General features: G+C 40.1%; 52 protein-coding genes, 6 tRNA genes and 1 pseudogene (2 of these 59 only partly in view). 32 read left to right on the top strand and 27 right to left on the bottom strand.

Annotated elements, in window-relative coordinates:
* Positions 1-677, bottom strand: the 5' portion of a protein-coding gene (locus FY048_RS08755) for an AraC family transcriptional regulator ligand-binding domain-containing protein (RefSeq protein ID WP_446090865.1). 328 nt of this gene lie to the left of the window's left edge; the window shows 677 of its 1,005 coding nt (coding positions 1-677); its start codon is at positions 675-677; its stop codon lies beyond the left edge, outside the window.
* A 108-nt stretch (positions 678-785) separates the two neighbouring features.
* Here FY048_RS08755 and FY048_RS08750 point away from each other — a divergent pair, with 108 nt between their 5' ends.
* Positions 786-1,424 (top strand): hypothetical protein, encoded by a 639-nt coding sequence (locus FY048_RS08750; protein ID WP_446090864.1) that lies wholly within the window; start codon positions 786-788, stop codon positions 1,422-1,424.
* 37 nt (positions 1,425-1,461) lie between these two features.
* Here the strand turns inward: FY048_RS08750 and hisF are convergent, their stop codons facing one another.
* Positions 1,462-2,220, bottom strand: coding sequence for an imidazole glycerol phosphate synthase subunit HisF (gene hisF, locus FY048_RS08745; protein ID WP_049837475.1), 759 nt, complete (start codon positions 2,218-2,220; stop codon positions 1,462-1,464).
* Between the two features lie 112 nt (positions 2,221-2,332).
* Here hisF and FY048_RS08740 point away from each other — a divergent pair, with 112 nt between their 5' ends.
* The 4 genes from FY048_RS08740 to FY048_RS08725 are packed head-to-tail and all read left to right on the top strand — an operon-like array spanning position 2,333 to position 4,661.
* Positions 2,333-3,283 carry a homoserine kinase gene (locus FY048_RS08740; protein WP_446090863.1) on the top strand — a complete coding sequence of 317 codons (951 nt, stop codon included), beginning with the start codon at positions 2,333-2,335 and terminating at the stop codon, positions 3,281-3,283.
* A 10-nt stretch (positions 3,284-3,293) separates the two neighbouring features.
* Positions 3,294-3,923, top strand: coding sequence for a DUF1294 domain-containing protein (locus FY048_RS08735; protein WP_446090862.1), 630 nt, complete (start codon positions 3,294-3,296; stop codon positions 3,921-3,923).
* Positions 3,924-3,959: 36 nt separating this feature from the next.
* On the top strand, positions 3,960-4,352 hold the full coding sequence (locus FY048_RS08730) for a DUF4870 family protein (protein ID WP_016139947.1): 393 nt from the start codon (positions 3,960-3,962) through the stop codon (positions 4,350-4,352).
* Positions 4,353-4,355: 3 nt separating this feature from the next.
* Positions 4,356-4,661, top strand: coding sequence for an antibiotic biosynthesis monooxygenase family protein (locus FY048_RS08725; protein WP_446090861.1), 306 nt, complete (start codon positions 4,356-4,358; stop codon positions 4,659-4,661).
* A gap of 35 nt (positions 4,662-4,696) precedes the next feature.
* On the opposite strand, the gene FY048_RS08720 is transcribed toward FY048_RS08725, so the two are convergent.
* On the bottom strand, positions 4,697-5,599 hold the full coding sequence (locus FY048_RS08720) for a DMT family transporter (protein WP_446090860.1): 903 nt from the start codon (positions 5,597-5,599) through the stop codon (positions 4,697-4,699).
* A gap of 98 nt (positions 5,600-5,697) precedes the next feature.
* On the opposite strand from FY048_RS08720, the gene FY048_RS08715 reads away from it, so the two are divergent.
* Positions 5,698-6,249 (top strand): helix-turn-helix domain-containing protein, encoded by a 552-nt coding sequence (locus tag FY048_RS08715; protein ID WP_446090859.1) that lies wholly within the window; start codon positions 5,698-5,700, stop codon positions 6,247-6,249.
* Between the two features lie 68 nt (positions 6,250-6,317).
* Here the strand turns inward: FY048_RS08715 and hisA are convergent, their stop codons facing one another.
* From hisA to hisB, 5 genes are all read right to left on the bottom strand, one after another.
* Positions 6,318-7,049 (bottom strand): 1-(5-phosphoribosyl)-5-[(5-phosphoribosylamino)methylideneamino]imidazole-4-carboxamide isomerase, encoded by a 732-nt coding sequence (hisA, locus tag FY048_RS08710; protein WP_336167258.1) that lies wholly within the window; start codon positions 7,047-7,049, stop codon positions 6,318-6,320.
* A gap of 94 nt (positions 7,050-7,143) precedes the next feature.
* Positions 7,144-7,785, bottom strand: coding sequence for a 3'-5' exonuclease (locus tag FY048_RS08705; RefSeq protein WP_446090858.1), 642 nt, complete (start codon positions 7,783-7,785; stop codon positions 7,144-7,146).
* A gap of 88 nt (positions 7,786-7,873) precedes the next feature.
* Positions 7,874-8,416 (bottom strand): DUF805 domain-containing protein, encoded by a 543-nt coding sequence (locus tag FY048_RS08700; protein ID WP_446090857.1) that lies wholly within the window; start codon positions 8,414-8,416, stop codon positions 7,874-7,876.
* 152 nt (positions 8,417-8,568) lie between these two features.
* Positions 8,569-9,186, bottom strand: coding sequence for an imidazole glycerol phosphate synthase subunit HisH (hisH, locus tag FY048_RS08695; protein WP_262473166.1), 618 nt, complete (start codon positions 9,184-9,186; stop codon positions 8,569-8,571).
* The gene (gene hisB / locus FY048_RS08690; RefSeq protein WP_004639787.1) at positions 9,186-9,779 is read right to left on the bottom strand and encodes an imidazoleglycerol-phosphate dehydratase HisB; all 594 of its coding nucleotides are present in this window, start codon (positions 9,777-9,779) and stop codon (positions 9,186-9,188) included. Before hisB ends, hisH begins: the two co-directional genes overlap by 1 nt.
* Positions 9,780-9,882: 103 nt before the next feature.
* Here hisB and FY048_RS08685 point away from each other — a divergent pair, with 103 nt between their 5' ends.
* The 3 genes from FY048_RS08685 to FY048_RS08675 all read left to right on the top strand — a co-directional run bounded on the left by FY048_RS08685 (position 9,883) and on the right by FY048_RS08675 (position 10,651).
* Complete coding sequence (locus FY048_RS08685) at positions 9,883-10,266, top strand: GNAT family N-acetyltransferase (RefSeq protein ID WP_042895552.1); 384 nt, start codon at positions 9,883-9,885, stop codon at positions 10,264-10,266.
* A gap of 107 nt (positions 10,267-10,373) precedes the next feature.
* Positions 10,374-10,449: transfer RNA gene (locus tag FY048_RS08680), tRNA-Phe, on the top strand.
* A 126-nt stretch (positions 10,450-10,575) separates the two neighbouring features.
* Positions 10,576-10,651: transfer RNA gene (locus FY048_RS08675), tRNA-Phe, on the top strand.
* A gap of 172 nt (positions 10,652-10,823) precedes the next feature.
* On the opposite strand, the gene FY048_RS08670 is transcribed toward FY048_RS08675, so the two are convergent.
* The 5 genes and pseudogenes from FY048_RS08670 to ompR form a co-directional block, all read right to left on the bottom strand.
* Positions 10,824-11,255 (bottom strand): GNAT family acetyltransferase, encoded by a 432-nt coding sequence (locus FY048_RS08670; RefSeq protein ID WP_446090856.1) that lies wholly within the window; start codon positions 11,253-11,255, stop codon positions 10,824-10,826.
* Positions 11,256-11,384: 129 nt separating this feature from the next.
* On the bottom strand, positions 11,385-12,899 hold the full coding sequence (locus FY048_RS08665; protein ID WP_446090855.1) for an acetyl-CoA hydrolase/transferase family protein: 1,515 nt from the start codon (positions 12,897-12,899) through the stop codon (positions 11,385-11,387).
* 35 nt (positions 12,900-12,934) lie between these two features.
* Positions 12,935-13,063, bottom strand: a pseudogene (locus FY048_RS08660) (hypothetical protein).
* A 27-nt stretch (positions 13,064-13,090) separates the two neighbouring features.
* Positions 13,091-14,548, bottom strand: coding sequence for an ATP-binding protein (locus FY048_RS08655; RefSeq protein WP_446090854.1), 1,458 nt, complete (start codon positions 14,546-14,548; stop codon positions 13,091-13,093).
* 17 nt (positions 14,549-14,565) lie between these two features.
* Positions 14,566-15,330, bottom strand: a complete 765-nt coding sequence (gene ompR, locus FY048_RS08650) for an osmolarity response regulator transcription factor OmpR (protein WP_000060753.1) — start codon at positions 15,328-15,330, stop codon at positions 14,566-14,568.
* A 668-nt stretch (positions 15,331-15,998) separates the two neighbouring features.
* On the opposite strand from ompR, the gene FY048_RS08645 reads away from it, so the two are divergent.
* Both FY048_RS08645 and FY048_RS08640 read left to right on the top strand, forming a co-directional pair.
* A complete protein-coding gene (locus tag FY048_RS08645; RefSeq protein WP_446090853.1) occupies positions 15,999-18,347 on the top strand; it encodes a Tex family protein in 2,349 nt (782 codons plus the stop codon).
* Positions 18,348-18,645: 298 nt separating this feature from the next.
* A complete protein-coding gene (locus FY048_RS08640) occupies positions 18,646-20,835 on the top strand; it encodes a solute carrier family 23 protein (RefSeq protein WP_446090852.1) in 2,190 nt (729 codons plus the stop codon).
* Between the two features lie 70 nt (positions 20,836-20,905).
* Here FY048_RS08640 and FY048_RS08635 read toward each other — a convergent pair whose 3' ends face one another.
* Together FY048_RS08635 and FY048_RS08630 are read right to left on the bottom strand one after the other, a co-directional pair.
* Positions 20,906-21,796, bottom strand: coding sequence for an SDR family NAD(P)-dependent oxidoreductase (locus tag FY048_RS08635; protein WP_446090851.1), 891 nt, complete (start codon positions 21,794-21,796; stop codon positions 20,906-20,908).
* 273 nt (positions 21,797-22,069) lie between these two features.
* The gene (locus tag FY048_RS08630; RefSeq protein WP_446090850.1) at positions 22,070-23,347 is read right to left on the bottom strand and encodes an O-acetylhomoserine aminocarboxypropyltransferase/cysteine synthase family protein; all 1,278 of its coding nucleotides are present in this window, start codon (positions 23,345-23,347) and stop codon (positions 22,070-22,072) included.
* Between the two features lie 296 nt (positions 23,348-23,643).
* Between FY048_RS08630 and ettA the strand changes: the two genes are divergently transcribed.
* Positions 23,644-25,305: an energy-dependent translational throttle protein EttA gene (ettA, locus tag FY048_RS08625; RefSeq protein ID WP_003653862.1), complete on the top strand. Its 1,662-nt coding sequence runs from the start codon at positions 23,644-23,646 to the stop codon at positions 25,303-25,305.
* A 62-nt stretch (positions 25,306-25,367) separates the two neighbouring features.
* Here the strand turns inward: ettA and FY048_RS08620 are convergent, their stop codons facing one another.
* Positions 25,368-26,060, bottom strand: coding sequence for a hypothetical protein (locus FY048_RS08620; protein ID WP_198496594.1), 693 nt, complete (start codon positions 26,058-26,060; stop codon positions 25,368-25,370).
* A gap of 158 nt (positions 26,061-26,218) precedes the next feature.
* Between FY048_RS08620 and FY048_RS08615 the strand changes: the two genes are divergently transcribed.
* From FY048_RS08615 to FY048_RS08595, 5 genes are all read left to right on the top strand, one after another.
* Complete coding sequence (locus tag FY048_RS08615) at positions 26,219-26,617, top strand: cation efflux protein, CzcI-like (RefSeq protein WP_446090849.1); 399 nt, start codon at positions 26,219-26,221, stop codon at positions 26,615-26,617.
* 54 nt (positions 26,618-26,671) lie between these two features.
* Positions 26,672-28,087 carry a TolC family protein gene (locus FY048_RS08610; protein WP_446090848.1) on the top strand — a complete coding sequence of 472 codons (1,416 nt, stop codon included), beginning with the start codon at positions 26,672-26,674 and terminating at the stop codon, positions 28,085-28,087.
* 2 nt (positions 28,088-28,089) lie between these two features.
* Positions 28,090-29,307 (top strand): efflux RND transporter periplasmic adaptor subunit, encoded by a 1,218-nt coding sequence (locus tag FY048_RS08605; RefSeq protein WP_446090847.1) that lies wholly within the window; start codon positions 28,090-28,092, stop codon positions 29,305-29,307.
* Entirely contained in the window at positions 29,297-32,455 is a 3,159-nt protein-coding gene (locus FY048_RS08600; protein WP_446090846.1) for an efflux RND transporter permease subunit, read from the top strand. The genes FY048_RS08605 and FY048_RS08600 overlap by 11 nt, the downstream gene beginning before the upstream one ends.
* A gap of 132 nt (positions 32,456-32,587) precedes the next feature.
* Positions 32,588-33,535: a cation diffusion facilitator family transporter gene (locus FY048_RS08595; protein ID WP_446090845.1), complete on the top strand. Its 948-nt coding sequence runs from the start codon at positions 32,588-32,590 to the stop codon at positions 33,533-33,535.
* 18 nt (positions 33,536-33,553) lie between these two features.
* Here FY048_RS08595 and FY048_RS08590 read toward each other — a convergent pair whose 3' ends face one another.
* Complete coding sequence (locus tag FY048_RS08590; RefSeq protein ID WP_446090844.1) at positions 33,554-33,892, bottom strand: hypothetical protein; 339 nt, start codon at positions 33,890-33,892, stop codon at positions 33,554-33,556.
* Between the two features lie 274 nt (positions 33,893-34,166).
* On the opposite strand from FY048_RS08590, the gene FY048_RS08585 reads away from it, so the two are divergent.
* On the top strand, positions 34,167-35,114 hold the full coding sequence (locus FY048_RS08585) for a hypothetical protein (RefSeq protein WP_042895509.1): 948 nt from the start codon (positions 34,167-34,169) through the stop codon (positions 35,112-35,114).
* 90 nt (positions 35,115-35,204) lie between these two features.
* On the opposite strand, the gene FY048_RS08580 is transcribed toward FY048_RS08585, so the two are convergent.
* The 8 genes from FY048_RS08580 to FY048_RS08545 form a co-directional block, all read right to left on the bottom strand.
* Positions 35,205-35,280: transfer RNA gene (locus FY048_RS08580), tRNA-Glu, on the bottom strand.
* A gap of 29 nt (positions 35,281-35,309) precedes the next feature.
* Positions 35,310-35,385, bottom strand: a tRNA-Glu gene (locus FY048_RS08575).
* A 121-nt stretch (positions 35,386-35,506) separates the two neighbouring features.
* Positions 35,507-36,406, bottom strand: a complete 900-nt coding sequence (locus FY048_RS08570) for a hypothetical protein (RefSeq protein WP_446090843.1) — start codon at positions 36,404-36,406, stop codon at positions 35,507-35,509.
* A gap of 120 nt (positions 36,407-36,526) precedes the next feature.
* Positions 36,527-37,948 carry an amino acid permease gene (locus FY048_RS08565; RefSeq protein WP_042895502.1) on the bottom strand — a complete coding sequence of 474 codons (1,422 nt, stop codon included), beginning with the start codon at positions 37,946-37,948 and terminating at the stop codon, positions 36,527-36,529.
* A gap of 128 nt (positions 37,949-38,076) precedes the next feature.
* Positions 38,077-38,152, bottom strand: a tRNA-Glu gene (locus tag FY048_RS08560).
* Between the two features lie 25 nt (positions 38,153-38,177).
* Positions 38,178-38,253 (bottom strand) — tRNA-Ala (locus FY048_RS08555).
* Between the two features lie 57 nt (positions 38,254-38,310).
* Positions 38,311-39,819 carry a glutamate--tRNA ligase gene (gene gltX, locus FY048_RS08550; RefSeq protein ID WP_446090842.1) on the bottom strand — a complete coding sequence of 503 codons (1,509 nt, stop codon included), beginning with the start codon at positions 39,817-39,819 and terminating at the stop codon, positions 38,311-38,313.
* A gap of 116 nt (positions 39,820-39,935) precedes the next feature.
* On the bottom strand, positions 39,936-40,235 hold the full coding sequence (locus FY048_RS08545; RefSeq protein WP_016139973.1) for a hypothetical protein: 300 nt from the start codon (positions 40,233-40,235) through the stop codon (positions 39,936-39,938).
* Between the two features lie 399 nt (positions 40,236-40,634).
* Between FY048_RS08545 and FY048_RS08540 the strand changes: the two genes are divergently transcribed.
* On the top strand, positions 40,635-41,633 hold the full coding sequence (locus FY048_RS08540; RefSeq protein WP_009392049.1) for a sulfate ABC transporter substrate-binding protein: 999 nt from the start codon (positions 40,635-40,637) through the stop codon (positions 41,631-41,633).
* 77 nt (positions 41,634-41,710) lie between these two features.
* On the opposite strand, the gene FY048_RS08535 is transcribed toward FY048_RS08540, so the two are convergent.
* Positions 41,711-42,310, bottom strand: coding sequence for a TetR/AcrR family transcriptional regulator (locus tag FY048_RS08535; RefSeq protein ID WP_446091012.1), 600 nt, complete (start codon positions 42,308-42,310; stop codon positions 41,711-41,713).
* Between the two features lie 122 nt (positions 42,311-42,432).
* Here FY048_RS08535 and FY048_RS08530 point away from each other — a divergent pair, with 122 nt between their 5' ends.
* From FY048_RS08530 to FY048_RS08495, 8 genes are all read left to right on the top strand, one after another.
* Positions 42,433-43,038 carry an NAD(P)H-dependent oxidoreductase gene (locus tag FY048_RS08530; RefSeq protein ID WP_446090841.1) on the top strand — a complete coding sequence of 202 codons (606 nt, stop codon included), beginning with the start codon at positions 42,433-42,435 and terminating at the stop codon, positions 43,036-43,038.
* A 257-nt stretch (positions 43,039-43,295) separates the two neighbouring features.
* Positions 43,296-44,219 carry a 16S rRNA (cytosine(1402)-N(4))-methyltransferase RsmH gene (rsmH, locus tag FY048_RS08525; RefSeq protein WP_209831797.1) on the top strand — a complete coding sequence of 308 codons (924 nt, stop codon included), beginning with the start codon at positions 43,296-43,298 and terminating at the stop codon, positions 44,217-44,219.
* Positions 44,219-44,551, top strand: coding sequence for a cell division protein FtsL (ftsL, locus tag FY048_RS08520; RefSeq protein ID WP_004789835.1), 333 nt, complete (start codon positions 44,219-44,221; stop codon positions 44,549-44,551). Before rsmH ends, ftsL begins: the two co-directional genes overlap by 1 nt.
* A gap of 11 nt (positions 44,552-44,562) precedes the next feature.
* Entirely contained in the window at positions 44,563-46,395 is a 1,833-nt protein-coding gene (ftsI, locus tag FY048_RS08515; RefSeq protein WP_446090840.1) for a penicillin-binding protein PBP3, read from the top strand.
* A 3-nt stretch (positions 46,396-46,398) separates the two neighbouring features.
* Positions 46,399-47,898: a UDP-N-acetylmuramoyl-L-alanyl-D-glutamate--2,6-diaminopimelate ligase gene (locus FY048_RS08510; protein ID WP_446090839.1), complete on the top strand. Its 1,500-nt coding sequence runs from the start codon at positions 46,399-46,401 to the stop codon at positions 47,896-47,898.
* 8 nt (positions 47,899-47,906) lie between these two features.
* A complete protein-coding gene (locus FY048_RS08505) occupies positions 47,907-49,307 on the top strand; it encodes a UDP-N-acetylmuramoyl-tripeptide--D-alanyl-D-alanine ligase (RefSeq protein ID WP_446090838.1) in 1,401 nt (466 codons plus the stop codon).
* Positions 49,308-50,426 (top strand): phospho-N-acetylmuramoyl-pentapeptide-transferase, encoded by a 1,119-nt coding sequence (gene mraY / locus FY048_RS08500; protein ID WP_446090837.1) that lies wholly within the window; start codon positions 49,308-49,310, stop codon positions 50,424-50,426. It abuts the gene before it with no gap.
* Positions 50,427-50,478: 52 nt separating this feature from the next.
* Positions 50,479-51,297 (top strand): putative RNA methyltransferase, encoded by an 819-nt coding sequence (locus tag FY048_RS08495; protein ID WP_446090836.1) that lies wholly within the window; start codon positions 50,479-50,481, stop codon positions 51,295-51,297.
* 58 nt (positions 51,298-51,355) lie between these two features.
* Here FY048_RS08495 and ponA read toward each other — a convergent pair whose 3' ends face one another.
* On the bottom strand, positions 51,356-53,917 hold the full coding sequence (ponA, locus tag FY048_RS08490) for a penicillin-binding protein PBP1a (protein WP_446090835.1): 2,562 nt from the start codon (positions 53,915-53,917) through the stop codon (positions 51,356-51,358).
* Between the two features lie 161 nt (positions 53,918-54,078).
* Here ponA and FY048_RS08485 point away from each other — a divergent pair, with 161 nt between their 5' ends.
* The 5 genes from FY048_RS08485 to pilQ form a co-directional block, all read left to right on the top strand.
* The gene (locus FY048_RS08485) at positions 54,079-55,137 is read left to right on the top strand and encodes a pilus assembly protein PilM (RefSeq protein ID WP_446090834.1); all 1,059 of its coding nucleotides are present in this window, start codon (positions 54,079-54,081) and stop codon (positions 55,135-55,137) included.
* Positions 55,137-55,778: a PilN domain-containing protein gene (locus tag FY048_RS08480; protein WP_446090833.1), complete on the top strand. Its 642-nt coding sequence runs from the start codon at positions 55,137-55,139 to the stop codon at positions 55,776-55,778. Before FY048_RS08485 ends, FY048_RS08480 begins: the two co-directional genes overlap by 1 nt.
* Positions 55,775-56,524, top strand: coding sequence for a type 4a pilus biogenesis protein PilO (locus FY048_RS08475; RefSeq protein WP_446090832.1), 750 nt, complete (start codon positions 55,775-55,777; stop codon positions 56,522-56,524). The genes FY048_RS08480 and FY048_RS08475 overlap by 4 nt, the downstream gene beginning before the upstream one ends.
* Positions 56,525-56,534: 10 nt before the next feature.
* Positions 56,535-57,062, top strand: coding sequence for a pilus assembly protein PilP (locus FY048_RS08470; protein WP_016139987.1), 528 nt, complete (start codon positions 56,535-56,537; stop codon positions 57,060-57,062).
* A 62-nt stretch (positions 57,063-57,124) separates the two neighbouring features.
* On the top strand, positions 57,125-57,671 hold the beginning of the coding sequence (pilQ, locus tag FY048_RS08465) for a type IV pilus secretin PilQ (RefSeq protein WP_446090831.1). It continues 1,619 nt past the right edge of the window; 547 of the gene's 2,166 nt are visible here — the first part of the coding sequence; the start codon lies at positions 57,125-57,127; its stop codon lies off the right edge, out of view.

Here is a 57,671-nt window from a genome sequence, read left to right as displayed (position 1 = left end):
GAATTTGGTAATTGCTCTAACAGCGCTTGTGCTTGCTGAACCAATAATTGTTGCAGAGTATGGTCGGCGCTGCTAAGCGGCTTATGAATTTCCGTAATTGGAATGAGTAACTCGGCACGTGGCTGGCTAAAACGAACGGGACATTGAAAGTATTGTTCATAAACCCTAATGTTTTTGGGTGCAGCATTTAAGAAATGTACTTCATGTAAATGCACATCTTCATGAGACATAAAAAGACGTAAGAATTGAATCACCAGTGCAATCGCGATTTCATCGGTAAGTTGAGTCGGGTGGAGTTCTGTGGCTTCCCAGCGAATAGAACCATATCTTCCTTGTAGCTCAACGACTAAAGGGCTGCCGTCATAAATCAAGCGGTGAAAATCATGATAGCGAATCAAAGCTTCACCTAAGTTATCGCAAGACAGAGCAAGGTAGGCAATAATTCCTAAGTGTTTTGGTTGTACATATTTGGCAATTTCTAGGCCTAATCCCGGCTTCGGATCTAGTTTATAAATGACTTCTAATAGATCGCGCCAAATGACATAGTCAAAGCGTTCCAGATTTTGAACTTGTTCTAATTGTTCAGGAATAGCTAATTCATTAGCTTCACAATAAGCTTTTAATAGATGTCCCAGTCCTCCATATACTGAGCCTGTATAATTTTTTAATTGTGGCATCCCTAACCACCTCTTTCTTGTCGTAATTTGTCAATGAAACCATAAATTCTGGTCAATACCTAGCATAACGAATTTTATATTCTGAATAAAAGAAAAAGGAGTTAGGTGATGTTAAAAGGGTTCATTGCAGGAATTGCGGTTGCAAATGCATTTGAATGGGTGGCGCATAAATATATTTTGCATGGTGTACACCGTGCTGGAAAACCGCGCTATAGCCCCGTGCCAAAAAGCATGGAGTCTCATTGGGCACACCATCGTGAAGTCCGTAAGCAGCAATTTCATGATGATTGCTATGTGGAGGGCGTTGGTAACTGGCGAACTAAAAATGAGTTAATTTCACTGGCAGTTGTGGCAACGGTTTCAAGCGCAATTTTTTACCCGTTTTCAAAAGGTATGGCACTCGCAGCTTGGTACAGTGCAGGAAATTATTATTATATTCATCGCCGTGCACATTTAGAGCCTGACTGGGCAAAGCGTAAAATTCCTTGGCATTACGATCACCATATGAACTCTAATCAAGACGCTAATTGGTGTGTAACTAAACCTTGGTTTGACTATGTAATGGGAACACGTGTGGTGTCTTCGGCAGATTTAAAAGAACAAAATCCTTTGGGTGTTCGTTTACCTACTGCATTTGCTAGACCATTGTCTCAAGCTGTAGAAAAAATCTTTCCTGCAAAATGGGTCGAGAAAAAAGAAAAGCCTGAACTTAATACTGAGGTGAATGCAGTAGACGGTGCTGCATAAAAAAAGGGGCATATCGCCCCTTTAAATATCAATAAGCTTACAAGCGCATTTCGATGCCTTGATCAGCTAAATATTGCTTAGCTTCTGGAATCGTATATTGGCCAAAGTGGAAAATACTTGCTGCCAATACTGCATCGGCACCACCTTGTAAAATCCCGTCTGCTAGATGTTGTAAGTTACCTACACCGCCTGAAGCAATGGTTGGAATGGTAACGCGGTCATTAATGGCACGCATTAAAGCAATGTCGTAACCTGCTTTAGTACCATCGGCATCCATACTGGTAATGAGTAATTCGCCCGCACCGTAGTCAGCCATTTGTACAGCCCACTCAATGGCATCAATACCCGTTGGTTTACGGCCACCGTGAGTAAAGATTTCCCATTTGTTGTCGCCAGTTTTTTTGGCATCAATCGCAACCACAATACATTGCGCGCCAAAGTGCTGAGAAGCTTCTTGAACAAATTCTGGGTTAAATACGGCGGCTGAGTTAATACTCACTTTGTCTGCACCTGCATTTAATAACGCACGAATATCTTCAACCTTACGTACACCACCACCGACAGTTAATGGCACAAATACAGTCTCGGCCATACGTTCAACAGTACGGTAAGTGGTATCGCGTCCATGATGTGTAGCGGTAATGTCTAAGAAAGTAATTTCGTCTGCACCTTGTTCGTTATAGCGACGTGCCACTTCAACAGGGTCGCCAGCATCACGAATATCGAGGAATTGAACGCCTTTAACTACGCGTCCGTTATCAACGTCTAGGCAAGGAATAATACGTTTAGCAAGCATAGCTTTTTCCAAAAATAATCGCCGTTGGTGAAAGTTCCTACACAGGCGCTACACCTTCATGGAGGGAAGAGGTATTCTATCAAACTTCACAGATGTTTTTTGCAGGTTTTCCATGTCGGTTTATACCCCGTTGAGTTTAGATGAAGTTCGCACCTTTGCTGCACCTTATGGATTAGAGGTGTTGGAGCTGAACCCAATTCAGGGAGGTATTCAAAACACCAATTATTTTCTGGTTGATGTAAACCGCAAACAATATGTACTCACCGTTTTTGAAGAGTTAGATGCACAAGGGGCGGGCGAGCTCATTCCTGTTCTTGAACAATTGGGGACTCATGATGTACCTGTTGCTGTACCGTTAAAACATAGTGGACAAGCGGTTCACGTGATTGCAGAAAAGCCTGCACAGATTGCACCACGTCTCATGGGTCACCATCCCATGCAAACGACAGTAGCGCAAGTTGCCGCAATTGCAGACGCACAGGCGAAGCTACATGTGGCTTTACAAGATTTTCCGCTTGAGCGTGAATATAGACGTGATCATCAATACTGGACAGGCGTTGCAGAACAGCTTAAACCAAATATGACTCAAGAAGATCAAGCTCTACTTGAGCAGGTCTATCAAGCTTTTAATGCTAAAACAGCGCAGTATTCAAACCGACCAACGGGTTTTATTCATTCAGATTTGTTCCGAGACAATACCTTGTTTGAAGGTGAGCAGCTACAAGGTATTTTAGATTTCTATGAGTTAAATCAAGATGAATTACTGTTTGATATTGCGATTACCATCAATGATTTTTGTACCGAATACCCAGCAGCACATTTAAACTCGGACAAAGTGGCAGCTTACTTAGCGGCATATCAAAAAGTTCGTGTGCTTACTTCAGATGAACTTGAGTGTTTAGATGTATTCTTAGCAATGGCGGCATGTCGTTTTTGGTCAATGCGTTTGCAAGTTGCTCAAAAAAATAAAGAAGAAGGACGTACCGGCGATGACATTTTGCAAAAAGATCCGCAAGAAATGCGAGCAATGATGCAAGATCGTTTGAGCCACGTAAAAGGATAAAGGAATAAAGATGCGAGATCAGGGGCGATTAGTCGAATGGTTCGACGAAAAAGGTTATGGCTTTATTCAGCCAGATGATGCTGAAAAAGAGCGAGTCTTTTTGCATATCAAAGATTTTGCACGCCCCGGACCTCGGCCAATTATTGGCTGTGCGCTGGAATATTTGATTATTCTCGATGAACAAGGTCGCTTTCGTGCCCAGCAGGTCACCTATTTAAAAGCATCTCAAACTCGTAAAACGTCAAAGCCTGTAAAAGCACAATCTTCATTTCAAGCTAAACCATGGTCGGCAATGCAAATGGGGATCGTGTTTTATTTCGTTTTAATGGGAATTATGAGTTTTATCCATGTTTTACCAGCCTATACCGTATTGTTTATTTTAATGATGAATGTGCTGAGCTATTGGTTATATTCACAAGATAAAGAAGCTGCACAATTGGGTAATCGCCGTGTGCCTGAGCAAACATTGCACATTGTCAGCTTTTTAGGAGGCTGGCCTGCCGCATGGTGGGCACAACAAAAATTGAGACATAAAACACAAAAACAACCATTCCGTAAGATTTATTTTTGTACCATATTCCTTCATTTACTTTTGATTTTGTGGCTAATTTCTCCCTTAAACGTATTGCGGGGCTCATAAAAGTAAATCGTTTTATTAAACTTGAGAGGTATAAAAATGAATAGTTCTATCGACCAAGATTCAAATCGTACTTTAACGCTTATTTTATATGTACTTTATATTGTCGCTATTTTTACAGGCGGCTTACTTGCGGTTATTGCTTTAATTATTAACTATGTAAAACGTTCCGATGTGCAAGGTTCAATTTTTGCGAGCCACTTTACATGGCAAATCAGAACATTCTGGTGGTATCTCGCTTGGAATATTATTGCCTTTCTGCCGTTTATTTTCTTGTTTTTCACGGGTGAAAATACTGATCTATTTGCAGGCGTTGCAATCTCATCGACCGTATTCTGTGTAGGTGTAATTGGTGCTGCGTGGATCTGGATTGTATATCGTGCAATTCGCGGCTTGATTGCTTTAAATGATAACCGTCCGATGTATCAATAAATCATGATTATTGAACATGTGCATTTGAGTATAAAGTCTGGGCAAAGTGAAGCATTTCTTGAAGCTTTCGAGCAAGCTAAACATATTGTTTATCCAATGGAGGGCTTCAATGCTGTCCAACTCATTAGACATGTAACTGACCCACATCATTATATTTTAATGATCTTTTGGGATGAGATTGAAAATCATACAGAAGGGTTTAGAAAGTCTGAGGCTTATCAGGAATGGAAAGCATTGCTCCATCCATTTTATGAGCCAATGCCAACAGTTGAGTACTACCAACCCTCTATATTATTGAAGAAAAAATAATAGACATAAAAAAGAGAGCGTTAAGCTCTCTTTTTTTATTCTCGTATACTTTTGACTTTTTTGCTTGGCAACTTAAGTTTTAATTCACTCACTAAAACACCTAATACCACTAAAGCACCACCCAAAAGAGCAATAACTGGTAAACGCTCACCCGCAATTCGACCAATAATTCCTGCCCAAACAGGTTCTCCTGCATAAATAATTGCAGCACGGGAAGGATCAACCATACGTTGAGCCCAGTTCATCACAAATTGAATAAGCGCACTGGCTAAACCTAATGCAACAGCAAGGAGTACAAGTGGCCATGAAAATGCAGGAATTGTATGTTCACCCACCACAGGCATAATGGCAAAAGAAACCAGAGAGGCTACAGCGAGTTGAATGACGGTGACACGACGTAAATTTACTTTTCCAGCAAAGTAACTAATAAAAATAATTTCTAAAGCAATCGCAAGTGATCCGAGTACTGTTACAAGCTGTCCAAAACTTAAAGAGATTTGTTCAAAACCATTACCTGTCAATAAAATAAGGCCAGCAAAAGCAAGAGCGGCTCCCACCCAAGTCATAATGTGTGGAACTTTTCTAAAGATGAGCCACATTAAAAGTGGAACAAGCGGCACATAAAGTGACGTTAAAAATGCAGATTCACTACTTGGAATAGTCTGAAGACCAATCGTCTGTGTGCCATAACCTGCCGCAATGACTAAGCCAATCACACTGCCAGCGCCTAAGTCTTTTAAAGTAATGCCTTTAATACTCTTTAACGAAATAAGCAGCAAGGTAAGCGCCGCGACAGCAAAGCGGCAGCCCACAAAAAACATAGGCGATGAAAAATTCAGTGCATATTGCACAGTAAGAAATGTTCCACCCCAAATGATCGTAATCAAAACGAGTGCTAACTGTGGGGCTTTGCTTGAACTCAAAGAAATTGGTGACATATTCAAATTAGAAAGAGTTGTGCAATATACTGCACATATTGCGCTATTCTTCTATTTTGTGCAATATATTGCTCATATTTTATTTGCTGCGTTAATTTATGAGCCAGTCCAGTACCGTTTTACAGCATGTCGGCACAAATATCCGTTCCTTAAGAGATGAACGAGATTTAAGCCAACAGGACTTGGCCGATCAGGCAGGGGTGAGCAGACGGACAATCGCAGCTTTGGAAACAGGGCAGGTCAACATTAGCTTAGCTAAACTTGATTCGATTGCGGCGGTGTTGGGTGTGGATTTTAGAACGATTGTGAGTGCACCTGAGCATAAAGAACAAGCTTTGGTCAATGCACTTGCTTGGCAAGGTGAAAAAGAAGAAAGCAGAGCGACTTTTTTGGCTTCAGTTCCGTCTCGTTCGCAAGTTGAGCTTTGGACATGGTCGTTAGCAGTGGGGGAGTCTTATGTTGCTGAAGCAGACCCGGAAGGATGGCAAGAGCTTATTTATGTATTAGAAGGTGAGTTAACCATACAATTTGCAGATAGTTCAAAAACCATCGTTGCTGGTTCTTCATTTATATATGCTAGTTCAGTGACTTACACCTATATCAATAGTGGTAATCAGGTACTTAAATTTATTCGTAATGTGGTGTATTGATTTAAATGTAACTTTCATATCAGTAATAAAAAAGAGCCTAAACAGGCTCTTTTTTTACATCTTAAAAATTAAAGACGGTTTTCATCTAACAAAAGCTGAGCTTCACGAAGGTTTAGAGTACCTTCATAAATTGCACGGCCTGTGATCGCACCTAAAATGCCTGGTTGGCCTATTAGGTTGCGAACGTCATCAAGGTTAGTTACACCGCCTGAAGCAATTACTGGTAAGCCTGAATATTGAGCCAAGTTTACAGTTTGTTCAACGTTTACACCTTGCATCATGCCGTCACGCGCAATGTCTGTATAAACAATGCTAGACACACCTGCATCTGCAAAGCGTTTCGCTAAATCTGTTGCTTTAACGTCAGTAACGTTTGCCCAGCCGTCAGTTGCAACCATGCCATTTATCGCATCAATACCAACAATGATGTGACCAGCAAAGCGTTTACAAGCTTCTTCTACAAATTCAGGCTCTTGAACTGCTTTAGTACCGATAATAACAAAAGTCACGCCAGCTTCTAAGTAGTGTTCAATTGTTTCTAATGAGCGAATACCACCACCAATTTGAATTGGTAATTCTGGCTGAGCTTTAGCAATTGCTTCAACAACAGGCTTATGAATTGGAGTGCCTGCGAAAGCGCCATTCAAATCGACCAAATGCAAACGACGTGCGCCTTCATTTACCCAATGTTGGGCAGTTGCAACCGGATCATCAGAGAAAACGGTATCGTCTTCCATACGCCCTTGTTTTAAACGCACACATTTACCATCTTTCAGGTCAATTGCAGGAATGATTAGCATGCTTCCGCTCCTTGCTTCATCATGATTATGAAATTTTGCACATCTTAGCAAAGTATTGATCAATCGCTAAGCCTTAGAAAAGACTTTTATAACTTTACGCTTGAAGTGCAGTTTGAATAGTTTGAGAAATGTGAGTGGGTAATAGTTTTTGTTTTCTGAGCTCTTCAAATACCAATAAAGCAGCATATGCATCGGCGGCAGCGTAGCTTATTTGCTGAGAGCTAAGCGGCTTTCGTGCCCAATTTGAAGTTCCAATTTTTTTCGACTTTGCAAGATATCGCCCAAATAACAGTGCAACCGCTTTTTGTACACCCATTTGCTGTGTAAAACCGAAGTGGCTAAAGCCTTTAGCAAGATCGACACAACTTTCCAGTTCAATGCCTTTTTTATGAAAAATGTGTTTATCATTTTTAAGGCCAAAGCCGACTTTAATTTGCAGAGGATTAGATAAAATGGGTTGTAAGAATTTTAAAGTGAATGAATTTACATGAAACAGATATGCTTTTTTTTCAGTAGCCAGTTGAATAAGATGTGGACCAGTTGAGACTTCACCCACCCGAAACGTAGGTTTAGATTCTGAATCAAACCCTAGAAAATGGGCTGCTTTTAATTCATTTTCAATACTTTTATATTGCTCAATATTTTCAATGACCACAATATTGTGATGTGTAAGATTCTCGAAAGGAGGAAGCTGCTGAATAGAGGCTTTATCAAGGAGGGGAGAGGCTTCGGACATATTTAACAGCGTACAAGAGAATTGAGCTATTAGCTTTATATAGGAATAAAGCCTAGAGAACTAGGCTTTATCAATGATTTAATAATGTTTATGGTTGGCTTGTTGAGCTAATTTTAATTTGTTGACTTTTTTCAATGTAAGTTTGATAGCTTGGGACTGCTATTGCAATAATGGCAACAATAAAGAGGATTGGAATAATGACAATATAAATCCAACCCAATATACGCTCCCAACTTGGCGTTGCCCGCGCTGGACCGTAGTCGTTAGTACCTTCATCACCTTTAGCTGCAAAAAGATAAATCATAAGGCCAATATTTACCAAGGGTACGAGTAGAAGTAGTGACAGCCAACCACTATGATTTCGATCATGTAAACGACGAATCATAAGTATAAAAGTAGAATAGAAATATGCGATATAAAGAACAAATAATAAAATGAACCCAACCATGACAGGTACATTACTGCTGGGTTCAACTACCAGACCTGCGGTCATACCAATCACTGCAAAAGCACTAGTGAAAATAATACCGTAAAGCAGTAACCATGCTGCATAAGAGAGTCGTCCCAAACGACCACTTGCTTTAAAGGGCGAATCTTGTTGGAGTGGTTGATTTTCAAAAGGTGAATTCATTTTATTTTCCTGATCATTTGGTTTTATATAAAAGTTTGAATCTTCAATATTTTGTTGAATAAAAAATCATTTTATAAATGACTAGATTGTTATTATAAATAAAAAAATAGATCAGGCCATCACGACCTGATCTATTTTAGTTTTAAATGAAATTAAATATTCCATTCCACAAAGTTTTTAAGTAACTGCAAACCAGCAGTATGGCTTTTCTCTGGGTGGAATTGAGTCGCAAATAAATTATCTTTGTGAATTGCTGTGCAGAAGTTCACACCATAGTCACAGGTCGCAGCCACAACGCTTTCATCTTTAGGTTCGACATAATAACTATGTACAAAGTAAAAACGTGCATCTTGCTCAATGTTATTCCACATCGGATGGCTTGGGTCCAGTTGCTGAACCTGATTCCAACCCATATGCGGCACTTTTAAGCCTTCCATTTGAGGGAAGTGTTTTACTACACCTTCAAAAATACCTAGGGCGTCTACACCGCCATTTTCTTCTGAGCTTTGTAGCAGTGCTTGCATGCCTACACAAATCGCAAGAACTGGTTTATTAAAAGCGGCTTGACGTACAACTTCATCAATGCCCGCTTCACGCATACCTTGCATACAGTCGCGCATTGCGCCAACACCTGGAAAAACAATTTTGTCGGCTTTTGCAATTAATTTTGGATCATTAGTCACATCGACTGTTGCACCGACATGCTCAAGGGCTTTAGCCGCTGAGTGTAAATTGCCCATGCCATAATCAAGCAAAGCGATACGTGTCATCAGAGGCTACCTTTTGTCGATGCAATCGTGTTTTCTGCACGTGGATCAACTTCACATGCCATACGTAAAGCACGAGCTAGCGCTTTGAACACACTTTCAATTTGATGGTGGCTATTTTTACCTTTCAAATTATCGATGTGTAAGGTCATAAGCGCATGGTTTACGAAACCTTGGAAAAACTCAGAAAATAAATCGACATCAAATGTACCAATACGGGCACGTGTAAATGGAATATCCATGAATAAACCTGGGCGACCAGATAAATCTACAACAACTCGAGATAGAGCTTCGTCTAATGGTGCATAAAAATGACCATAGCGTTTTAAACCTTTTTTATCACCTAAAGCTTGTGCAAAAGCTTGTCCAAGCGTGATACCACAGTCTTCTACGGTGTGGTGATCATCAATATCGAGGTCTCCGTCACAATGAATATCGATATCAAATAAGCCATGTCGCTTGATTTGATCAATCATATGGTCTAAAAATGGAACTCCGGTGTTTAGTGTGCCTTGACCAGTACCATCGAGATTTAAACGAACTCGAATTTTGGTTTCATTGGTATTTCTAACCACTTCACTGATACGTTGCGTCATGGACACGTTCCTCAAAAAAACGTCAAAAATGATTGGATGTTAACGACAATTTCGCTGTGACGAATTCGTGACAGCATCATAGTTTGCTCAGGAGGGTTAATCAATGCCTATTACCGTACACGCTTATAGTTCTCTAGATAATTCAGAGATCCGCGATCAGCTTGAGCGACTGTATGATACAAGTCCGGAGTTTGGCGACGGGCACGATGCGATTGAACAACTTGAACAAGATTTACAACAGTATACCACGCTATACACTGCTGAATTTAACACCAAAATTATAGGGGCAATCTGGTCTTCAGGACAAGGTGAAAGCAAAGTACTTGAATATATTGTGGTGCATCCTGCTAACCGGGGTCGTGGGGTAGCAGAGCGCTTGGTTGAAGAAGCTTGTCGTATAGAAGAGTCAAAAGGTGTAAAGATTTTTGAGCCGGGTTGTGGGGCTATTCATCGTTGTTTGGCCCATATTGGTAAATTACATAGCTAAATATCCATGCTAAATAAGTAGGAGTGATTTAAAAATAATCACTTGTTACAAAAAATACGGAAGTGTCTTGACGTGATCATATAAACATTGTTTAATACGCCCACTTCGGCGTGATAGCTCAGTAGGTAGAGCAACGGATTGAAAATCCGTGTGTCCCCAGTTCGATCCTGGGTCTCGCCACCACTATATGTGTTTTCAATCCCTGATCCCATCAGGGATTTTTTTTGAGTATAAAAAATACTCATTTAAATCATAAACTCAGGATAATAGTTGACTATTCTTCTGAGATACGGCTTAATACAGGCCAACGGCGTGATAGCTCAGTAGGTAGAGCAACGGATTGAAAATCCGTGTGTCCCCAGTTCGATCCTGGGTCTCGCCACCATATTCGAAAAAGCCTCATACATAACGTATGAGGCTTTTTTCATGCTTGTGATTTTATCTGAACCATTATTTGTTTAGTTGTGGGTAAAATGAGATTTATCCACAAGTACATTCACTTATCCCCAAACTCAGATTATTTTCTGTGTTATGCCAAAATGATAATAAGTAAGGCTCTAATCATGTGAACTATCGTTAATTAGACGTTTTCCTAAACAAACCGCTTCTACTTCGTCATAACCGAGCTGTTCATAAAAATTCAGTACATTTAGATTATCTTTACGCACCAATAATTGAAGTTTTGGGCAGCCTCGCGCAATCAACCGTTTTTCAAGCTGCTGAACAAGCGCTGTAGCTATTCCTAAGCGTTGTTGGTGGGGAAGAACAGCCAAATAATTAATCCAGCCTCTATGGCCGTCATAGCCGCCCATCAGCGTGCCAATGAGTTGCTTATCTTTAATAGCAACTAGAAATAAATCATCTTGTTGTGAGACTTTTCTGAAAATATCGGTTTCAGGATTATTCCAAGGACGAGTTAGACCGCAGCTTTCCCATAAAATGACGACATCTTCCAGATCCGCATTTGTAAATTGACGAATGATAAACATATAGATTTCTACTTTTTGTTTTGATGTGCTCAAAAGATAAAATAAAAATTCGAGCTTGAGCAGTGTTTATTAATAATTTAAACAAATAAAAAAGCACCCCCGTAGGAGTGCTTGAATTTAACTAGTTATTTAAGCTGATTTTGCAACTGGTGCTGCTTGAAGCATTTGACCTGTTTCTTCGAAGTTTGCATGCCAAGACAATGCCTCACGAAGTAAATGAGGAGTGTGTCCACCTTTAGCACATGCACGATCAAAGTAATCATTTAATGCATCACGGTAAAGTGGGTGTACACAATTGTCGATAACGACACGAGCGCGTTCACGAGGTGCTAAACCGCGTAAGTCTGCTAAACCTTGTTCTGTCACTAAAATATCAACATCATGTTCACTGTGGTCAACATGGCTCACCATTGGCACGATAGAAGAGATATCGCCGCCTTTCGCAATTGATTTGGTCACAAAGATTGCCAAGTGAGCGTTACGAGCGAAGTCACCTGAACCACCAATACCGTTCATCATTTTAGTACCACATACGTGAGTCGAGTTCACGTTACCGTAAATATCAAACTCAAGCGCAGTATTAATGCCGATAATACCTAAACGGCGAACCAGTTCAGGGTGGTTAGAAATTTCTTGTGGACGAAGTACTAATTTGTCTTTGTAAGCTTCGATATTGCCAAAAACTTTCTCGCCACATTTTGCAGAAAGCGTAATTGAGCTACCAGAAGCAAATTTCATTTTGCCTGCATCAATGAGTTCAAAAGTACAGTCTTGTAATACTTCTGAGTACATGATGAGGTCTTCAAAGTCAGAATCTTTTAAACCTGTTAATACAGCATTGGCAATAGAACCGATACCCGCTTGTAATGGGCCAAGGCTCTTCGGTAAACGACCTTCAGCAACTTCTTTATTAAAGAAAGCAATGAGGTGGTTCGCAATACCTTGAGTTTCATCATCTGGCGGAGTTACCGTTGATGGTGAATCGTGAGTATCGTTAAATACAATACCGACAATCTTTGCAGGATCGATTTGGATTGCTGATGTACCAATACGCTCATCCACTTTTGTTAATGGAATTGGAGTACGTGTTGGACGGTAAGTTGGAATATAGATGTCGTGCAAACCTTCAAAGCTTTCGCTTAAAGATGTGTTGATCTCAACAATAACTTTCTCGGCAAAAATAGCGAAACTTGCAGAGTTACCTACAGAAGTTGTTGGAATAATGCCGCCATCTTCAGTAATTGCAATTGCTTCAATTACTGCAACATCAGGACGTTTAAGTTGTTGGTTACGCATTTGCTCAACAGTTTCAGACAAATGTTGATCAATAAACATAACTTCGCCATTGTTAATGGCACGACGTAAAGTGTTGTCCACTTGGAATGGCATACGACGAGATAAAACACCTGCTTCCGTGAGTTGTTTGTCTAAGTCGTTACCTAAGCTTGCACCCGTAATTAACGTGATTTTTAACGGATTTTTCTTTGCAATTTCTACAAGTGCTTGTGGAACAGCTTTAGCTTCACCAGCACGAGTAAAACCACTCATACCTACGGTCATTCCATCTTCGATGAATTGTGCAGCTTGTTCAGCACTGATGACCTTGTCATGAAGAGAAGCTAGGCGAATACGACTTAAAGACATTGGACATCCTCAGAATTGTCAAAACATAGGCGATTTTAGCTATGAAAAATTGAAAAGTGCATAGGTGTTAGGCTAAGGTCTAATTTTGTAAATAAATGGTGGTATAAATTATATTTATGGTTTTTATTTTATTGATTTTTAATTATTTTATTTGTCTTTAAAATGAGGCTTTTAATAATCAATTGGTTAAATTAAAAGCGCTCACTAAAAGTTTGTTTTATTTTTTCTAATGGATTGATCGAGCTATTTTCTTCAGTAACTGGTTTTGGAATGGGTAAAGAAATAATAACTTCTAAACCGCCTTGTTCACGGTTGTGAATTTGAATTTCACCATGATGAATATCGACAATACGTTTGACAATCGCCAGCCCAAGTCCACTACCTTGAATTGTTCTTGCGGCGTCTCCACGGACAAAAGGCTGCATTAAATCTTCAATTTGATCTGGCGGAATACCTTCACCATGATCGGCAACGATAATTAAAATATTTTCATTTTCAACTTTTGCACTTAGATCTATGGGTTCAGCACCATAGCGTTTTGCATTATTAATCAGGTTGGCAATCAGTCGTTTTAAAGAAAGGCTACGTGCGGGAATGATGGGCACATCCTGCATCTCGAAGTGAATATCAAGCGGCTTGAACTGGACAACCAGCTCTTGCAAAAGCATATTGATATTGGTGTCTTTCAACTCTTCATCTGAGCCATCACGCATATACGAGATAAACTGATTAAGAATTGCATCCATATCGTCTACGTCATAGACCAGACCTTCACGTAAGAACTCATCAGGTAGCATTTCTGCTGTTAAGCGGATGCGTGTTAGAGGAGTGCGCAAATCATGTGAAATACCGGCCAACATAATACGTCTTTCACGCTCGGTTTGATCAAGCGTATAGACCATACGGTTAAAGGCTTGGTTTACTTGGCGTATTTCTAATGGACCATGATTGGTATCTAAGTAAGGTGCAGTTCCAGACTTACTATATTCATTGGCAGCATTCTGCAAACGACGCAGAGGGCGGTTCATTTGTCTGACCAAAATCAAAATAATGATAGCCGACAGTAATGGAACGCCAACGACCCAACCAATTAAGAGTTCAGGACTATAGTTTGCATAGGTTTTTAAAGGCTCTCGGACCCAGTTCCCATGCATTTCAGGTGTTTGAATCCAGATACGTGGGCTAGGCTTAAACTGGAAGTAAACCGTAACATCCTTAGCCCCAATCTCATTTGCCAGCTTTTGCTCGATTTGATTGGTAAATAACTCAGCAATTACTTTATCGCGGACACTTGGATATTCTTTGGGGTTGGTAACGTATTCAATACCAACACGATTACGTAACCACTCATCAATATCGACTTCATTTCCGCGGTGAAAAATCCGTATATCCGGATTATTGACGAGCTCAAGTTCAACTGCAAGATAACGAGCGTGTTGTTGAATTTCAGGTAAGTAAAGAGTGCGCCAAAAGAACCATAACGACATAAATAAGCTAAAAAATACCACCAGCAGTACCAGAATAGTGGTACGCATGGCAGCAGAGCGTGGCTTAATTTTGTCGAGAAAACGTTCCCACCGAGTTCGTTTCCGTTCTGAGTAGGTCGCGTAATCAGTAAAATTTTGTGGCGCTATTGGTTCTAAACTCACTCTATCTTATCTCAAGCTTATTCCGCACCATCTGGAACAAATACATAACCCACGCCCCATACCGTTTGGATATAACGTGCACGTGCAGGATTATCTTCGATTAAACGGCGTAGACGAGAGACTTGAACGTCAATTGAACGTTCCATCGCACCCCATTCACGGCCACGAGCCAAATTCATGAGTTTGTCGCGCGTTAATGGTTCACGTGGGTGTTGTACCAATGCTTTTAATACTGCAAATTCGCCAGTCGTTAAGGTAACGATTTGTCCTTCGCGTGTCAGCGTGCGGGTAGATAAGTCTAAAGACCATGGTCCAAAGCTTACAACTTCAACTTGTTGGCTTGGAGCACCGGGAACTTCACGAACTTGGCGACGCAATACAGCACGGATACGGGCTAAAAGTTCATTTGGGTTAAATGGTTTTGGTAAGTAATCGTCTGCACCAGCTTCCAGACCTGCAATACGGTCTGAATCGCTACCACGCGCTGTTAACATGATAATAGGTGTATCAATATTTGATTGGCGTAAACGACGGCAAATACTTAAGCCATCTTCAACTGGCAACATAAAGTCGAGGACGATAAGTGAAAATAACTCACGTTGTAATAGACGATCCATTTGTGAAGCATCATGGGCAGTTTTTACAACAAAGCCTTTATCTTCCAAAAAACGTTGCAAGAGGGTACGTAAACGCACATCGTCATCGACCACTAAAATACGTTCGACACGATCCGTTTCGTTGTGTACGGTTTCAGGATGTTCAGCAGGTACAACTAAACTCATGATGTACTCCCTTTTAAAGTCATAATTTATATATTATTGGGTCGGTGAGGCTTATTGCCAACAAGCCCTCAGTATAATGCCGATGTTCTTGTTAAGACTATGTATCAATTTGCTCAAAATTACAATTTTCGAGGTGGTTTGAAACCAAAAAACAACATCTTAAGCCCATAATTTAGCAAAGACTGATCTAAAAAAACAAATACTTAAATATTTGATAAATTTTTAATAATTAAATAGTAATAACTAATTGTTTCAAATAAGTTATTTTAGTTAAACCAACTTGGTTGTTATAAAGCTTTTAATTGGTGAAGTAAGCAGATGGTTGGGTTGGTTAAAAGATTGGACGAATAAAACCTTGTTGAATCGCTATATTTTTAGCTTTTGAGGAATGTATCAATATGATCATTTTCTCATAATTTATAATAAAATTTTGTCACTTTCATGACACAAGGCCTACGTTTATATTTTATAAAGATTAAAAAACAGAGCTCAGCCTCAACTTTTTCATACTTGAACTCCTGTTTTTATGTGCTCTAGTAGTCGTAAAAACTATAAATATTCAGAGTCAATACAAAAAAACGTTTTGAATACGCAAACAAGTGTGGATTTTATGGGCTTGGTCTTTATAATCAGTGCTTTTAAACTTTATCCTTGTGGGATCAAACACGATGACTGACTTAGTTCAGCAGTTGGCAAGTGAGCTTGCCGTACGTCCAAACCAAGTAGAAGCTGCCATCCGCTTAATTGATGAAGGTGCCAGTGTTCCATTTATTGCCCGTTACCGTAAAGAAGTAACACAAGGTTTAGATGATACGCAGTTACGCCAATTAGATACTCGTTTAGCGTATTTACGTGATTTATATGAGCGCCGTGAAAAGGTTATTCAGTCATTGCAAGAACAGAATAAATTGAGTGATGACTTGTTGGCGCGGGTGAATGCAGCCGAAACAAAAAATGCTTTAGAAGAAATTTATGCACCGTATCGCCCTAAGCGTACAAGTAAATCTTTTAAAGCAAAAGAAGCAGGTTTAGGACCAATTGCTGAAAAAATTATTGCAGAACAAGTTGACCCGACAGAAGCATTAGCTGGTTTTAGTCACGAAGACTACCCAGATGTTGAAAGTCAGTTAGATGCGATTCAGCACATTCTGATTGATGACTGGGCGCAAAATATTTCACTTACTACAGAATTAAAAACAACTTTTGCAAAAAGTGCCGTTTTAAAAAGTGCGGTTGCATCTGAAGAAAAGAAAGAAGTTGGTAAAAAATTCCGTGACTACTTTGAATTCTCTGAAGGTCTAAACAAATTACCTTCTCATCGTTTATTGGCGATGTTACGTGGTCGTCAAGAAAACGTATTGGGTTTGAAAGTAGATGGTGAAGATGATGCACCATTGGCGCTTATTGAAACTGAATACAACCTTGAGCAAATTCAACCTCAAGCACGTCAAGATTTCTTAAAGCAAACTGCAAAATTATTCTGGTTAGGTAAGATTCGTCCTCAAATCGAACATTCATTGCTGACAGAAAAACGTCTTACTGCCGAAGCAGAGGCAATGCAGGTATTTGCTGAAAATCTTCGTCATTTATTATTGTCAGCGCCAGCTGGTAGCCGTACGACTTTGGGTGTTGACCCTGGTATTCGTACAGGTGTGAAACTGGCAGTAATCAGCGATGCAGGTGATGTACTTGCTCACAGCACGATTTATCCATTTGCTCCAAAAGAAGATAAAGAAGGCTCAATTGCTGAACTTACGCGTCTATGCCGTGAATATAATGTAGAGCTCATTGCAATTGGTAATGGTACAGCTAGCCGTGAAACAGAAGCTGTTGTTGCTGAAATGATGGCTGCGAATACTGATTTGAATTTAACACGAATCACTGTAAGTGAAGCGGGTGCATCTGTTTACTCTGCAAGTGAACTTGCATCGGCAGAACTTCCAGAACTTGACGTTTCAATTCGTGGTGCAGTTTCTATTGCTCGCCGTTTACAAGATCCACTTGCTGAACTTGTTAAGATTGATCCGAAATCAATTGGTGTGGGCCAATATCAACACGATGTGAACCAGACTGGTTTGGCAAAAACACTTGATGCAGTGGTAGAAGACTGTGTGAATGCTGTAGGCGTTGATGTAAATACCGCTTCACCAGCAATCTTGGCTTATATCGCAGGTTTAAACAAAGCAATTGCTCAACAAATTGTTGAATACCGCAAAGAGCATGGTCGTTTTGACAACCGTCAAGCGTTGAAAAGCGTACCACGTTTAGGTGAGCGTACTTTTGAGCAGGCAGCTGGTTTCTTACGTATTCAAAATGGTTCTGAACCTTTAGATGCCTCTTCAGTTCACCCTGAAAGTTATGGTCTTGTTGAGAAAATTGTTGCAGCAAAAGCAACAACTGTTAAAGACATCATCGGTAATACCGAAATCATTCGCCAAGTAAAAGCTGATGAATTTGTTGATGACAAATTTGGTTTACCAACAATTCAAGACGTTTTAGCTGAACTTGAAAAACCGGGTCGTGACCCACGTCCAGAGTTCCGTACTGCTAAATTCCGTGAAGATATTACTGAAGTTGGTCAATTGACAGAAGGTATGCAGCTTGAAGGTGTGATCACTAATGTCACAAACTTTGGTGCCTTTGTTGATATTGGTGTACATCAGGATGGCTTAGTTCATATTTCTGAATTAGCAAATGAATTTGTATCTGATCCGCATAAAGTTGTAAAACCGGGCCAGATTGTACAAGTGCGTGTTATGCAGGTTGATGTTGAACGTAACCGCGTGAACTTAAGTATGCGTGCTGAAGGTTCTGCACCTGTTAAAGCGCCGCGTCCACCACGTCGTGAGCAAAATACAGAACAGCGTTTTGAGCGTAAACCTCAAGCTAAGCGTCCTCAACCGCGTAAAGATCAAGCTGAACGCCCTCAGCGTAGCAAGCAAGATAAACCACAAGAACAAAAGATCGGCGGTTTAGGTGCATTGTTACTACAAGCAGGGATTAAAGGCTCTAAATAAGAGTTTTAATTGATAAAAAGGCCTCCAATCGGAGGCTTTTTTTATGGGTTAAGAATTATTTTTTAACAGTTATATAAAAGCAAATAAGAAAAAAATCGCAGTCGTAAAGATGAGGTGAATCTTAAGATCAACAAAAACGTTGTGAAACCTACAATCAAATATACAACGTTATAGCATAACTCAACTTTAACGATATTCAGTTGTCCGACACCATCAACCAAGCCTTGAAGCAATTAATCACTTTCAGGCTGTAATAGTACAACTTTGCTTATTTCTTTATATTATAAATGGTTGTTTTATGTCGGTTTTAAACCTGAAAAATAGATTTCATTTAAAAGACCTCCTGTCCGGAGTTGTCGTATTTCTTGTGGCATTACCGCTGTGTTTGGGTATCGCTTTAGCCTCAGGAGCTCCCATTATCTCTGGCATTATTGCTGGTATTGTTGGTGGTATTATTGTTGGTTTACTGAGTGGTTCCCACATCAGTGTAGCCGGACCAGCAGCAGGACTAACTGCTGTCATCCTTGTACAGTTAGAACAATTAGGCGGCAATTATGCCGCCTTTTTATTGTGTATTATTTTCGCAGGTGTTCTACAAATTCTATTTGGATTATTTAAGTTAGGTTTTTTTGCAAACTTTATTCCAAATAATGTCATTTTAGGATTACTGGCGGCCATTGGTGTCATCCTGATTGCGACACAATTACCTTATCTGTTCGGACTTTCTGATTTTTCATGGAAACAGGTTTGGACATCAACACCAGACGCATTCCTTCAACGTTTTGATGGAGGAGCTGCACTCATTGGTTTGCTCAGTTTATTCTTAATTTTAGCGTGGGATAGCAGCCCACTCAAAAAACTAGCTTTACCTTCTGCTCTGATTGCAGTTGTGTTGGCAGCGGTTTTAAATTTTATTTTGGTGAGTATTGGCTCACCCTGGGCAGTGCAAGTTGATAACCTCATTCAATTGCCGAATATATTGCAAGCACCCGAAGAAGTATTAATTTTCCCTGATTTTAGTTACTTAGCTGAGCCTATGATTTACACAGGAGCAATTACGCTTGCTGTCGTGGCATCGTTAGAAACATTATTGAATCTGGAAGCGGCAGATAAAATCGACCCTCAAAAACGTTCTTCTCCTCCTAACCGTGAACTCTGGGCACAAGGTACAGGTAACATTATTTCGGGCTTAATTGGTGGAATGCCTGTGACCTCGGTTATTGTGCGTAGTTCGGTGAATGCAAATACAGGCGCGCGTAGTAAATGTTCCACCATTATTCATGGTGTATTGTTGCTGTTAGCGGTTTTGTTCTTCGTGCCATTAATGAACATGATTCCTTTGTCTGTATTGGCTGCGATATTAATCGTGACAGGATTTAAGCTTACTCATCCAAAACTATTTAAACAGCTCTATCAAAAGGGCTGGAAACAGTTTTTACCTTTTATTATTACCTTAGTTGCAATTTTGCAGACCGATCTTTTAATGGGAATTTTAATTGGTCTGTTCACCAGTAGCGCTTTTATTCTCTATGGCAATTTTAATAAGGGTATTCGTGTTTATAGAGAGAAGCGTTTGCATGGCGTAGTGACTCGTATTGAGCTTCCTTCACAAGTCACCTTTCTTAATCGTTCTGCGCTTATTTCGGCATTGGAACATGTGCATAAACATCAACAACTCATTATTGATGCAACTCAATGTGATTCGATCGATCCTGATATCTATCAAGTTATTCAAGATTATCAAAGTGAAACGGCCATTAAACGCCAAGTAAATCTTAAACTGGTCGGGTTCAAACAGCACTATCAAGACGTTGATGATGCGGTACTTGATATTGATATTAGTACACATGATTTGCAACAAAAGCTGAGTCCCCAACAGGTCGTAAACTTACTTAAAGAAGGGAACGAACGTTTTGTAAAAAATGAACGTCTTCAACGAGATATTTATCGACAAATTCGTGTTACTGCAGATGAAGGACAACATCCGATCGCGGCAGTGCTTGGTTGTATGGACTCACGTGCACCTACCGAAATGATTTTTGATGTGGGTATCGGTGATCTGTTTAGCTTACGAATCGCAGGTAATATTGCTGGGCAAAAGGTATTAGGCTCTCTTGAGTTTGCTTGTCAGGCTAAAGGCTCTAAAGTGATTGTAGTCTTAGGGCATACCGATTGTGGTGCGGTTACGAGCGCCTGTCAATTACGCTTAGAGCATAAGCAGGTGGCTGACGTGAAGGAAATGCCACATATTCAATATGTGCTTGGGCCGTTAATGCATTCGGTTGATAGTGTATATGACATTATGCAGCCACGTGATCTAAGTAAAGCCTTTATCAATCAGGTGACTGCTATGAATGTTCACTACAATATTCAATACATCATTAACCAGAGTAACGTCTTAAAAGATATGGTTGAGCGAGGTGAGATTGCAGTTGTGGGTGCAATTTATGATGTAAAAACAGGCCATGTTCAGTTTCTGGATGGGTAATATTTTTAGTTAAAAAAAGCGCCTTACTTGAGGCGCTTTTTAAATCCTAAATTATATTTTTAGCCGAAAATTACCAGTGTTCGCCTGGGAAAATTCGTGCATACGCTTTTTGTGCCCAATTCAGTTTTTCAGCTTTTTCACCTTTTGCTGCATCCGAACTTGGGAATAAGCGGAAGCCAATCGACATAAACATATTGTTGATACCAGGCGCAACCGAATAAGTCATTGAAGCTAAACGCCCTAAGTTGGTTGCCATACGTTTTGGACGTTTCACAATTGCATAAGCAATTAAGTCAGCAGCCTGCTCAGGTGAAAGTGTTGGTACATATTTATAAATTTTAGTTGGTGCAATCATTGGAGTGCGAACCAACGGCATATAGATTGAAGTAATCGCGATTTTATGTGCATGAACCTCAGCTGATAGGCAGCGGCTAAATGCATCAAGAGCAGCTTTAGATGCTACATAGGCAGAGAAGCGAGTCGCATTTGCTAACACACCAATCGAGCTAATATTAATAATTTGCCCATCTTGACGTTGAATCATATGAGGCAAAATATTGAGAACTAAGCGCACTGCGCCAAAATAATTTAACTGCATCGTGCGTTCAAAGTCATGGAAACGATCATAAGACTCATGTACGGCACGGCGAATAGAGCGACCGGCGTTATTAATTAAAATATCAATGTGATCAACCGTAGCTAGAATTTCTTTAGATACTTGATCAATCGTATCCATATCGTTGAGATCACATGGGAAAATTGATGCCTTACCGCCACGACTTTCAATACCTACTTTTACTTCTTCCAAAGTTTCTTGAGTACGGGCAACAAGTAAAACATGAGCACCAGCATCAGCAAGTTTGTTTGAAATCGTTAATCCGATTCCACTCGAGGCGCCTGTCACTAAAATGACTTTATCTTGTACCTTTTCCTGGAACAGAGCTTCTAATTTTTTATTCACAGCATTTTACCTAAGTAGGGGCAGGGACTATTTATTCCGGTATGTAATTTTTATTTTTTACAACCGTAGGTTCATCCAAATGAACTCATAAATATAGCTCTTATCTTAATAGATGTTTAAAAATTGTCTAGTCTGTAAATATATGAAATTTAACAATTTATTTAGAGTAAAAACTCTAAAATAGTATCTTAATCCATTAATTATTTTTAGTCCTGTCATGAGCAGAAAATAAAAAAGCCTCTATTTCCAGAGGCTTGTCGAGTAGTTTAAAATTTATACGGCTGAAAGTGCTTGGTCTAAATCGGCAATTAAGTCATCAATATGCTCAATTCCAATTGAAAGACGAACCATATCTTCGCTTACACCAGCAGATTTAAGTTCTTGTTCATTAAGCTGGCGATGAGTCGTGGTTGCAGGATGACACGCCAAACTTTTTGCATCGCCAATATTTACGAGACGAGTAAATAATTGAAGAGCATCGATGAAGCGAGTCCCCCCTTCGAGACCATCTTGTACACCAAAAGATAAAATTGCAGATGGTTTCCCTTTTACATATTTTTGAGCAAGCTGGTGCTGAGGATGATCTGTGAGACCTGCGTAATTGACCCATTTTACTTTAGAGTGATTTTTTAAATATTCCGCAATTTTTTGCGCATTTTCAGTATGACGCTCCATGCGGAGGTTTAGAGTTTCTAAACCTTGTAAAATCAAGAAAACACTCAGTGGGCTAATTGCCGCACCTGTATTACGCAATGGTACAACGCGAGCTCGTGCTATATAGGCCGCCTCACCTAATGCCTCAACATAATTAACCCCGTGATAACTTGGGTCAGGCGTGTTCAAAACTTTAAAACGCTCTGGATATTTACCCCAAGGGAATTTACCGCTATCTACAATCGCTCCACCAATACTATTACCGTGTCCACCGATATATTTAGTAAGCGAATGAATAACGATATCAGCACCATATTCAAAAGGTTTTAATAAAGCAGGGGTGGCAACGGTGTTATCGACAACGACAGGCACTCCATATTCATGTGCGATTTTTGCAATTTCTTCTAAATCGATGATATTTCCGAGTGGGTTACCAATCGACTCAACAAAAACAAGTTTAGTTTTATCATCAATTAATTCTCGTAAGCTTTCAGGCTTTTGGTAATCAAAAAAGCGAACTTCAATACCTTGTTTTGGTAAGGTATGAGCAAATAGATTATAGGTTCCGCCATATAAAGTTGAGACAGAAGTAATATTGTCTCCTGCTTCGGTAATGGTCTGAATTGAGTAAGTAATTGCTGCCATACCAGAAGCTAAGGCTAAAGCACCAATTCCGCCTTCGAGTGCAGCAAGGCGTTGCTCAAGTACAGCAGTGGTCGGGTTCATAATGCGGGTATAAATATTACCCTGAACTTTTAAATCGAACAGGTCGGCGCCGTGCTGCGTATTATCAAATGCATAAGAAGTGGTTTGATAAATAGGGACTGCAACAGCTTTTGTGGTTGCTTCGGGTGAATAGCCAGCATGAATTGCTAGAGTTTCATCTTTATAAGTCATGATTACTTCATCTTCGTGAGTTAAATATTGAGCGAGTCTAGCCTAAAATTAATAAAGAAAATTGCAGAAATTCTGGTTTGTTTTCTAATTTTAGGAATAAAGATAGAAAAATATACGCTGAAACGCTGTATAAATCTTATACATAAACATTTTGCAACTTATTGAAAAAGAAAATTGTTTGATAAATCCGTACGATGGAAATCATAACTTCAAGTCAATGAGGTTTTCAGCGTATAATACGCGCGATTATTTATCGCTTTATGCGATGTATTGGTTTTTCAATTGAGGAGTCCTGCGTGGCCCAATATATTTATACGATGAACCGAGTGTCTAAAATGGTTCCGCCAAAGCGCGAAATCTTAAAAGACATCTCTTTATCATTTTTCCCGGGTGCCAAAATTGGTGTACTCGGTTTGAACGGTGCAGGTAAATCTACCCTGCTTCGTATTATGGCTGGCGTAGATAAAGATTTCTCTGGTGAGGCTCGTGCACAACCTGGAATTAAAATCGGCTATTTAGAGCAAGAACCACCGCTTGATCCGACTAAAGACGTTCGTGGTAATGTTGAAGATGGCGTACGTGAAGCTTTAGATGCATTAGAGCGTCTTGATCAGGTTTTTGCAGAATATGCAGACCCAGATGCAGATTTTGATGCACTTGCAAAAGAGCAGGAAAAATTAGAATCAATTATCCATGCTTGGGATGCACATAACCTAAACAACCAGCTTGAAATTGCTGCGGATGCTTTGAATCTTCCAGCTTGGGATGCAGACGTATCATTACTTTCTGGTGGTGAGCGCCGTCGTGTTGCACTTTGCCGTTTATTACTTTCTAAGCCAGATATGTTACTTCTGGACGAACCGACGAACCATTTGGATGCAGAATCTGTAACTTGGTTAGAGCGTTTCTTGAAAGATTTCCCGGGCACTATCGTTGCGATTACGCATGACCGTTATTTCTTGGATAACGTGGCTGAGTGGATTCTTGAACTTGACCGTGGTATGGGTATTCCTTATCAAGGTAACTATTCTTCTTGGTTAGAACAAAAGAATGCTCGTTTAGAGCAGGAAAATAAACAAGAAGAATCTTTTGCTAAAGCATTGAAAAAAGAACTTGAATGGGTTCGTTCAAATGCTAAAGGTCAGCAAAAGAAAAACAAAGCGCGTATGGAACGTTTTGAAGAGCTTAACTCTAAAGAATTCCAACAACGTAATGAAACATCTGAAATCTATATTCCACCTGGTCCACGTTTGGGTAACAAAGTTGTGGAAGTGGAAGGCATCAGTAAATCATTTGACGGTCGCTTGTTGTACGAAAACTTAACGTTTACCGTACCTCCAACAGCGATTGTTGGTATCGTTGGTCCAAACGGTGCAGGTAAAACGACTTTATTCCGTATGATGACCGGCGAACAGCAACCTGATACAGGTACTGTGACCTTAGGTGAGTCGGTTAAAGTTGCTTATGTTGGTCAGATCCGTGACACTCTAGATAATAATAAAACTGTTTGGGAAGAAGTTTCTGGCGGTTTAGATATCTTAAAAATCGGTGATTACGAAATCGCATCACGTGCTTATATCGGCCGTTTTAACTTTAAAGGTCAAGATCAGCAAAAACGTGTAGGTGAATTGTCTGGTGGTGAGCGTAACCGTTTACAACTTGCGAAGATCTTGCAGTTAGGTGCAAACGTAATCTTACTGGATGAGCCATCAAACGACTTGGATATTGAAACTTTACGTGCGCTTGAGGATGCAATTCTTGTATTCCCAGGTACGGTAATGGTGGTATCGCATGACCGTTGGTTCCTTGACCGTATCGCGACACATATCTTGTCATTTGAAAATGAACAGCCGGAATTCTACGCAGGTAACTATGCTGAATACGAAGCATATCGCCAGTCACGTTTAGGTGATGACGCTGCTCAAAAACGTACGAAATACAAAAAAATTAGCGGTTAATCTCTGTTAATTTAAAAAACCAGCCTAAGGGCTGGTTTTTTTGTTTTAGGAATCTCAGTGCTTTATTTATTAAAGTCACCATGTAAATCTGCCCATATTAAAGAGGGTGCAAAGACAATTACATCAAAGGTCATTGCTAAAGGGTACAAAACCTTGCGGGTAGCACGCTTGAATGGATGTTTCTTAGTTGTTTCAATTTTTTCCTGTAATTCAACTACGTATGGAGTTGCTAGTTTTTGTTGAATATCTTTTAGGTCTTTAGCTTCATAAAGCTGGCCTTTGAAAAGAATATTAATATAGGGATATGGGGTATTCTCTTGAGCTTGGAGCATGGCAAAATTCTGTTTAAAACCCAAATCCTTTAATATATCTTTTTGTTTTTCATTTAGATTTCCCATGCGGGTATTATAGCGAACCTGTATTACTCCGTGAAAATGATTTGGATCATCCATAGTGAGCACAAGTGGAGAGGGGATATTAAGCGTTCTTTCCGTGGCTGGAATGGTTTTAATAATTTTTAGAAACTCTGCGCTACCATCAGTCATTAAATAATTATAGTCTTGACCTATAAATACTAATCCTTGTTCCTGCTGATTTTTAACTGCCTGTCCTAGGGCAATAATTTGATCTGTTTTTAAGGTATTCGTCTGAACTTGGGTTGTTTCATCGGGTAAGGCTGATGATAGCATTGACGTTGCACAGCCAGTTAAGCCAAGGCAAATTGTTAATATAGATGCAGAAAAAAGCTTGTACATAATGATTACTCAATAATAAGTTATTTTTGTCTCGTCTAACGTGAGATAAGTTCTAAATTAAAAGGTGGGGATTCGTGATTCGAGGTTTTGTAATTTTATTACATGCCTAGTGCCTGTTATAGTGGCTTTGTTCAACTTTTTAGCTTAATGGTGCGCTTTTGCCACGTTCCGCAATTTTTATGTCCATCTTATTTAGTTTGCTCATATTCCAGAGTTTATGGAATGTGGCAGCGGCATTTTGCGCGCATGAAAATCAGGAAAAAGCATTGCATCATTTCGGGCATCATGCAGCTTTGAATGTATATCAATCTTCACATCAAGCTCATACTGAACAGAACGATGCTAGAAACACCTCTCATAAAGCTCCTTTAAATTTGCAAGATCACCATGATCATTTACCTTCATGTTTTCACGTTGTGATGACTGAAGTTGCAAAGCAAGCAGAAGCACCTGTAGTACATGTGCAGGAACTCTCACAAATTTATCACTGGTCTAATTCTTACCAGTCACCACATCTTACTGCTTTAAAACCTCCTCCTGTTTTAACCCCGCTATAGGTGGGGTAGCCAAAAAAAGCCCACCGCATCTCTTATTTATTGCGGGGCAAAAACATGTCTTCTATTTTTTCAAATCGAGTGAGTTCTACTTATCACTTAGAGAGTAACGTTAAGATAACGTTAAAAAAAGTTTTAACGATTTCAAGCCTGTCTATTGCCATGCTATTGGCTGGGCAAGCAGTGATAGCTCAGTCTGATATTCAACAAGAACGCTATATTCAAAAAGCAGCATTTACTTTTGAGCAAGCCTTAGAGCAGGTACAAAAATATCAAAATCAGCAAGGTGTTTGGCAAGCACAGCAGCAAATGGCTGATGCTAATTTAAAGCAAAGTCGTTTATGGGCAAATCCAAGTCTTTCCATTGAGCAAACAGGTTTCCAGAGTGATCAAGAAAAAGAACTCGCAATTGGTATATCTCAGCCTTTAGATATTTTTGGGCAGCGCAAAGCTGCACAAAACTTGGCAAAAGTGGAGATATCAAAAATTGATTTGGCTGAGCAGCGTTATACCGCTGAGCTTGGATTAATCGTTAAATATTTCTGGTCGCAAGTGGCTTTGCTTGAGCTTGAAAAATCTCTCATTGGAGAGCAGCTATCCGTCAGCCAAGAAAATTTACTAGCATCGGAAAAACGTTATCAGGCAGGTAGTATTGCTCAAGTTGATGTAGACCGAGTGCGTATGTCTCACTTGGAAAATCAGCGTTTATATCAACAAGTCGATTTAAAACTACAAGTTGCGAAACAGCAACTGGTGAATTTATGGGGTGGTGGTTCAAGTCAGTTTCAGCTATTCCAAAGTCCAAACCAATTATGGGCGCTGGCAGCAAATGTAGAACCAAGCCCAGATTCACAAAATAATTTATTGGAGCGCTCTTTCCAGCTAGATTCTCTTTCACAGCAAGCCAATATTCAACAGCTTAAAGCAAAAGCAAGACCACAACCTACTGTAACGTTGGGTGTTAACAACACTCGCTCTCCAGAACAGAGTACGGATAACCAAATTCGTTTAGGTGTGGAAATTCCTTTAAATCTTTTTAATCGCCAACAGTATGGAGTCAAGATCGCTCAAGCCAAGCAAGAGCTGTCTCAACGCCAACAAAGTTTTTATCGACAGCAGAATCAAGCAGATATTGAAACCCTGATATCAGAGTTAAAAGGTTTACGCATCCAGTTTAAACAACTCAATGATCAGCAAGTTCCTCTTGCGGCTCAAGTTCAGCAAAAAACATTACAAGGTTTCCGTTTGGGTAAGTTCGCAGTTACCGATGTTCAGCAAGCCACCATGCAATTGCAAGATGTCCGTTTACGTAAAGTCGAGCTATTAAAACAGGCTTGGCAAAATTCAATTGAAATTCAAAGTTTGCGTCTCGGTCTAGAGGCGGAACAAATCATGGCGAAAGATGCCTTAATGCAATTGAATCAACGTGCTTGGCAACAAAGTCAAACATTCCCAACTCAGGCAGGAGAATAAAAATGTCAGTAAATTTAAAGAAAAATTCTCAATGGCTTTGGGTGGGAGTGATTGCAGCAGTCACTGCAATATTAATCGGTTTGCTCGTTTTAAATTCAAAAAATAAACCTGCCTCTTCTGAAGCCTCAGAAGAGCATGAGCATGCTGAAGAAGAGGGTGAAGGACATCATGACGAGGGTGAAAAACCATTGATGCTCACTGCTCAGCAAATGCAGGAACAAAATTTAAAAATTGAACCGGCTGAATTAGGTGAAGTTGCTCAGCTTCAAACTTATCCAGCCAAACTGGTTGTAAATACTGACCGTCAAGCCCATGTCTCTCCAAGTTTTAGTGGTCGTGTCGAAGCGGTCTATGTTGAATTGGGGCAACAAGTTAAAAAGGGTCAGGCTCTCGCAAGTTTATTGGTTCCAGATCTAGTCGATCAACAAGCTAATTTGCAAATTGCACAGTCTAATCTTGATTTAACGCGTCAGGACTATGAACGTGAACGTAGCTTATGGTCTCAAGGGATTTCTGCCAAACAAGATTATCAACGAGCTTATAACGCTTACCAGCAAGCCCAAATTCAGGTTAAAGCAGCTCGCTCACGCTTAAGTGCATTCGGCGCAGGTTCTGGTTCAGGAGGACGCTACACCTTAACAGCTCCAATTGCTGGCACGGTGAGTAATAAAGATATTGTGGTGGGTGAAAACGTACAGCTTGCAGATCAGCTTTTTATTATTAATCAACTTGATCAGTTGTGGCTGGAATTTATTTTACCAAGTACTGCAAATATCAATGTACAGCCAAATCAGCAAATTGAATTTAAATCTTTGCAAACTGGGAATGTATTTACTGCACAGGTTCAAAGCTTAACAACAGAGGCTGATGCTCAAACAGGGCGTTTACAAGTCCGTGCTAAGGTTTTAGCAAATAATAGTGAATTACGTCCAAACCTAATGGTTAACGTTGAGCTAAATTCAGGTTCAACGCAAAAAGTGATACGTGTAAAAGTTCAAGCGATCCAGCAAGTTGAAGGTAAAGACGTTATCTTTACTCCAAAAATGGTCAAAACAGGCTTTGAGTTTGAACCTGTCACGGTACAGTTGGGGCAACGTTCTAAAGATGGTCAGTGGGTCGAAGTTGTAAAAGGTATTAATCCAAGCCAGCGCTATGTTGCAGGAGGCAGCTTCTTGCTGAAATCCGAACTGGAAAAAGGAGAGGCGGAGCATGGACATTAATAAACCTGAGCTGCCCAAACCTGAAGGGCTATTTGACAGAGTTATTCAGTTTGCTATTCAAAATGCTATTTGGGTCATGCTATTTGTGCTGACGTGGATTGGAGTCGGAATCTGGAGTTATCAAAAGCTTCCTATTGATGCGGTTCCAGACATTACCAATGCTCAGGTCCAGATTAATACTCAAGCAAATGGATATACGGCTTTAGAGGTCGAGCAGCGGATTACCTATCCTATTGAAAATGCGATGGCCGGAATTCCTAATCTGGAACAGACTCGCTCTATTTCCCGTTATGGACTTTCCCAAGTCACCATTATTTTTAAAGATGGAACAGATATTTATTGGGCAAGACAACTGATTAACCAGCGTTTACAAGAGGCGGACGGACAACTACCTGAATCAGTTGATCCAGTTATGTCTCCTGTTTCAACGGGATTAGGTGAAATTTACCAATGGGTCGTAAAAGCAAAATCTGGTGCTAAAAAAGCTGATGGTACAGCCTATACAGCTATGGATTTACGCGAAATTCAGGATTGGATTGTACGTCCTCAATTACAGCGGGTGAAAGGTGTAGCCGAAATTAACAGTATTGGTGGCTACAATAAAACCTATATTGTTTCTCCTGATTTAAAACGTTTGCAGCAGCTGCAAATTTCAATTAATGAATTTCAAACTGCTTTGCAAGAAAATAATGAAAATCGCGGTGCAGGTTTTATTGAAGAGAATGGCGAGCAGCTCACTGTTCGTGTGCCGGGCATGCTAAGTAGTGTTGAAGATATTCAAAACATTACTGTAAGCACTAAAAATGGTTTACCAATTCGTGTGGCAGATGTGGCGAATGTCTCTATTGGGCATGATTTAAGAACAGGCGCTGCAACTTACAATGGTGAAGAAACTGTTCTTGGCATAGCCATGATGATGATGGGGGAGAACAGCCGTACCGTTGCTCAGGCGGTTGATGCCAAAATTAAGGAAATCCAATCTACCCTACCTAAAGGTGTAGAAATCGAAACGGTTTATGACCGGACGAGTTTGGTAAATAAAGCAATTGCAACAGTACAGAAGAACCTCGTAGAAGGGGCGATTCTGGTTATTGTGATTCTGTTTATTTTCCTTGGAAATTTCCGAGCAGCTTTAATTACTGCCTGTGTTATCCCACTTTCGATGCTATTTACCCTGACAGGTATGGCTGAACAAAACATTAGTGCCAACCTGATGAGCCTAGGAGCGCTTGATTTCGGGATTATTGTAGATGGTGCGGTTGTTATTGTAGAGAACTGTATTCGACGTCTAGCAGAAGCACAGCATGCTTTACATCGACCACTTACACGCACTGAGCGATTCAAAGAAGTTTTCCTTGCAGCAAAACAGGCCCGCCGACCGCTTATTTTTGGGCAAATGATTATTTTAGTGGTCTATTTACCTATTTTTGCTTTATCTGGCGTTGAAGCCAAAATGTTCCATCCAATGGCAATGACCGTGGTTATGGCGTTATTGGGTGCCATGATTCTTTCTGTGACATTTGTACCTGCGGCAGTTGCTCTTTTTGTTACGGGTGAAGTGAAAGAAAAAGAAACACGTTGGATGCTGCTTTTAAAGCAGAAATACCGAGATATCCTCGATCAGGCTTATCAACTTAAGATTGTGGTTGTTAGTTTTGCATTAAGTATTTTAGTGCTTACTGGCGTGTTAGCTACCCAAATGGGCAGTGAATTTGCACCGCAACTTAGCGAAGGTGATTTTGCCTTGCAGCAAATGCGTTCACCGAGTACTGGGCTCGAGCAATCACTGCGAATGCAGGAAAATACTGAAAAGCTCATTTTGAAAAACTTTCCCGAGGTAAAAGCTGTTTTTGCTCGAACAGGAACGGCTGAGGTTGCAACGGATGTGATGCCGCCTAATATCTCTGATGCAGTTATTTTACTTAAACCGCATGATCAATGGCCAAACTCTAAAGAGACGCTAGCTGAGCTGCGTTCACGTATGGAAGCTTTTTTAGCGACATTACCCGGTAATAACAGTGAGTTCTCTCAACCGATTGAACTACGTTTTAATGAGCTGATTTCAGGCATTCGTAGCGATATTGGTGTCAAGATTTTTGGCGATGATATGCAAGTACTTAATGAACAGGCTCAGACATTGGCCCAAAAGATACAGACGATTTCTGGTGCTACAGCGGTTAAGGTAGAACAAACGAGCGGTTTGCCTGTGCTGAGTATCGAAATTAATCGTCCTTTGGCTGCGCAATATGGATTATCTGCCAAAGCCATTCAAGATATTGTGGCGGCAAGTGTCGGTGGACAAAATGTAGGGCAGATTTTACAAGGCGATAGACGATTCGATTTTGAAATTCGCTTAGAGGATCAGCAACGTACCATTCAAAACTTAGCCCAACTTCCGATTCAATTACCAAATGGTGGTCTAATCCAGCTTCAAGATGTCGCTAAAGTTGAACGTACCTCAGGCTTAAATCAGGTAGGACGTGAAAATGGTAAGCGCCGTGTCATTATTACCGCTAACGTAGAAGGCCGTGATTTAGGATCATTTGTTCAAGAGTTAAGAACAACGCTCGCAAAAGAACAACTACCAGCAGGGTATTGGTTGGAATATGGTGGTCAGTTTGAAAATCTAGCTTCAGCTGCTGCACGAATGAAAATTGTTGTTCCATTAGCGCTTGCTATGATTTTCATTTTATTGATGGCTGTATTCCATAACATTAAAGAAAGTCTGTTGGTGTTTAGCGGCGTTCCGTTTGCTTTGTCGGGTGGCATTATCGCGCTTTGGCTAAGGGATATTCCGCTTTCGATGTCGGCGGGTGTCGGGTTTATTGCCTTATCGGGTGTTGCTGTTTTGAATGGTCTGGTGATGCTGAGCTTTATTAAAGAGCTTAGAGAAAACTTTGATATTCAAACTGCAACTTGGAATGGGGCGATCTTGCGCTTAAGACCTGTACTCATGACGGCTTGTGTTGCCTCGCTTGGTTTTATTCCAATGGCTTTGGCAACAGGAACCGGTGCAGAAGTGCAACGACCTTTGGCAACGGTTGTTATTGGTGGCATTATTTCATCTACGATATTAACTTTGGTTTTATTACCAGTAATTTATCGATGGATGAATGAAAGCAAAGCGAAAAGCGCTGAGCATTCATAATGTCATCGATTTGAGATATCTTTTTTGATTACAGAACTTGAGTCAAAAAAGTGTTTGAAAGAGGTAAAAATAATGATGCATTCATTGTTACTTTTACCTCACCATAAAGATAAATAATAAGGAGTCCGCAAAATGGGTGGACATGGTCATGATCATAGTCATGCTGTAGTGACTGAAGGTAATGCTAAAAAATTAACAATTGCCTTAGCTCTTACTACAACGTTTTTAATTGTTGAAGTCATTGCTGGTTTAATCACGCAAAGTTTGGCATTGCTCTCTGACGCTGCACATATGTTTACAGATGCCGCTGCTTTAGCCATTGCTTTGGTTGCTATTCAAATATCAAAACGCCCGGCAGATAATAAACGTACTTTTGGTTATCAGCGCTTTGAAATTCTGGCTGCTTTATTTAATGCGCTCATGCTTTTTGTGGTGGCAGTTTATATTTTATATGAGGCCTATATCCGGTTCTCTAAGCCACCTGAAATCCAAAGCGTGGGTATGCTTATTGTGGCAACGGTTGGCTTAGTAATTAACCTCATTTCAATGAAAATTTTAATGTCGGGCGCTAACTCTAGTCTAAATGTTAAAGGTGCTTATTTAGAAGTTTTAAGCGATGCATTGGGTTCGGTAGGAGTGATCATCGCGGCAATAACGATTTATTTCACCAACTGGTATTGGATTGATACGCTTATTGCCGTACTCATTGGTTTTTGGGTATTACCGCGTACGTGGATTTTGCTTAAACAGAGCATTAATATTTTGCTCGAAGGTGTACCAGAAGAAGTGGATATTGAGAAGTTGCGTACAGATCTGCTTTCTTTAAACGGTGTGGAGAGTATTCACCAACTTAAAGTATGGGCAATTACGTCTAAAAATATTCATTTAACGGTGCACTTATTTGCGCCTCAAGCGGACCGTACCAAGTTGTATCAAGATGCAGTTGAAATGCTTTCTCACGAACATGGGATTGCTGAGGTTACTTTGCAAATTGAAGATGATGCAGAAATTAATTGTCAACACACTGCCCAGCATGCTCCACATGAACATGCTGAGGAAAAACATTCACATCAGCATTAAACTGATGTGAATAATGCATTAGATTTCCCACTCATTATTGCAGTCACGGCATTTCCAATGTTTTTGTGACTGCATAAATGCTTGCATAGACAGTTTAAAGTCTGGTAAATCACGCCAGAATATAAAACCTGCCCCTACAGCCACAATAAAAACAACGACTGTTGCAATTTGAAGAGAGCTGCCTGCACCATTGCCAAAAATCCACATAAAAATGCTAATAACAACCAAGAGTAAAAGCATGAAAATTGCAGGAATTAAGATAACAAGGCTTTTAGGAACTGCTGGTTTTACGCTGTTAATTCCTTGGCTTACAGGCATAATTTTAACACTTTGACATTGAGGGCAACGGTATTGCATAGGAACTCCACATTCAGTTTGAATCTATTCTAACGGAAATGTCGAAAAAGAAAAAAATTTGTAAGATATCGATGAAGTGCTTTGAGCTAGCAAAAAATTAATTTTGAATAAACAAGGAAATATAAAAAGCAGATGATTTATACGAACACATAAAAATTAAAATAATAGTGTAGAGCATGCTAATCTACAGAAAAATGAAGTGTAATTAGCACTATAAATGAGCTTAAATACTCGTAAATAGGACGTGGAATAAATATAAAAAGGAGATAGGGACTTGGGTCAACAAGATGACAATGAGTCGAAGCCTACAACGACAGCATCAGTTGTAGCCACCCCAGATACTGCAAAATCGTCATTATCTCGTCGATTACTGCATAAGACATTGCAACATGCCCAAGATGCGGTCGGGTTCGCTAGTGATACGACACGTAATATTGCAGGGGTCGCGGATGCTGCATTAGATGCGCTCGACCAAGTGACCACTCACACCAGACGTGGAGTTGTTGGAATGACAAATCTGGCAGCAGGTACTGTACGAGATATGGTGTCTGAAACCAGCGAAACTGCACGTCAAGTTGCATTGATCATGGCGCGTACATTTTTGGGGAAGAGCACTTTAACGCTCTATTTACCGGAAATGCTATTAAACAATCAAATTCGTAAGCGCATAGACCGTTCTGAAATTGATGATATTAAAATCAAGTGTGGTAATGACAGTTTTCAAGTCGAGATCGATGGGCATTACCATCGCTTCATGTATCGTTTAAGTTTAGATTTTAAGGTATTGGAATGTCGTATTGGGCAGGAAAAGTTTTTGCGCCTACGTCAAATGGATGAAAGTCTCGATGTTCAGATTCGCCATGGAGGAACCCTGTCAAATTGGGCTGTGCGCCGTATTGGTCGAGTTGGTTTTGAAGTCGTGAATATGTTGCCGATTCCATCACTTATTAATCATTTGATTGGCGATATTCCTGGCATCCAACGCGATGGCCACCGTATGTGGTTTATTGACCTAGAGCAAGCAGGATTTATTGACTTTATTAATAACCGTTCATGGATGGTTGAAAAGCTTTTAAGTTTGACTGATTTTAGTATTTTACCGGGTTTAAATATTTTGAGAGAAAGCCGAGAGTTGGTCCAGCAATTGGTAGATCAATTTGAAATTAGAGGACTACGAGTACAGTCGGGTCGCCTTGAAGTACAAGTGGGGATTGCGAGCTAACAGAGCATAGGGAAAGCTAGTCACTGATTGGCTTTTCATTTTTTAGGCAAGAAAAAAGCCACTGACATTATGCAGTGGCTTTTTAGAATTTGGCGTCCCTACGGGGATTCGAACCCCGGTTACCGCCGTGAAAGGGCGATGTCCTAGGCCTCTAGACGATAGGGACATATGTGAGGCATACATCTGAAAAATTACTGGCGTCCCTACGGGGATTCGAACCCCGGTTACCGCCGTGAAAGGGCGATGTCCTAGGCCTCTAGACGATAGGGACGTTTCAGAGGTGGGCGTATATTAGGTCGATTTAATAAAACTGTCAAATAGTTTTCTGAAGAAATATTAAAAAAAGCGATCAAGCGATTAAAAATAACCCAAATTGTAGAAAATATATACATTTAGCCATCATTTTTCTGAAAAGGTTCAATAATTGCCTTTATAACAGAGGGGTGTTGTAAATATCCTAAAATCTCGTGAGGCTGGTTAGCGAAGGTGTAAATTTTCTGATTAATAATGGGTGGATCAAAATTAAAAGGAGCCTCACATAATGGAAATGCAGTCAGAAAATCATCTTGAGAATAAAAATTAAACCATTCACCGTGAATACATGTTGGTCTGACAATTGGTATCGGGAGCTTACTTTGAATCACCCGAAAAGATAAAGGAGAAGCCAACGTTATAAATCGTTTAATCGAAAAGCGATGTGAAGGGTTTGAAAGTAGATTAAAAGCAATAACTGAGCCGAGAGAGTGCGCAACAACAATATAATCATCTTCTTCTCGCATTTTCTTTAAAATCCGCTCATTCACTTCCTCCATAAATTCAGGATTAGATAAGTACATATAAGTTTCAATCAGGAACTGCTGTATCAAGCTCTCATGCAATTTAGGGAAGTTATTTAAAAGAACGACCAACTCTTTGAGTACGCGGTCCTTTACGAGCTGAGAAGTGAGATAAACGCGTTCTGAAAAGCTTTTTTCAGCTAAGTCAGTTGCTGGTAGCAATAAAGGAACAAATGGGGTGTGTTCTTTAGCTGGAGGATTATGGTGATGTAAATGAATGGGTAAATAATTATTTAAAAATGATTTAGGTAATAAAGTGTTAAGGTCTAATTGATTACTTAACTGATATTTAGTCATCAGGTCGCCATAAAATGGCATATGAATATGAAGATCTCGCACGTTAACTTTGCAAGGCATCTGTTTTATGCCGAGCTTAAATACTCTTAGCCAATGCTCTTTCAAGCGATGTGCTGTGTAATTCTGTTGATTCATCCCGTGGATAAATATAATTTTCATTCTATACAAGGAATTGTTTTTAATATAAATTTTAATCTACAACGGGATGTTATATAAAACCAGTGGGTAGACAAAAAAAAGTGTAGCTTTTTGCTACACTTTTAATTCGAGATGAGAAATTTAAACCTTATTACGGTAAAAAACAAAATAGCTGACATAACATAAAGCTGTAAAAATTAGGCAGCCTACAAAACCAGCACGCATTTCAGGATCTGCTGCCATACTTAAACAAGTAATAAAGCAGAAAATAAAACCTAAAATCGGGACGATAGGAAATAATGGGGCAGCATATTGTAAGTCTTTAACTGTATGGCCTGATTTGTACCATTGGCGACGGAAATTAAATTGACTTAAGCAAATACTCATCCAGACAATAACCATGGTAAATGCTGCAACGCCAAGCAGATTTTTAAAAATAGTCTCTGGTGCAAATTGCTCTGATAATAAGCCCGGAATTGCCCCAAACATTGTTACAACTAGGGCAACAATCGGTGTTCCACTTTTTGAGAGTGTAGCAAATACGCTAGGTAGTAATTTTTGTTCCGACAGTGACCACATCATACGTGAAGCGGCGTAAAGTCCTGAGTTTGCTGCCGAAAGTAGGGCTGTAATAATTACAAACCGAATAATGTCATCCGCGTATGGAATGCCAATATAATTAAATACGGTAACGAAAGGACTACTACTTACGCTTTCACTGCCTAAACCTGCAAGCTGGAAAGGAAGCAAAGCACTAATAACAATAATGGTTCCGACAAAGAAAATAAGAAGTCGCCAAATTGCAGCATTAATTGCTTTGGGTACATTCTGTGCTGGATCTTTGGTTTCACCTGCTGCTACGCCAATTAATTCAGTGCCTGAGAAAGCAAAGTTAACAATTAGCATGGTGGTAAAAATAGGAATTAAACCGTGTGGGAACCAGCCTTGAGCTGTAAGATTGCTAAATAGCGGTGCAGTTTGGCTACCATGAAAAGGAATTAAACCAAAAATTGCTAATAGGCCGAGCACAATAAAAGCAATAACGGTAATGACTTTAATAAGAGCTAGCCAAAACTCAGACTCAGCAAAAATACGAGTTGAACTAATATTTAAACCAAAAATAGTGATTGCAAAAACAATTGTCCAGATCCACATTGAAATATGTGGGAACCATTCCTGCATGAGTAACGCCGCAGCTGTGAATTCAGTTCCAAGCGTTGCAGTCCAAGTCAGCCAGTACATCCAAGAAATCATATAGCCTGTACTAGGACTAATATATTTTTTAGCGTATGCACCAAAAGAACCTGAAACAGGCATGTGTACAGCAAGCTCTCCTAGGCAGAGCATGACCATATACGCAATCGCGCCACCAAGAATGTAGGCAATAATTGCGCCAATAGCTCCAGTTTGTGAAATGACTTCCCCTGAACCTAAAAATAAACCAGTTCCGATTGCCCCGCCGAGTGATAGCATAACAAGATGGCGAGTGCTCATGGCTCTTTTTAAAGGTGCAGTACTGTTCTGATGCTGATGAGCATCTAGTTGATTGTCAGATGGCTGCATATTACACATTGAGAGAATTAAGAAAGACGCTATTTTAGATAAAATAGACAAATGTGCAATCTAGAAAGAGATAAAGAATAAACAGTAAGGTGACGATAGAGTCTTTTTATAATTTTTTAAGCAGAATATGGCGTCCCTACGGGGATTCGAACCCCGGTTACCGCCGTGAAAGGGCGATGTCCTAGGCCTCTAGACGATAGGGACTTGATGAGGCATACACAAAAGAGCGTGGTGGAGTCAAGCGGGATCGAACCGCTGACCTCTACAATGCCATTGTAGCGCTCTACCAACTGAGCTATGACCCCAGTTTGTGTGAGCGCAATATTAGGGTTAATGCGCTCGCACGTCAACAAAAAAGTGAATTAAGCTTCGCTAGTTGCTTCATTTTTCGGCAATTTTAAGCTTTCATTGAGTTTTTCCCAATTTTTAACTTCTTTCTTGCTTGGTCCACCCACAATTTCTAAAGCGCGACGTAAACGAGCGAAAGTTAAATCAGGCCCAAGAGTAACCATCGACTGCATTACAGGTGTTGAGCTGGTTGAACCCGCAATAGCGATAAAGAACGCTGGCATGAAATCGCGTAATTTAATCTCCATCTGGTTCGCAAGATCCATTAGCGTTTGGCTAACAGTGTCGTTATTCCAAGTAAACTGGCCTTCAAGACGCCAAATTGCAAATTGTAAACTTTGACGAACTTGCTCTTGAGTCAATTTTTTACTTTCAAACATTTCCGCGGTAATTTGTGGCATATGGTTAAAATAGAAACCAGCCCAATTCACTGCTTCTGAAAGTAAATTAATACGTGGTTGAATAGCGGCAGCAATATCTTCTAAAGTGCTGCGATCACTTTTCCATGTTAATAAACGGTCTAATAATTGGCCAGGTGTTAAACCTTTGATCCATTGACCGTTAAGCCAGTTTAATTTTTCAACATCAAAAATAGGGCCACCTAGTGATACACGTTGAATATCAAAGCTATCCATCATGTCTTGTAGCGTGAAGACTTCTTTTTCGTCCGGCATTGACCAACCCATACGGCCTAAATAGTTTAATAAGGCTTCTGGTAAAACGCCGATATCGCGGTAATAGTTAATTGATGTTGGGTTCTTACGTTTAGATAATTTTGATTTATCTGGGTTACGCAACAATGGCATGTGGCAAAGTGTCGGCATTTCCCAACCAAAATATTGGTAAAGCAACTGATGCTTCGGTGCAGATGGAAGCCATTCTTCACCACGTAATACATGAGTGATTTCCATTAAATGGTCATCAACCACGTTGGCCAAATGATAAGTCGGTAAGCCATCATTTTTAAGAAGAACTTGCATGTCGACTTGCGCCCAAGGAATTTCAACTTCCCCGCGTAATAAGTCATTAAATTTACAAATACCTTCTTCCGGTACTTTCATACGAATGACATGGGGTTCACCCGCTTCTAAGCGACGAGTTACTTCTTCTTGAGAAAGTTTTAACCCGCGACCGTCATATTTTGGTGTTTCACCGCGTGCTTGTTGTTCAGCACGCATCTGGTCTAATTCTTCAGCAGTAGCGAAACAATAAAAAGCATGACCTTTTTCAACAAGTTCTAATGCGTATTGCTTATAAATTCCCATGCGTTCAGATTGGCGATACGGTGCATGAGGACCACCTACATCTGGACCTTCCGACCAATTTAGACCTAACCAACGCAATGAATCCAAAATCATTTTTTCAGATTCTGGTGTAGAGCGAAGTTGGTCTGTATCTTCAATTCTTAAAATGAATTCTCCGCCATGTTGTTTCGCAAAACACATGTTAAATAAAGCGATGTAAGCTGTGCCGACATGGGGAAAACCGGTAGGAGAAGGTGCAATACGAGTACGAACTTTCATAGGTAATGGGTCAAAATAAAAATTGAAACTATTATAACGAAAAAGCCCAGTATTCTGACGTTTTATTTAACATCAGACTGGGCTAAAACTGAAACGAAGAGGGGGTGTTTCTGGTTTTAAGAGGTGTGCGGCTGAAAGATTGCCTGAACAAAACGTGAAAAACGTTCATGCTGAGCAGCAAGAAAATTTTGAGTCGGTGTAACACGAATAGTATTGAGAACTTTAAGCTCATCATCTGTAGAAGGTAATACAATAGGATTACGTTTCTGTTGATCTAAAGCTTTTTCAATAAGCGAAGTCTGCTTATCTGACCCAGTTTTATTTGGGGTATCTTTAAGTACTGCTGCTGCAGAAAATTGTGATGCTAAACCCAGCACCAAACTTAAGCTTAACGCTTTTCCATAATGAATTTTCATTATTAATCATCCCCTCTGTTCATTACATTTCATCTATTTTTTGAGTTTAACGAAATGTAAAATTACGGTAATGCTACGATTTAAACATAAATCTTAATAAAAAAGTGGAACTGTGTCACACTTTTTACAAAAATTATCTATATTTTAATCTAGTCGACCTCAATGTAGGTCATATGTATCCTTTGTGCTTCATTATTTAACAAATTAATGTGTAGATAAAGTGAAGGCCCTCATTAAGTTGTAAGAATAATTACAAAAAATTTCAAAATTGAAATGATTTAGACATCTTAATCTATATATTTTAATGAGATTAATAAAAAATATATTAATATAAGTAATTGATTGTAAATTATAAAATTAAAAATATAGTAAAACTAAAACCAATGATGGATTTTGTAAATGAAAAAAATATCAATAATGGCTGTAGCGGTGTACTTGGGAATGGCGACAGCAGCTCAAGCTGCTACTTCTTTTTTAAACGTTTCTTATGATCCGACCCGAGAATTTTATCAAGAATATAATCAGGCTTTTGGGAAGTTCTGGAAACAGCGTACAGGGCAGGATGTTGAGTTTAAACAGTCGCATGGTGGATCTGGTAAACAAGCTCGGGCAGTAGCTACGGGTCTTGAAGCTGATGTTGTAACGTTAGCGTTGGCGAATGATATTGATGAGATTGTGAAAGCTGGTTTTATCCAACCGAATTGGCAAAAAGAATTTCCGAATAATTCTGCACCTTATACCTCTACGGTTGTGTTCCTCGTACGAAAAGGTAATCCAAAAAATATACGTGACTGGAATGACTTAACCAAACCGGGTGTGGAAATTATTACTCCTAACCCTAAAACAGGGGGCGCGCCACGTTGGATTTATTTGTCGGCATGGGGTTATGCCTTAAAACAACCGGGCGGAAATGATGCCAAAGCTCGCGAGTTAGTTAAAAAACTTTATCACAATGTAAAAGTACTTGATTCGGGAGCACGTGGTTCGCTAACAACATTTGCCGAACGTGGAATTGGTGATGTTTTATTATCTTGGGAAAACGAAGCTTTATTGGCAACTAAAGGGCTTGATAAAGATAAGTATGAAATTGTTTATCCATCAATTTCAATTTTGGCAGAGCCATCTGTCGCAATTGTAGATAAAACCGTAGATAAAGATGGCAATCGAACTTTAGCAAAAGGCTATTTGAACTTTTTATATTCACCATTAGGGCAAGAGTTGGCTGCTAAACATTATTTCCGACCGCGTAATGCTCAAGTCGCCGCTAAATATGCAGCACAATTCCCAAAAATTAAATTATTTACTATTAATGATGTTTTTGGTGGGTGGGCCAAAGCTCAAAAAACTCACTTTGCTAATGGGGCCGTCTTTGATCAAATTTATGATGGGAAGCAATAATTAATTAAGCTTTTTTAGAGCCGCTTATTTAATCATTAAGCGGCTTTTTTGTATTTTTACATCTCATTTTGATTAACTTAGAAATTGCCCAATCTTTTTAATAAAGTGTTGATAAAGATATTAATGTAGTGGTCTATATCATCTTTAAAAATCATATATTGTAAAGCTAGCCCATAACTTAATGATACAAGCTCTACAACAATAGAATCATAGTCATCAGGCTCAGTCATATTCATTAAAGAAAAGAACTGCTTCATAATTTTAGTTACTTCTTGCTGATGAGTTTTCCAAACCTTTTGATACTCCTTAGCGAAGGTAATATCACGTGCAGCAAATAGTTGTAGTTCTATTGATATTTTAAGCCATTCATCGTTTCTAAAAAAAGCGGTCAGCCACTGACGCAATGAATCAATAAGTTGCTCGGTATTTGAAGGAGCACTGGTAAAGATTTCTTGTAATTGTAAATTCTCTTTAGCGAATTGAAGCTGCATAAGTTCAAGCAAAAATTCTTCTTTATTGTTGAAATTCGAGTAGAAAGCACCTTGAGTATAGCCGGCCTGTTTAGAAAGATTCCTGATTGATACTGCGTTATAACCAGATTCAGAAATGAGGGCAAACCCAGCGTCAATGAGATGCTGTCGAGTCTGTATCTGTTTTTCATTGCGAGAAAGAGTCATAAGAGCCAGATAAAAGAATAGTTGAGATATCACTTGATATCTTAATTTTTATAAGATATTTTCGCTACTTATTTATTTCAGATATCAATTGATATCTGACTGCGCGACAATAAAGGCGATATATGTCTCAAGTCTCTAAACGTATTGTAGTTATTAATGGTCATCCATCTGATACTAGTTTTAATCATGCATTGGCTCACAACTATGTGGAGCACGTAAAAACATTCGGTGTTCAAGTAGATCTCATCGAGATTGCGAAGTTGGATTTCGAGCCTAATTTAAAATATGGTTATGAGAAACGGATGGATCTGGAACCTGATTTAATGAATGCGCTTGAAAAAATTCAGGCTGCTGATCATTTGGTATGGTTTTTTCCAGTTTGGTGGGGAGGGCTTCCAGCCATCGCTAAAGGTTTTATTGACCGACTCTTTTTACCAAATCTTGTCTTTAGTTACCGAGAAAATAGTAATCGCGTTATTGGTCATTTACAGTCCAAATCAGCACGACTGATTACGACTTTAGATCAGCCAGGGTGGTTTTATCGTTGGTACTACGGCGAACCAAGTACGCGTCAACTTAAAAAAGCGACTTTGCAATTTTGTGGGGTTAGTAAAGTCAAAGTTAATTATGTTGGAACAGTGCGCGGAGCAAGTTTAGACCAAAGACAAAAATGGTTAAATCAAATTGGTAAATATGCCGAGAAAGATTGCCAACGAATCTCTTCCTAAGGCGAATCTGTGAGCGTCTCTAAGGAATAATCGTAAAAGAAAAAGAGAATTTTTTAGGTGAAGCGTTTAATAAAAAGTTTTATAAATTCGTATTTAACGCTAAAAAATTATTCTTAGTTTCTTATTTTGCTTAAAAAGTGCTAACAAAACGGTTTTATCTATGAAAAATTAATATTTTCCTACAAAAAGCCGTTTGGCGTTGGTCATAAACAAGGTGATAATGTGCAGTTACATTTTCACGCTATGATTTAACACCTATGTCGCATATTTCTGTCTTACTTTCCGAGACCATTGAGAGCTTATTGGCAGATCGCACAACTGGGGTGTATATCGATGCAACCTTTGGAAGAGGTGGGCATACCCGTTTATTGCTTTCTAAACTTGATGAAAATGCGCGAGTGTACGCATTTGATAAAGACCCTCAAGCATTGGAAGTTGCTGCTACTTTGGCACAAGAAGATTCAAGATTTACCATTATTCATGCCAGTTTTGCTGATATCAAAGAGAAGATGCAGGAAATTGGCGTGATGAGTGTTGATGGAATTATGGCTGATCTGGGGGTGTCATCTCCTCAACTTGATCAGGCTGAGCGTGGTTTTAGCTTTATGCAAGATGGTCCGTTGGACATGCGAATGGATAATTCTAAGGGTTTAACTGCGGCCGAGTGGTTACTTAAAATTGAAGAAGAACAATTAGCAAATATTATTTATCAATATGGTGAAGAGCGTTATAGTCGACGTATTGCTAAAGCCATCAAACTCGCTGGAAAACTAGAAACGACAGCCCAATTGGCGGAAGTTGTTAAAACTGCTCATCCAAAATGGGAAAAACATAAGCATCCAGCGACACGTGCATTTCAGGCTATTCGAATTGCTATTAATAAAGAGCTCGAAGATATTGAAGTGTTTTTGCCGCAAGCTGTAGACTTACTCAAACCGGAAGGACGTTTGTCTGTTATTAGTTTCCATTCTCTTGAAGACCGACTGATTAAGCAGTTTATTCAAAAAGAATCAACGTTAGCAGAAGATTTCGGTTGGGGAATGCCTGAGCAGCGTGTAGATACAAGAAGATTAAAGAAAATTTCACGGGTTCGTGCGAGTGAAGAAGAAGTAAAAGCGAACCCTCGATCACGTAGTGCATGGCTTCGGGTTGCTGAACGCTTGGAAGAAAAAGGCGCGTAATGAAAAGCAGTGATGAAATCGCCACCACAGAAAACAAAGTGGTGAAAAAAGTTGTGGTGTATACAGTATTAGTGGCGCTTGTCTTTATAAGTGCCATGATGGTGGTATTTCAAGTATTTGAATATCGTCATGATTACAGAGAGCTTAGCTCTTATATGCGTGAACGTGATGATCTCAATGCTGAATGGGGGCGTTTGCTCATTGAGCAACAAACCTTTGGTGCAACGGCACAGATTGGTACGCGTGCTGTAACTCAGCTACGGATGTTTTCTCCACCGGCTGCAGAAACGGTGGTAATTTCTTTACCAATGACCTCAGAGCAAAATAAGTAAGGCCTTGCTGTATGGTAGATAAGCGAACAAAACAAACACGGAAAAAACAGCAGTCTATTTCGGAAAAACCAACTCTTGCCTTTGATATGTGGCGGTTTTATCTGCTCTGGGCAGTAGTGTTGCTCTGTTTTGTTGTTTTAATTGCACGTGCATTTTATGTACAAGTAATTAATAAGGATTTTTTACAAAACAAGGCCAATGCCAATATTTTGCGTACTGAGCGTGTGGAAGCCATGCGTGGCGTGATTAGTGACCGCCATGGTGTACCTTTGGCAATTAGTACACCAATCATGAAAATCGTAATGGATCCACGTGATTATTTCGATACAAAGCATTTATATGACCAAATTACAGCGGAATTAAAGAAAGATCCGAATAATCGTAAATTAAAAAGACAATTACCCGATAAAAACTTGAATCTTGATGAGTTAGCGGATGTCGTTGGTTTAGACCGTGCCGATCTTAAAAAGCAGATGAATGCACGACCGCGTTCTCGTTATCTGGTTTTGAAAAAAGAAATACCGCCGCAACAGGCAGAACTCATTACGAAAGGTAACTTTCAAGGCGTATATGCCGAGAAAACGTATAAACGTTATTATCCTCAACCACAGCCAAATGCCCAGATTATTGGTTTAACCAACAGTGAAGGCCAAGGGATTGAAGGCTTAGAAATGCAGCTCAATAAACAGCTGTCGGGTGTGGATGGCGAGCAAAAAATTATTCGTGATAAGCGCGGAAATCGCTTAAAAGTTTCAGAGGTTATCCGTGAGGGTGAGCCTGGCGAAAATATCACTTTAAGTATCGACTCTCGTTTGCAATACATTATGTATAGAGAGCTGACAGCAGCTGGTGTTGCAAATAATGCCCGTTCGGCAACGGCAATTGCTGTAGATGTTAAGACTGGTGAAATTCTGGCAATGACCAGTTGGCCGTCATATAACCCGAATGATAAAAATGGTTTGTCTAATAAAGATGCCATGCGTAACCGCGGTGCGATTGATATGTTCGAACCGGGTTCAACCATGAAACCGTTTACAATTTCTTCCGCATTAGAAACTGGCCAATATACGCCTAACACGATTGTAAATACGTCTCCAGGCTCAATGCGTTTAGGTTGGCATACGATTCGTGATACCCATAACTATGGTGCTTTAACTGTAAGTGGCGTAATTATTAAGTCTTCAAACGTGGGTTCTGCAAAAATTGCATTGTCACTTCCAAAAGAAACACTACCAAGCTTCTTTAATCGTGCCGGTTTTGGTAAGCGCTCGGCTGTGAAATTTCCGGGTGAAAGCTCAGGTTTAGTGCTCCCAGTAAGTAAATTGAACTCTTCTCAAATTGGTACCATGGCTTATGGTTATGGTCTAAATGCGACTATTCTTCAGTTGGCCCAAGGTTATGCAATGCTTGCAAATCATGGCGAGAAAATGCCTTTAAGCCTACATAAGTTAGATCAGGCGCCTAAAGGTGAACAAGTTCTTGCTCCAAAAATTGCTGATCAGGTTTTGCTTATGCTAGAGCAGGTTACGATGCCTGGTGGTACTGCAAAGCAAGCTAATATTCCAGGTTATCGCGTTGGTGGTAAAACTGGTACGGCTCATAAACTTCGTGCAGACCGTAAAGGTTATTCAAATAATGAATACCGTGCTTTATTTGCTGGTGTTGCTCCAATTAGTGACCCACGTTTAGCTGTTATTGTCGTTGTTGAAAACCCACAAGGTCGTTATTACGGTGGTTTGGTTGCGGCACCTGTTTTTGCACGCATTATGCAAGAATCATTACGTTTAATGAATGTGCCGCTTGATAAGCCCCTTGATACTTCAGTAAATCCTATTCGCAGGTAAGCTATGTCTGTTTCTTTTCAAGAAATTAATCCAGTCGAGATTAATGCACAGTGGTCTAAGCAGCCCTTTCATGGCTTTAGTCTAGATAGCCGTAAGGTTGAATCGGGCCAAATTTTTATTGCTTTGACCAGTTATAGCCAACCTGAAAAAACACGTGCTTTTGCTGAGTCAGCTTTAGCTAATGGCGCACTTGCGATCATTAGCGAGACGGAGCTGGGTGTGGCAAATGAATGGGTATGCCCTGATGTACGTCAGCGCATGGGCGAATGGCAAGAGCGTTATTTGCAACATATTGACCCTGTTACGCCAGTACGTATTGTTGCAGTAACAGGCACAAATGGTAAAACGACAATTTCACGTTTAGTTGCTGAATTAATTAGTTCACAACAACAGCGCTGTGCTGTAATGGGAACAACAGGTAATGGTGTTTTGCCTGATCTGACGCCATCAACTCATACTACGCTCGATGCTTTACAACTACAAAATGCATTACATGATTATGCTAAACAAGGTGCAACTTTCGCTTCTTTGGAAGCAAGTTCACATGGTTTAGAGCAGGGCCGTTTAAATGGTTGTGCTATTGAAATTGCTGTTTATAGCAATTTGAGCCGTGATCATCTGGATTATCATGGGACTTTAGAGGCTTATGCTGAAGCTAAGGCTCTTTTATTCCGTTTTAATTCTTTAAAAGTAGCTGTTATTAATCTTGATGATGAACATGCTGCTCTAATGATAAATGCAGCAAAACAAAATCCTGCTCAGCCAAAGATTCTGACGTATTCGCTTACTCAAAATACAGCAGATTATTATATTAGTGACCTAAGTTACAGTTTGGCAGGGGCGACTTTTAATTTAGTCAGCCAGCAAGGTTCTTTTGCTGTTCAAAGTCCATTATTGGGACATTTCAATGTCGAAAACTTGATTGCAGCACTTATTGCTGTTGAGCAAGCAGGTTTTGATTTAGAAGCATTAGTCGCTTTTGTCCCTCAATTGATTGGTGCGCCGGGACGGATGCAGGTCATTCGTGATGGTGAACGTTTATTTGTTGTGGATTATGCGCACACACCTGATGCTTTGATTCAGGTACTTAAAACTCTAAAACGTCATGTATCTAATCAACTTTGGGCAGTATTCGGATGTGGTGGAGATCGTGACCGTGGTAAACGTCCACTCATGACTCAAGCCGCTTTAGATGGAGCGAATCCGATTATTCTAACTTCGGATAATCCAAGAACCGAAGATCCTGAACAAATTTTTGCTGATATGAAGCAAGGAATTGATTTTTCTGGGCATCGCATGCAGGAAATTCATGATCGCCGTGAAGCAATTAAATTTGTTGCACAGCAAGCTCAAGCTGGTGATATTGTGGTTATTGCTGGTAAAGGTCATGAAAACTATCAAGAAATTAATGGTGTGCGCCACTGGTTTGATGATGTTGTCGAAGTACAATCAGCAATTGCTGCGCAACACCATACTGTAGACGCTGCTTACCCTGCACAATAGGATTATTTATGCATACTTCAACCACCAGTACCGTGCCTTTGGAACCGTGGACAGCTCAACAATTACAACAGGCAACGCAGGGCTATTGGCATAAAGACCAGATCCCTCAAACTGAAATTAAACGTATTTTGACGGATTCTCGTCATGCGGAAACTGGGGACGCCTTTTTAGCACTTAAGGGTGAGCGTTTTGACGCGCACGACTTTGTAGCTCAGGTTGCAGCGAATGGTTGTCAAATCGCTATTGTTGACCGCCCTTTAGATGTAGAAATTGCACAATTGGTTGTGGCCGATACTCGCTTGGCTTTGGGGCAACTTGGAGCTTATCGTCGTGAGCAAAATACCCAATTAAAAGTGATTGCGTTAACAGGTAGTAGCGGTAAAACCACAGCTAAAGAAATGTTGGGAAGTATACTATCGCGTTTAGCTCCGACATTAATCACCCGTGGTAATTTAAATAATGACCTCGGTGTGCCGATGATGCTGCTAGAGCTTCGTAAGGAACATCAATATGCGGTGATGGAGTTGGGTGCAAGCCATCAAGGTGAGATTGATTACACATCAAAACTCGTTCAGCCCCATGTGGCAGGCATTTTGAATATTGGTACAGCTCATCTCGGTGAATTTGGTGGTCGTGAAGGTATTTGCCGAGCTAAATCGGAAATTTATCGTCATATTTTGCCAAATGGCGTAGCAATCGTACCGCAACAAGATGACTTCACTGCTGAGATTCTTGACGCTGCAAAAGCGCATCGTATTTCTACCTTTGGGGTAGGTGGCGATTTCTATGCAACAGATGTGGAATTATTACCTCAATCAACAAATTTTATGCTACATACGCCGCAAGGAATGAGTGCCGTTAAACTCCCTTTTGCAGGTGAGCATAATGTGCAAAATGCCACTGCGGCTGTAGCCTTTGCCTTGGCGCTTGGTATTGGACTTGAAGATATTGTTCAAGGTTTAGAGCAAGCTCAGGGTGCTAAAGGTCGTCTGAACTTTATTCAAAAATCTCCTTACTTATTTATTGATGACACTTACAACGCAAATCCGAATTCTATGCGTGCTGCTGCACAAGTATTGTTGCAGCAACAAGGTGTAAAAGTGATGGTTATGGGGGATATTGGTGAGTTAGGTGATAGTAGTTGGCAAGAACACCATGATTTAGGCCGTGATCTTGCCGAGCTTCCTTTAGATCATATTATTGCAGTTGGGCAGTTTGCTTCAGCTGCTCGCGAGGGTGCAGACTCTCATTCCAATAAAGTGAAAGCATTTCAGACACAAGCTGAGGCGCTTCCATTTCTAATCAATCTAATCCAAACACATCAACCACAGTCCATGAGTTTCCTGTTTAAAGGTTCTCGCTTTACTCATATGGAAACGTTGATGGCTGATTTGATGGAGAAACTTTAAATGCTGTTATGGTTGTTTGAACAACTTGCGGGCTATCATAGTTCGTTTCAGGTCGTTCGTTATTTAACATTACGTTCTTTACTCAGTGTATTAACTTCACTGACCATTGGTTTGGTCCTCGGACCGATCATGATTCGTAAATTACAAGCGTTAAAATACGGTCAGGCAGTAAGTTCATTTGCTCCTGAGAATCATGCTAAAAAGATGGGTACACCAACCATGGGCGGGATTTTAATTCTGCTTTCAATTGGTATTAGTACCTTACTCTGGGCTGATTTATCTAACCCTTATGTCTGGATTGTGCTTGGTGTAATGGTTGTGTTCGGTGCTGTGGGCTGGGCAGATGACTGGATTAAAATTCGCTATAAAGACAATGCAGGTTTACCTGCACGTAAGAAGTTTTTCTGGACTTCAGTTGCATCCCTTGGAGCTGGTATTGCTTTATATTTAATTGCAACCCAACAATCGAATGCTGATCATACTGCAAACATGCTGGATTTATTGATTCCATTCTTTAAGAATCTTTCAATTCCACTCTCTATGGTTCCTTTAGGCTTGGCATTTATTATATTTACCTATCTGGTTATTAATGGCGCCTCTAACGCGGTTAACTTAACCGATGGTTTAGATGGTTTAGCAATCATGCCTGTTGTAATGGTAGCTACTGGCTTAGGTGTATTTGCTTATTTGTCAGGTGATATTCGTTTCGCTAACTATTTGCATATTCCATATGTGAAATACACCTCTGAGCTTGTTGTAATCTGTTCTGCCATGATTGGTGCAGGTTTGGCATTTCTTTGGTATAACGCACACCCTGCTCAAATCTTTATGGGTGATGTTGGTGCTTTAGCTTTAGGCGCGATGCTTGGAACAATTGCTGTCATGGTACGCCAAGAAATCGTATTTGCGATTATGGGTGGTGTGTTTGTAATGGAGGCAGTATCTGTCTTCCTGCAAATCGGATCGCTGCGGATGCGTAATAAACGCGTGTTCTTAATGGCGCCATTGCATCATCACTATGAAAAGCAGGGCTGGAAAGAAACCCAAGTCGTGATTCGTTTTTGGATTATTACAATTATATTAGTAGTTTTAGGTCTAATGACTTTAAAATTGCGTTAAGAAAGGTTTTCACAAGAGCCGGCATTGCCGGCTTTTTTATTGAGAGAAAAACATGAGCGTATTGATGTGTCCTGTTTGCCGTCAGCCTTTAGATCTACTGGATAAAACTTGGCGTTGTGAAAGAGGGCATAGTTATGACATTGCAAAACAAGGTTATGTCAATTTACATGTTGTGCAGCATAAACATAGTAAAAACCCTGGAGATACACCAGAATCGGTCGATGCACGAAGAGCTTTTTTACAAGGTGGTTATTATCAGCCTTTACAACATGCTGTGGTCGCTTTATTAAAACAATTAGATGTAAAAACCGTACTTGATATTGGGTGTGGTGAAGGCTATTACACAAGTGCCATGCAGGAAGTCGTTGAGCAATGCGTTGGTGTTGATATTGCAAAAAATGCAGTACAGCGCGCAGCAAAGCTCAATGCTGAGGTGACTTGGGTTGTGGGAACAGGTGCGACTTTGCCTGTGCTTGATCAAAGCATGGATGCATGTACCAGTTTGTTTAGCCCAATTCCACAAGCAGAAATTGCACGTGTTTTAAAAGATGATGGGCATTTAATTGTTGTCACACCTGCATCTGAACACTTGTATGCAATGCGTGAGGCTCTATTTGAGCAAGTTAATCCTCATACACCAGAAAAGTTTGTAGAGCAGCTGCAAGATTTGTTTGAGCTCAAACAAGAGCAAATTGTTAATGCTCCTTTTGTGCTTAATCAACAGGCTTTAAAAAATCTGATTGCTATGACACCTTATGCTTATAAAGCATCTCCTGAGCGTCGTTTGCAGTTAGAGCAGCAGTCGCAATTAGAAGTAACGGCATCTTTTCAAATTTATGTCTTTCAGAAACGTAATAAAGAAGCTAACTGACAGTCTATTTTTAAGAGCGCAAAAAAAGAAGCCATCTGATGATGGCTTCTTTTTTTTGCTATTCAATCTGATTAATCAGATTTTCTAGTTCATCTTTCTCACGCTTCGGTGCTGCTCCCTGTGAAGGCTTCATAGCAGGAGGTGCAGCTTTTGATGGAATAACAATTTCCTCACCTGGTAAATCGGAGAAGTCATTATCATTGCTCAGTTTCGGTTGTGGTGGTGCTGGGCGATATAATGGGCGTGCTAATGGTGGAGCTGCACGGTAAGTTTTCTTATCGCCTACCTCAGTAACAGTTTGTTGTTTGTCACGTGAAATAGGGCCTTGAGCATCTTTATCTAAACGAACCCAAGATGCTGGCGTACCTTGCAATGCTTGACCCATAAAGTTAATCCAGATCGGTAATGCAGCAATACCACCATACTCACGACGGCCAAGCGTAGTCGGTTGGTCAAATCCAACCCACGTTACAGTCACTAACTTGCCATTGAAGCCAGCAAACCATGCATCTTTTGCATCGTTGGTTGTACCTGTTTTACCACCTAAATCACTACGACCAATTTTAAGTGCCGCACGACCTGTACCATGCTCAATAACGTCTCGTAAGATGTTCGCCATATCGTAAGCAGAGCTTGATTTTAAAATACGTTGAGCTTGGCGATATTCGCTATTCGCTTTATCAGTTTGTTTAAGATTAAGTTGCTTAGCTGCCTTTTCTTTCTGCTCTACGTCTTTGTTAGTAACCTCAATCACTTCATCATCTGTTGTCGTAGCCTTCTGCTCGTCATCAGTTGTGTCTGGCGCATTAATACATGGAATACATGCATATTCTGGCTTAGCTTGATAAATCACTTTACCGTATGCATCTTCAATACGTTGAATAAAGTGTGGTTGAACGCGATAACCGCCATTTGCAAAAGTTGCGTATCCAGTTGCCATTTGAATTGGTAACACTTGAGGTGTACCTAGAGCAATGGTGTAGTTACGTGGAATTTGATCTTCTTGTAAACCAAAATCCATGAATAACTGGCGAGTACGTTCAATTCCCACCGTTTGCAAAAGGCGTACCGACACAGTATTACGAGACAAATACAAAGCACGACGTAATGGAATCATTCCTAAATAACGACCGTCTGAGTTTCTCGGTGTCCACTTACCAATTGTGATAGGACTATCATTCACCATGCTGTACGGCGTCATACCGCGTTCAAGTGCCAATGCATAGACAAACGGTTTGATCGTTGAACCTGGTTGGCGCCAGCCTTGTAAGGCACGGTTAAATTTCGATTGATAGAAGTTATAACCACCTACAATTGCTTCAATTGAACCATCATTCGGGTTAATCGCAATAAGTTGTCCTTGAACTTTTGGAACCTGAACTAAAGACCATGCTGTTTTTGCATCATTTGGACGTAAGCGAACAATATCTTTAACTTGAACAATTTGAGATGCGCGCGAAGGAGCACCACCTACACTATTCGCATTGCGATATGGACGAGCCCATGACATACCGGACCACTGTACAGTAACGGTTGTGCCATCTTGCATGAGTGCGTCAAAAGAGCTGCTATTTACCTTGGTGACTTGTGCTGGATAGGTGTTTGCATATGCTCTAAATTCACTTAATGGTTTATCGTGTGCTTCTGCACCACGCCAACCATGACGGCGGTCATAAGCTTCAAGACCATCTTGCACAGATTTTTCAGCAATCGCTTGGCGTTTAGCATTGATGGTTGTGTAGACTTTATAGCCAGAATCAATGGCTTGTTCACCAAAATGCTTTACAAGCTCTGAACGAACCATTTCACCCGCATAAGGATGAATATTATTTAAATCCCGATTGGGCATGTTGAGGTTAATCGGTTCAGCTACAGCTTTTTGATATTCTGCTTGAGAGATATAGCCCAGCTGTAACATACGACCTAAAATCCAGTTACGTCTTTCAAGCGCACGCTCAGGATTAACCACAGGGTTGTATTTAGAAGGTGCTTTTGGCAAACCTGCGATCATTGCCATTTGGGCAATGCTCAGATCATTAATACTTTTGTTGTAATAAATTTTGGCTGCCGCTGCGATACCGTAGGCATTTTTTCCTAGGAAGATTTTATTCACATAAAGGCTGAGAATTTCTTCTTTAGATAAGTTTTGCTCAATTTTTCGAGCTAAAAAGATCTCGGTTATTTTGCGTTTTAAGGTTCTTTCTGGACTTAAATAATAGTTCTTTGCAACCTGCATGGTAATGGTTGAACCACCAGTTTGCACATCAGAACCAGTCACACTTTCACTTAAAGCGCGCCCTAAACCCTTAAAACTAATCCCGCTATGTTCAAAGAAAGAAGAGTCTTCTGCTGCTAAAAATGCATGAATAAAAGCAGGAGGAATTTGTTTGTATTCAACTGGAATAGAAAGCTTGCCACCATACTCGGCAATCAGTTGATTATCTGATGTGTAGACCTGTAGAGGTTTTAAAAGCGGAGCTTTTTTTAGTGAACTCATTTCAGGGAGCGATGGGGCGATATAGAGATACATGCCATAAAAGCCCATCGGAAGTGAGACTAAGATAATAATAATGATCAAAAAAATTGGACGCACGAAGCCCAAACTGGATAGCTTTTTCATGATAAGTAAGCTTTAATAAGATCGAATACAAACTAATTGTGGTCAGTATAGCCTTTAGACATGCGGATTGTTAGATGAGATATTGTATCCGTGTAAAAATAAAGACCTAGATTATTGGTTTGTAATTTTTTTTGGGGATAAAAAAATAATAGGACAATAGTGTGCTCAGGTTATATCGTAAACCGAATAAGGGGTTAATGGGTGTCGATATTAGTTCGACTTCTGTTAAGTTGTTAGAGCTCTCTGTTAAGAACGGTAAATATTGGGTGGAAAGCTATGCTTTGATGCCTTTACCCGAGAACAGTGTAGTTGAAAAAAATATCTTGAATCCAGAGGCAGTTGCGGAAGCTTTGGAACGGGCGATGAATTTAGCAAATCCCCAAACCAGTAACGCTGCAATTGCTGTTCCAACATCGACGGTTATTCATAAAACCATCGAAATGGATGTAGAGATGAATGATGATGAGCGAGAAGTTCAGATTCGATTAGATGCGGAGCAGTATATACCGTTCCCTTTGGATGAAGTGAGCCTTGATTTTGAGGTTTTACCAGATCGCCTGCCTAATCCAAACCGTGTGAATGTACTTTTAGTTGCAACAAGAACAGAAAATGTTGAAACACGTGTAGAAGTACTCGAACTGGTGGATTTAACGCCTAAGCTTGCTGATGTCGAAAGTTACGCCGTTGAGCGTGCTTTTAGTGTATTTGCTGATAGCTTGCCAATGGGTGCAAATACCATTGGTATTTTAGATATTGGCCATACCATGACGACATTATCGGTTATGCAAAGTGGCAAAATCATTTATACCCGTGAACAAGTCTTCGGTGGCAAACAGCTTACTTTGGAAATTCAAAGCCGTTATGGTTTGTCTTTAGAAGAAGCAGGGCGAGCTAAAAAAGAACGTTCTTTACCCGATGACTATGACATTGAAGTTTTAGAGCCATTTTTAGATGCGGTCGTACAGCAAGCAGCTAGGTCTCTACAATTTTTCTTCTCTTCGTCACAGTTCAATGAAATAGACCATATTTTACTAGCGGGTGGGAATGCTAATATTCCTGGGCTTGCCAAATTGTTGCAACAAAAACTTGGTTACCGTGTGACCATTGCCAATCCATTTTTACAAATGGGTTTTTCTCCTCAAGTCGACATTCAAAAACTTGAAAATGATGCCTCATCATTAATGGTGGCATGTGGCTTGGCTTTAAGGAGTTTTGATTAATGGCGACAATTAATTTACTCCCTTGGCGTGATGGGCTTAGGGAGCAGCGCAAAAAACAATTTATTATTTTCTGTTTTGGGGTCGTTGTTCTGGGGATCACCACTGTATTTTCTGGGTGGTTTTATTTGAATCAAAAATTAAATGATCAAGAGCAAGCTAATCAACTCATCACTAGTACAAACCAGAGTCTAGATCAACAGCTTAAAACCTTAAATGGTCTGCAAGAACAGCGTGATGCCATTATTGAGCGTATGAAACTTATTCAGGGATTGCAAAGTCAGCGCCCTGTTGTCGTGCGTTTGGTAGATGAATTGGTACGTGTGACGCCTACAGCGATGTATTTAACTAAATTTAGCCGAACTGGAGATAAATTTACCATTGAAGGTAAAGCTGAAAGTCCAAATACGGTTGCGGAGTTATTACGTAATCTTGAAGCATCACAATGGTATCGTAACGCTTTCATGAATTCTTTCTTGGCGGCTGAAGAGAAAAAAGATAAGGCTGCGAGTTCGCTGCTTCTTAGAGTGGAAGATGGTTATGGCAGTTTTGTTGTGACTGTTGATTTGGGCGAAGCGGGGGTGACTACAACAGATGATACCGCCAATACGTCTGTAAGTACGGATAAGGGGGCGGTTAAATGAGTCCGGATGAACTTCATGAGTTGTCGTTAGAACAAGCTCCATCTAAGAAAAAGCAGATCACTTTAGAAAAGTTTCTTCAGCAATTTAACACACTAGATATGAACAGTTATGGTAGCTGGCCATTATCTGTGAAAATTACTTGTTGGGTTTTTATTTTCTTTGCTGTGTTGGCTTTGGGATATTTTGTTGTTATTCAGCCCAAGCTACAAGCAATTGATAATGCGCAGGCACAAGAAAGTAATTTGTTGAATGAATTTCGAGAAAAAGATTCCAAATTACGTAATTTGCAGCAATATCAGCTTCAACTTCAAGAGATGCAAGCAAACTTTAATCAGCAGTTAGAGCAATTGCCAAAAGAAACCGAAATTCCAAGCTTGGTTGAGGATATTAACTTAACTGGAGTGAATTCTGGTCTGAAGTTTAAAAATATCCGTTTAGAAGATGAAGTGAAGCAGGAAATCTTTATTGAACAGCCTATTACGATGGAAGCAACTGGCGATTATCACGCTTTTGGTGCTTTTGTTAGTAGTATTGCGGCATTACCACGCATTGTAACGATGCATGACTTTGTTGTGGAAGCTGCGCCTATTAAAGATAGTAAGTCAGATATTCCTGTACTTAATTATTCTATTAAGGCAAAAACTTATCGCTATATGGGCGCCGTAGAAAATGCTGAACATCCGGAAAACAACGCTTCGGCTTCAGTAGCACCTGTTTCCTCTACTGCTAATACACAGTCGAAATAGGAGCATTACAATGAAACTTAAGCAAATTTCTTTTTCTATTTTGGCATGTTTAGTTTTAGTCGGATGTGACTCGAGAATTGATGCTGTAAATCAGCAAATGGCAAATATACGTAACCAGCCACCACAGCCGATAGACCCAGCCCCTGTTTTCACACCTGTACCACAATTTAATTATGCGGCTCATCAGCTAAAGAGTCCATTTTTACCAAGCTCACTTGCTGCTGAGCTCAAAATTATGGCAGGAAAACGAGTCTATCCGAACTTCTCACGAGCACCTCAGCCTCTAGAAAGTTATGCATTAGAATCCTTAAACATGAAAGGAAGCATTCGTAACAACCGTGGGCAAGTGCTGGCTCTTATCCAGTCACCTGATCAGCAAATTGAGCGAGTACAGGTGGGGAACTATATGGGGATGAATCAAGGGCGTATTACCCATATTGGTCCAACCCAAATTGATCTGGTGGAAATTGTCCCTGATGGGCGCGAAGGCTATGTGGAGAGACCAAGAACCTTAGTGTTAATTGGGCCCGCACCCTAAAATTTAGGGAATAACAAAGAAAAAGTATTTTTAAAGATTATTTAATTGGGGATGGTCAGACAATGAATCACGTATTCCGTCAGTTTTCTATGGGGGCTGTAGCCATTGCAGTTATGCAGGTTGCCTCTGCGCAGGTCAGCATGACGAATATTGTACCGACACAAATTGCAGGTCAGGGTACAGAAATTAGAGTTATGTTTAATGGTTTGCCACCGCAACCACAGGCATATCAACTTGAAAATCCTTCACGTTTGATTTTAGATTTTAATAAAGCTCAGCAGACTTTAACACAGTCAAAAGTAGAGATTGGTACAAATGAAGCGAGCTCGGTCGATGTAAGTTCTGACGATCAACGCTCACGTTTAACCGTAAATTTAAAAGAGGCAGGTGCGTTTACAACACGTATTGAAGGTAATACTTTTATTTTAAAGATTAATTCAGCTCAAACTGCTGTTAAACCTTTACCAGCAACTATGGTTCAACCTCAAGGTGTTTCAAATATTGGTTTTCAGCGTGGCGGTCAAGGTGAAGGGTTAATTGTTATTGATTTACTAGGAAATAATACCCCTGTAGATGTTCAACAACAAGGTAGTAAAGTTGTAGTAAAAA

The organism is Acinetobacter sp. 1124_18A (assembly GCF_052824995.1).
This window is presented reverse-complemented; position numbering and strand designations above follow the sequence as displayed.

Excerpts from the sequence above, each read along its gene's own strand:
- FY048_RS08750 (WP_446090864.1), top strand. The coding sequence starts at position 786 with ATGTTAAAAGGGTTCATTGCAGGAATTGCGGTTGCAAATGCATTTGAA.
- hisF (WP_049837475.1), bottom strand. The coding sequence starts at position 2,220 with ATGCTTGCTAAACGTATTATTCCTTGCCTAGACGTTGATAACGGACGC.
- FY048_RS08740 (WP_446090863.1), top strand. The coding sequence starts at position 2,333 with ATGTCGGTTTATACCCCGTTGAGTTTAGATGAAGTTCGCACCTTTGCT.
- FY048_RS08735 (WP_446090862.1), top strand. The coding sequence starts at position 3,294 with ATGCGAGATCAGGGGCGATTAGTCGAATGGTTCGACGAAAAAGGTTAT.
- FY048_RS08730 (WP_016139947.1), top strand. The coding sequence starts at position 3,960 with ATGAATAGTTCTATCGACCAAGATTCAAATCGTACTTTAACGCTTATT.
- FY048_RS08725 (WP_446090861.1), top strand. The coding sequence starts at position 4,356 with ATGATTATTGAACATGTGCATTTGAGTATAAAGTCTGGGCAAAGTGAA.
- FY048_RS08720 (WP_446090860.1), bottom strand. The coding sequence starts at position 5,599 with ATGTCACCAATTTCTTTGAGTTCAAGCAAAGCCCCACAGTTAGCACTC.
- FY048_RS08715 (WP_446090859.1), top strand. The coding sequence starts at position 5,698 with ATGAGCCAGTCCAGTACCGTTTTACAGCATGTCGGCACAAATATCCGT.
- hisA (WP_336167258.1), bottom strand. The coding sequence starts at position 7,049 with ATGCTAATCATTCCTGCAATTGACCTGAAAGATGGTAAATGTGTGCGT.
- FY048_RS08705 (WP_446090858.1), bottom strand. The coding sequence starts at position 7,785 with ATGTCCGAAGCCTCTCCCCTCCTTGATAAAGCCTCTATTCAGCAGCTT.
- FY048_RS08700 (WP_446090857.1), bottom strand. The coding sequence starts at position 8,416 with ATGAATTCACCTTTTGAAAATCAACCACTCCAACAAGATTCGCCCTTT.
- hisH (WP_262473166.1), bottom strand. The coding sequence starts at position 9,186 with ATGACACGTATCGCTTTGCTTGATTATGGCATGGGCAATTTACACTCA.
- hisB (WP_004639787.1), bottom strand. The coding sequence starts at position 9,779 with ATGACGCAACGTATCAGTGAAGTGGTTAGAAATACCAATGAAACCAAA.
- FY048_RS08685 (WP_042895552.1), top strand. The coding sequence starts at position 9,883 with ATGCCTATTACCGTACACGCTTATAGTTCTCTAGATAATTCAGAGATC.
- FY048_RS08670 (WP_446090856.1), bottom strand. The coding sequence starts at position 11,255 with ATGTTTATCATTCGTCAATTTACAAATGCGGATCTGGAAGATGTCGTC.
- FY048_RS08665 (WP_446090855.1), bottom strand. The coding sequence starts at position 12,899 with ATGTCTTTAAGTCGTATTCGCCTAGCTTCTCTTCATGACAAGGTCATC.
- ompR (WP_000060753.1), bottom strand. The coding sequence starts at position 15,330 with ATGAGTTTAGTTGTACCTGCTGAACATCCTGAAACCGTACACAACGAA.
- FY048_RS08645 (WP_446090853.1), top strand. The coding sequence starts at position 15,999 with ATGACTGACTTAGTTCAGCAGTTGGCAAGTGAGCTTGCCGTACGTCCA.
- FY048_RS08640 (WP_446090852.1), top strand. The coding sequence starts at position 18,646 with ATGTCGGTTTTAAACCTGAAAAATAGATTTCATTTAAAAGACCTCCTG.
- FY048_RS08630 (WP_446090850.1), bottom strand. The coding sequence starts at position 23,347 with ATGACTTATAAAGATGAAACTCTAGCAATTCATGCTGGCTATTCACCC.
- FY048_RS08620 (WP_198496594.1), bottom strand. The coding sequence starts at position 26,060 with ATGTACAAGCTTTTTTCTGCATCTATATTAACAATTTGCCTTGGCTTA.
- FY048_RS08610 (WP_446090848.1), top strand. The coding sequence starts at position 26,672 with ATGTCTTCTATTTTTTCAAATCGAGTGAGTTCTACTTATCACTTAGAG.
- FY048_RS08605 (WP_446090847.1), top strand. The coding sequence starts at position 28,090 with ATGTCAGTAAATTTAAAGAAAAATTCTCAATGGCTTTGGGTGGGAGTG.
- FY048_RS08600 (WP_446090846.1), top strand. The coding sequence starts at position 29,297 with ATGGACATTAATAAACCTGAGCTGCCCAAACCTGAAGGGCTATTTGAC.
- FY048_RS08595 (WP_446090845.1), top strand. The coding sequence starts at position 32,588 with ATGGGTGGACATGGTCATGATCATAGTCATGCTGTAGTGACTGAAGGT.
- FY048_RS08590 (WP_446090844.1), bottom strand. The coding sequence starts at position 33,892 with ATGCAATACCGTTGCCCTCAATGTCAAAGTGTTAAAATTATGCCTGTA.
- FY048_RS08570 (WP_446090843.1), bottom strand. The coding sequence starts at position 36,406 with ATGAAAATTATATTTATCCACGGGATGAATCAACAGAATTACACAGCA.
- FY048_RS08565 (WP_042895502.1), bottom strand. The coding sequence starts at position 37,948 with ATGCAGCCATCTGACAATCAACTAGATGCTCATCAGCATCAGAACAGT.
- gltX (WP_446090842.1), bottom strand. The coding sequence starts at position 39,819 with ATGAAAGTTCGTACTCGTATTGCACCTTCTCCTACCGGTTTTCCCCAT.
- FY048_RS08545 (WP_016139973.1), bottom strand. The coding sequence starts at position 40,235 with ATGAAAATTCATTATGGAAAAGCGTTAAGCTTAAGTTTGGTGCTGGGT.
- FY048_RS08540 (WP_009392049.1), top strand. The coding sequence starts at position 40,635 with ATGAAAAAAATATCAATAATGGCTGTAGCGGTGTACTTGGGAATGGCG.
- FY048_RS08535 (WP_446091012.1), bottom strand. The coding sequence starts at position 42,310 with ATGACTCTTTCTCGCAATGAAAAACAGATACAGACTCGACAGCATCTC.
- FY048_RS08530 (WP_446090841.1), top strand. The coding sequence starts at position 42,433 with ATGTCTCAAGTCTCTAAACGTATTGTAGTTATTAATGGTCATCCATCT.
- rsmH (WP_209831797.1), top strand. The coding sequence starts at position 43,296 with ATGTCGCATATTTCTGTCTTACTTTCCGAGACCATTGAGAGCTTATTG.
- ftsL (WP_004789835.1), top strand. The coding sequence starts at position 44,219 with ATGAAAAGCAGTGATGAAATCGCCACCACAGAAAACAAAGTGGTGAAA.
- ftsI (WP_446090840.1), top strand. The coding sequence starts at position 44,563 with ATGGTAGATAAGCGAACAAAACAAACACGGAAAAAACAGCAGTCTATT.
- FY048_RS08510 (WP_446090839.1), top strand. The coding sequence starts at position 46,399 with ATGTCTGTTTCTTTTCAAGAAATTAATCCAGTCGAGATTAATGCACAG.
- FY048_RS08505 (WP_446090838.1), top strand. The coding sequence starts at position 47,907 with ATGCATACTTCAACCACCAGTACCGTGCCTTTGGAACCGTGGACAGCT.
- mraY (WP_446090837.1), top strand. The coding sequence starts at position 49,308 with ATGCTGTTATGGTTGTTTGAACAACTTGCGGGCTATCATAGTTCGTTT.
- FY048_RS08495 (WP_446090836.1), top strand. The coding sequence starts at position 50,479 with ATGAGCGTATTGATGTGTCCTGTTTGCCGTCAGCCTTTAGATCTACTG.
- ponA (WP_446090835.1), bottom strand. The coding sequence starts at position 53,917 with ATGAAAAAGCTATCCAGTTTGGGCTTCGTGCGTCCAATTTTTTTGATC.
- FY048_RS08480 (WP_446090833.1), top strand. The coding sequence starts at position 55,137 with ATGGCGACAATTAATTTACTCCCTTGGCGTGATGGGCTTAGGGAGCAG.
- FY048_RS08475 (WP_446090832.1), top strand. The coding sequence starts at position 55,775 with ATGAGTCCGGATGAACTTCATGAGTTGTCGTTAGAACAAGCTCCATCT.
- FY048_RS08470 (WP_016139987.1), top strand. The coding sequence starts at position 56,535 with ATGAAACTTAAGCAAATTTCTTTTTCTATTTTGGCATGTTTAGTTTTA.